Origin of the sequence: Sinorhizobium sp. 7-81, assembly GCF_030124405.1 — a bacterium.
Taxonomy (GTDB): domain Bacteria; phylum Pseudomonadota; class Alphaproteobacteria; order Rhizobiales; family Rhizobiaceae; genus Sinorhizobium; species Sinorhizobium psoraleae.
Genome location: NZ_JASKLT010000004.1, coordinates 168533 through 226203, shown reverse-complemented (window position 1 = coordinate 226203; position 57671 = coordinate 168533). Strand labels below are relative to the sequence as shown.

Sequence of the window (57671 nt, the reverse complement as noted above, 5' to 3'; positions counted from 1 at the left end):
CGGGGAGGCGATAGCCGTATCGGCAGGCCGGATGAGCGGCTGTTGACCCACTCGGAAAACCGCCGCCTACATGAAGTCCCGCTTGATGCGCTTTTCGAAGCTCTTCTCGAAAATTTTCTGTTCGCCCTCGAAAGCCTCGACTTTTGCCGACGTGATCCACTCGGTCTGCGTACAGGCCAAACGTGACGTCGAAACCGTCCTGACCGACCAGTCGTCGCGGCGCGCGACGCAGGTCCAGGTGGATCGGCCCGTCATCGAATGCGGGTCGCCGGGCGCGATGGACCAGGTCTCGTCGCGGATATCCTGGGTGGCATAGCCGGTGTCCGGATGTTCGGAAAGCCCGGTGTCCTCGTAGATCCGATAGTGAGTCAATCCCTTCGTCATGTCGCGTTCGACGGTGCGGCGCGTTTTCCCAGGCGAATGCTCGACGTAGTGCGGCAGCGGGTTCGGGTTTGCCGGCTGCGGCACGACGATTTCGCGATGGTCGCCAAGGAGTGGCAGCGACAGCGAAAGGGTGGCGGTGTCGATCGTCAGGCCCGGATCGGTCGGCGGCGGCAGGATCATCGGCCAGTAGGACGTCGAGAGCGACAGGCGGATGCGGTGACCGGCGCGGAAACGATAGCCGCAGGCGTCGAGCACCAGCGTCACGCGCGCCTTGTGGTTCTTCTCCATCGGTATCGGTCTCGCATTGCCGTTGCGATGGGCGAGATTGAGAACGCCGAAGGCGACGCGCGTTGCCGTGCCGTCGGGGTGGATATCGACGAGGCGTGCGACGAGGTTAGCGGTGTCGGCGCCACAGGCTACATCGAGACTGAGGACCGGCTGTCCGAGATAATCCTGCGCTTCGAGAAGCGGGTGCGTTTCGAAGGTGAGGGACCCGGCGTCATCGATGCGCTGGTCGCCTGCCATTTCGGCATCCGGCTTTAGCGTAAAATATTCGCCGGCGGCCGTGCCGGTATCGAGCGGTGAGCGGAGGTAGACGTCGCCGACGCCCTTCGCCGAAGAAGCTCCGGCGGTCAGACTGCCGTCGCCCGCGATCGCAAAGTTGCGCATTTCCGGCGAGGTCCAGACGTCCTTGGCGATCCATCGCCCCGGATCCTCGTTTCGTCTGAGCGCAGGGCTCGGACCATCGAGGATGTAGGCGCGCATTTGCGGCAGCTGTTCTGCGTCGTTTTTCTCGTCCCTCAGCCAGCGGTTCCACCAGCGGATCGCCTCGCTGTGGAAATCGGCACGCGGCTTCGGCCAGGCGAAATGCGGGTATTTATGAACCCAGGGACCGATTAGCGCCCTTGCCTTGCCGCCGAGGCCCTCGACAGCCTTGATCGGGGTATTGCGATAGCCGTCCGCCCAACCGGCGATCACCAGGGCGGGGATCGGGAATCCGTCGAAATTCTCCGAGATCGAGCCGTGGCGCCAGAAATCGTCGCGGCGCTGGTGTTCGAGCCACTCCTCCATGAAGAAGGCCTCATTCTCCAGCCGCTCCAGCCACATCTCCTTCCATTGTTCACCGACGAGCGCCGGATCCGGAGAACGCGATTGATAGGCGAGCATGGTCGCCGCCCAGGAGAGCTGCGCCGAGAGATGGCAGCCGTTCTTGTAATGGATGTCGTCATTGTAGCGATCGACGGTTGACGCGATCGAGATGACCGCCTTCAGTGCCGGCGGCTTGAGGGCGGCCACCTGCAGGCAGTTGAAGCCACCCCAGGAAATGCCCATCATGCCGACCTTGCCGTTGGACCAAGGCTGCGACGCGATCCATTCGATGATCTCGCACCCATCGGAAAGTTCGCGCGGCGTATATTCGCCGTCGATCACGCCTTCCGATTCGCCTGAGCCTCGGATGTCGACGCGCACGCCGGCGATGCCGGCAGCCGCGAAGACCGGATAGGTGGATTCGTCGCGTGCACAGGTGCCGTCGCGCTTGCGATAGGGCAGATATTCGAGCACGGCCGGCACCGGGTTCTGCTCCGTGCCTTCGGGCATCCAGATGCGCGCGGCAAGCCGCGTCCCGTCCTTGAGCGTGATCCATTCGTTCTCGATGACGGTGAAATTGCGATCGGCCACCTTGTCTACCTTCCATGCCTGACTATTGAGATGCGGGATGCGGGCGGAAAACCGCCGCATCTTTGTCTTCATCCCGCTTTGCAGCGCCGCGCGTCCAATCGGACGCGCAAAGCTCGCTGTAGCACTTTGAATTGCTGCATTTGTGCGACGTCAGGTGATTCCACCTGACTGCAAAATGCTTTAGCTTTCGAACCAGACACGGCTTCCGACATAGCCGTTCGAAAGGTCGTTGCCGATATCGTGCACGAAGCCCTTCAGCGAGGCGGAGGCGGCGTTCACGTAGTCGTTGAAGACGGGCAGGATCAGGCCGCCTTCGTCGCGCACCATAATCGCCATCGTATGATAGAGTTCCTTGCGCTTGGCGTCGTCAAGCTCGGACCTTGCCTGGAGCAGGAGTGTGTCGAAATCCTTCCGCTTGAAGCGCGTGTCGTTCCACTCGGCGCTGGAGAGATACGAGGTCGAGTAACGGGAATCCTGCGTCGGGCGGCCGCCCCAGTAGGAGGCGCAGAAGGGCTGGACGTTCCAGACATTGGTCCAGTAGCCGTCCTCCGGTTCACGCCGGACTTCAAGCTCGATGCCGGCCTTCTTGGCGCTTTCCTGGAAGAGAACCGCCGCATCGACGGCCCCCGGGAAGGCGGCGTCGGAAGTGCGCAGCAGGATCGGCCGGTCATGACCGGATTTCTTGTAATGGAACGCGGCCTTGTCCGGGTCATAGACGCGCTGTTCGATTCCCTCCGGCGCGAGCGCGTAGTTCTCGTTAACCGGGTAATCGTTGCCGAGCTTGCCGTAACCGCCGACGGCCCGATCAAGGATGGCCTGCCGATCGATCGCGTATTTCAGCGCCATCCTGAGGTCGTTGTTGTCGAAGGGCGCCGTGTCGCAATGCATCAGGAAGCTGTAGAAGCCTTTGCCTGGCGTCTGGAGGATCTGCACGCGCGGAGCACGTTTGAGAAGCGATACGGTTTTCGGATCCACGTTGTTGATGAAGTGCACCTGGCCGGAGGAAAGTGCCGCGATGCGCGCCGAGTTGTCGTTCATGACGATGATCTCGACGCTGTCGACATAGCCGCGGTCCGAGCGCCAGTCGGCTGCGTTCTTTTCAAAGGTGGCGCGGATGCCGGCCTCGTAGCTTACGAGCTTGTATGGACCCGTTCCGATCGGCGAGGCAGGATTTTCGACGCCGCCGCCCGGCTGGATGATCAGGTGGTAATCGGTGAGAAGCAGCGGCAGGTCGGCATTGCCTTCCGAGAGCGTCAGAACGAGATCGCCGGCCTTTTCCTCGATCGTCTTGATCGAGCGCATGAGGCCGAGGGCACCCGATTTCGAACCCTCGTCGGAATGGCGCTTCAGCGTCGCGACGACGTCCGCCACCGTCAGCTTGCGTCCGTCATGGAAGGAGATGTCGTTGCGGATCTTGAAGGTCCACACCGAAGCATCCGCGGAAGGCTCCCAGGAAGAAGCGATCGCGGGCAGGGGCGCGCCGGTCACCGGATCGGATTCGACGAGCTTGTCGCCCCAGAGATGGCCGATCACGAAGGAGACGGAGCCGGTATAGGCGGCGGGATCGAGGGAATCGGTTGTCGCGCCTCCCTTGAGGCCGAGCTTCAGATGGCCGCCGCGTTTCGGCTCCTGTGCCTGGGCTTTGCCCGGCAAGCTACCGAGGCCGGCGGCGATGCCGAGTGCTGCGGTCCCCGCGAGGAAGCCGCGGCGGTTGATGCCGGCCGGAACGATAAGGCCGTCGGGACGCTTCGTGAATTCGGTCATTTTCGAGTTCCCCTTTGTGTGTTTGTTCAAGGAAAAACCTAGCGCCTGCCGGATAGCATGCAATTTCGCGACTTGACGTTGGTTTACGCTAGTTTACGCTGCCAGCATCAAATGTTTGGGAATACAGACGTGGAGCTGGCCGACACATTCGTCATCAATTTGCGGTTCGCCTGCGCCACCCGGCGCTCGATCTCGCAGATTTGCCGCGAGATTGGCATCAATCGCCAGCAGTTCAATCGCTACATCAGCGGCGAGGCACGGCCGTCGGCGCACAATGTCGCGCGGATCGCCGCCTTCTTCGGGCTTTCCGCGCAGGATTTCTCATTGTCGCCGAAATTGTTCGAAGCGCGCATGACGCGCCCCGGGCGCGACCGCTCGGAGGCGCGGCTGCTGTTCGAAGGCTTTCCGGGCGACATCTCGGCGCTCAGGCGGCACATCGGCTATTACCAAACCTATCACATTTCGCCGTCGTGGCCCGGCCTTGTCGTCTGCTCCTGCGCGCGGATATACGAAGACAGCGGCTCCATCCGCGTGAAATCGATTGAACGCATCCGCGATGCCGCCAACGAAATCCAGCAGTTCTCGAAATATGTCGGTCTCGTCACTTTCTGGCGAAACCGCATCTTCATCACCGAGCGAAGCGTCGGTCGGGAGCCAATGCTTTCGCAAACGATCCTGATGCCGTTCGAAGTGCATCAGCGTACCTACCTTCGGGGTACGACCATGGGCGTTTCCTGGCGCAAGGAAAACCAGCCATACGCATCGCGCATGATCTGGCGCCATGTCGGGCAGGAGCCGGATATCCGCCAGATGCTCGAGCGTTGCGGTGTGCTCGCCTTCGGCTCGCGGCAATTGCCGGCGACGGTCAGGAGCTTTCTCGACACACCGGCCGCCGAGGTGTTGACCGTACCGAGCGAATATTGAGGGGCGGTGCCGCGAGCGGCCTGCCGACCGAACGCAGTTCCAGGAAAGCTGTCGCGGTTTCTGTCCGAATTGCGTCTCGCCAGCTTTCTCTCCCCGCGCGGGGAGAGAAAGCGATCAGTTTCCAGCGCTTTCCATGCGCCGGGTCTTCAGCACCTTCTCCAGCCAGCCGATTTCCATTTCCGGTACCGATTTCAACAGCAGGTCGGTATAGTCGTCGAAGGGCGGCGAGAGCACCTTCGACTTCGGACCGAAGCGCACGAGGCGACCGCGGTGCATGACCGCGACGCTGTCGGCGATGGCTCGGACGATGGCGATGTCATGGGTGATAAAGACATAGGAAACAGCGGTTTCCTCCTGAAGCCTCATAAGCAGATTCAGGATGCCCTCGGCCACCAGCGGATCGAGCGCCGAGGTCGGCTCGTCGCAGAGGATGAGTTCGGGCTTGGCGGCGAGCGCCCGGGCGATGGCGACGCGCTGCTTCTGCCCGCCGGAAAGCTCTGCCGGATAACGATCGAGGAAACGGGGTCCCATTTCGATCTGGTCGAGCAGTTCTTTCACCCGCTCGGTCTTCTTGGCGCCGTGCATGCTGAAGTAGAAGGAAAGCGGCCGGCCGATGATGTCGCGCACCGTTTGTCGCGGATTCATCGCCGTATCCGCCATCTGGTAGATCATCTGGATGCGGCGCAGCTCGTCATTGGTCCGGCCTTTGAGCGCCTTGGGCAGCTCCTTGCCGTCGAAGGTGATGCGGCCCTCGCTCGGCGGCAAAAGCCCGGTGATGACGCGGGCGAGCGTCGATTTGCCGGAGCCGGATTCTCCGACGATCGCCAGCGTCTGGCCCTTCGGCAGATGCATCGATACGTCGTGCAGCACCTTGAAGCCATTGGCATAGCCGGCATGGACATGCTCGATCTTGAGAAGCGTGCCCGACTGGTCCGTCGCCTCGTCGCGTTTAGCTTGGCGGACGCTGACGAGGGCTCGGGTATAGTCTTCCTTCGGCGCCTCGATCACCTGCTTGGTCGTGCCGTATTCAACGGTCTTGCCATGACGCAGCACCATGATGTCGTCCGAGATCTGCGCGACGACGGCGAGGTCGTGGGTAATATAGAGCGCCGCCGTATGCGTCTCCTCGATCGCGTTCTTGATCGCCGCGAGCACGTCGATCTGAGTGGTGACGTCAAGCGCCGTGGTCGGTTCGTCGAAGACGATCAGTTCGGGGTTCGGGCAGAGCGCCATCGCGGTCATGGCGCGCTGCAACTGGCCGCCCGAAACCTGGTGAGGATAGCGGTCACCGAAGGTTTCCGGACTGGGAAGGCCGAGCACCCGGAAGAGATAGAGCGCGCGTTTCTTTGCCTCCTCGCGCGACATGAGCCCGTGACGGAGCGAGGCCTCGATCACCTGGTCGCCGAGCTTGTGAGCGGGATTGAACGCGGCGGCCGCGGACTGCGCGACATAGCAGACATGGGCGCCGCGGACCGTGTTGATGCCGCTGCGGTCGAGCCTCAGGATATCCTTGCCGTTGAGCAGCACTTCGCCGCCGGTGATCCTGGCGCCACCGCGGCCGTAGGCAAGCGCCGAGAGGCCGATCGTCGACTTGCCGGCGCCGGACTCGCCGATGAGGCCGAGCACCTTGCCCTTTTGTACGTCGAAGGAGACGCCCTCGACCAGGGTCACGACCTTGGGCGGCTCGCCGGGCGGATAGCTGGTCGCCTCGATTTTCAGGTTCTTGACGGAAAGAAGCTCAGGCATCGCCGCGCCCTCCTTTAAGGCTCGAGGTCCGCTTCATCAGCCAATCGACGACAAGATTGACGCAGATGGCGAGCGTCGCGATCGCCGCACCCGGTATGAGCGCGGCCGAGATGCCGAAGATGATACCGTCCTTGTTGTCCTTCACCATGCCGCCCCAGTCGGCGGCCGGCGGCTGGATGCCGAGGCCGAGGAAGGAGAGGGTGGAGAGAAACAGGATCGAGAAGGCGAAGCGCAGGCCGAATTCGGCAAGCAGTGGCGAAAGCGTGTTCGGCAGGATCTCGCGGAAGATGATCCAGAGACTGCCCTCGCCGCGCAACCGCGCCGCCTCGACGAATTCCATCACGGCAACGTCGAGTGCGACGGCGCGACCGATGCGGAAGACGCGGGTGGAGTCGAGCACCGCCATTACCAGGATCAGGATCCAGAGATGCTGCGGCAACACCGCGAGAACGACGAGTGCGAAGATCAGTGTCGGGATCGCCATCATCAGATCGTTGAAGCGCGAGAAGGCCTGGTCGACGAAGCCGCCCATGACCGCGGCGGCAAAGCTCAGGATCATGCCGAGCGAGAAGGACAGTACGGTCGCCGCCAGCGCCACGAAGATTGTGGTGCGGGCGCCATAGATCAGGCGCGAGAACAGGTCGCGCCCGAGATTGTCGGTGCCGAGCAGGAAATCGCCGCCAGCCGGCAGCCAGATGTCGCCGACGACGTCGCGCTCGCCATAGGGCGCGATAACGGGCGCGAAGATCGCACAGAGGATGGTGATCGCGATGCCCGCGATGCCGATCCAGGCGCTCAATGGGATAGATCTCAGGTTCATCGCGGATGCCTCAGTCTCGGGTTGGCGAGAATGGCGAGAATATCCGCGGCCATGTTGAGGAATATGTAGAAGGCCGCAAAGATCAGGCCGCAGGCCTGAACGACCGGCATGTCGCGCACGGTCACCGCGTCCACCATGTATTGCCCCATGCCCGGATAGACGAAGACCACTTCGACGACGACGACGCCGACGACGAGATAGGCCAGATTCAGCGCGATGACGTTGATGACCGGGGCCACGGCGTTCGGTGCGGCGTGGCGGGCGATGATGCGGAACATGCCGAGACCCTTCAGCTCCGCGGTCTCGACATAGGCCGAGGACATGACGTTGAGGATCGCCGCCCGCGTCATGCGCATCATGTGAGCGAGAACGACGAGGACGAGGGTCGCGACGGGAAGCGCGATCGCCGAAAGTCGTTCGGTGAAGCTCATGCTGTCGTAGACGGTCGCCGGGAAGGTCGCCACGCCCCATTTAACCGCGAAGAACATGATCAGCAGATAGCCGATGAAGAATTCCGGCAGCGAGATTGCCGCGAGCGATATCACGTTGATGATCTTGTCGGGCATTCGGTTGCGGAACTGCACCGCCAGCATGCCGAGTCCGACGGCGAGCGGCACGGAGATGAGCGCGGCGAAGAAGGCGAGGAACAACGAATTGCCGAGCCTATTGCCGATCTGTTCGCTGACCGAATTCTTGCTCGCCCACGAGGTGCCGAAATCACCCTTGACGGCGCCGCCGAGCCAACTCAAGTAGCGTTCGCTCCAGGGCCGATCGAGGCCGAGGTCCTTGCGAATGTTTTCGACCGCCTGCGGCGTTGCCGATTGGCCGAGATAGGTAGTGGCGAAATCGCCGGGCAGGGCTTCGATGCCGCCGAAGATCATCAGCGACACGGCGAAAAGCAATCCAACGCTCAGGCCGAGGCGCTGAAGGACCAGCGCCGCGAGAGGACGACGAAAGACGAAACGCCGCCAGAAGGTGCCACCGATCTCGCCAGTGGCGGCGGTGGGGTTGGGTTTTGCTGGCATTCCGGAAAGGTCGGCAGACCGCGGCTGTTCACCCGCGGTCGCATCCGTCAGAACCGGACCAGTCATTGGTCCGCTCTCCATCATCAGGCGTCCAGCCATACTCGGGTTGCGACATAGCCATTCGACATGTCGTTGCCGATGTCGTGGACGTAGCCCTTCACCTGCTTGCCGGCGGCGTTCACGAAGTCGTTGAACATCGGCAGGATCAGGCCGCCCTCGTCGCGCACCATCATCGCCATGGTGCGGTACATGTCCTTGCGCTTGGCTTCATCCAGTTCGGAGCGGGCCTCGAGCAGGATCTTGTCGAAGTCTTCACGCTGAAAGCGGGTGTCGTTCCAGTCGGCGTTCGAGAGATAGGCGGTCGAATACATCTGGTCCTGCGTCGGACGGCCGCCCCAATAGGAGGTCGAGAACGGCTGCACGTTCCAGACGTTGGTCCAATAGCCGTCTCCCGGCTCGCGTTTGACCTCGATCTCGATGCCGGCCTTCTTGGCGCTCTCCTGATAGAGAACGGCCGCATCGACGGCGCCGGGGAAGGCGACGTCGGAGGTGCGCAGCAGCACCGGACCGCTATGCCCCGACTTCTTATAGTGGAAGGCGGCCTTGTCCGGGTCATAGGCGCGCTGCTCGATGCCTTCCGGGAAGAGCGCGTAAGTATCGTTGATCGGGAAGTCGTTGCCGACCTTGCCGTAGCCGCCGAGGATGCGCTGGACCAAGGTCTCGCGATCCATCGCCAGTTTCAACGCCATCCGCAGATCGTTGTTGTCGAACGGCGCGGTGTTGCAATGCATGATGAAGACGTAATGACCGCGGCCGGACGTGTTGAGGATCTCGACGGTCGGTGCCCGCTTCAAGAGGTTCACCGTCTTCGGATCGACGCGGTTGATGTAATGCACCTGGCCGGAGGAAAGGGCGGCGATGCGTGCCGTCGCGTCGTTCATGGCGATCAGTTCGATCGTATCCACATAGCCGCGATCCGTCCGCCAGTCGTCGGCATTCTTTTCGAAGGTGGCGCGCACGCCCGGTTCGAAGCTGGCCACCTTGTACGGGCCGGTACCGATCATCGCGTCCGGATTGTCGAGGCCGCCATTCGGCTGGATGATGAGGTGGTAGTCCGTCAAAAGCAGCGGCAGGTCGGCATTGCCTTCCGTCAGCGTCAGGACAAGCTTGTCGCCATCCGCCTTGATTTCCTTGATCGATTTCATCACACCGAGCGCGCCCGATTCCGACTTGTCATCGGTATGACGCTGCAGGGTCTTGATGACGTCGTCGACTGTCAGTTCCTTGCCATCATGGAATTTGACGCCCTTGCGGATCGTAAAGGTCCAGGTTGCCGCATCAGCAGAAGGCTCCCAGGACTCGGCAAGTGCCGGAACCGGCGCACCGGTGGTCGGATGGCTTTCGACAAGCATGTCGCCCCAGTTACGGCCGACGACGAACATGAATTGCGAAAGGGCCTTAGCCGGATCCTTCGAGTCGGTTGCAGCAGCGCCTTCGAGGCCGAGCTTCAGATGACCGCCGCGTTTCGGCTCCTGCGCCGCGGCACTGGTGGCGAAAAGCGTGCCGGCGGTCGAGGCGGCAATGCCGAAAGCGGCTGTGCGTCCGAGAAACTCACGCCGGTTCATTTTGCCGAGCATGACCTGTCGTGTCAGATAATCCTTGTAATCGCTCATTCCCCTGTTCCCTTCTTTCAGTCGGCATTCGCCGTTCGTTGTGATTGGTAGAGACTGTTGCGTATCACCATCGTATGAATTGGCCTCGAGATGTCGTCCGCTTTCTCCTTCCTCCGCGATCTTTGACGGCGATACAGCTGTTCCGATCCATAAGGCTAATCGTTCGGAGCAGGCTTGTAACGTCCTAAATTATAAATCTTTTCCATAAGTTCGCCTCATGGAACGACAATGCATTCCGCGTGCGTCAATGCTCGCGGCGCGCCACGTTGAACGCCGGTTTTCGCCGGCCGAAAACTTCGTTCCGCGGCCAATGGCGACCGTGTCTCAGCGCCCCTTCCAGACGGGATCGCGCTTCTCGGCGAAGGCGCGTGCTCCTTCGAGCTGGTCTTCGCTCGAATAGAGGATGTCGACCGTCTTGAACTGCCTGCGGGTGATCTTGTTCATCGTCGTCTGGAAATCGCGGCCTTCCGCCTCGCGCACGACTTCCTTGATCGCGGCGTAGACGAGCGGCGGACCGCTTTCGAGCAGGCGGGCGAGTTCCCAGGCGCGTTCGATCAGCCGGGCGGCTGGCAGGATCTCGTTGACGAAGCCCCAGCGGTTCGCCTCGCTCGCATCGAGCCAGCGTCCGGTCAGCAGCATGTCCATGGCGATATGGTAGGGAATGCGCTTCGGCAATTTGATCGAAGCGGCATCGGCGACCGTGCCGGAACGGATTTCCGGAAGCGCGAAGGTCGCGTGTTCGGCGGCAAGGATGATGTCGGTCGAAAGCGCGATTTCCAGCCCACCACCGCAACAGATGCCGTTGACGGCCGCGATGATCGGCTTGTTGAGGTCGCGCAGTTCCTGAATGCCGCCGAAACCGCCGACGCCATAATCGCCGTCGACAGCGTCACCTTCGGCGGCGGCCTTGAGATCCCAGCCGGGGCAGAAGAATTTTTCGCCCGCGCCGGTGATGATCGCCACGCGCAAGGTGGGTTCGTCGCGAAATTCGCGGAAGATTTCGCCCATGATCCGGCTCGTCTTCAGATCGATGGCATTGGCTTTCGGCCGATCGATCGTGACTTCGAGAATGCCGCCTTCGCGGCGGGTAAGGATCGGTCCGGTCATAGGCGTCATTTCCTCCGGCGGATCAGAGCGTCAGCGGCGATGGCCCCTTGGCCTTCCGCTAATACCATAACAGGATTGATATCGAGTTCGTCGAGCTTTGAAGCGTTTGAAACGACATAGGATGCCGCTGCGGCGACAGTTCTGGTCAGCGCCGCGATATCTCCCTTCGGGCCCCCGCGATAGCCGTCCAGCAGCTTTCTGACTTTAAGGCCGTCGATCGCCTCCGAAATCGCCCTTTCGGTGGTCGGAAGCGTCAGGATCGCGGAATCATCGAGCAACTCCACGAGGATTCCGCCCGCGCCGATGGTGAGTACCGGGCCGGCAACGGGGTCGCGCATTGCCCCGATGATGAGCTCCGCCACGGGCTTGGCGACCATCTTTTCCACAAGATAACCCGAAGCGACGGCGGCCATCGCTGTTGCCGCGTCGTAAACCTCGTCGCGGCTCGCGAGGTTCAGCTTGACCGCACCGGCTTCGGTCTTGTGGGCAACACCGAGACCTTTGAGCACCACAGGGAAGCCGAGCGCGTCGGCGGCGGTGGCGGCTTCCTCGGGCGTGGCGGCCGTCCTGCCCCGAGGCACTTCGACGCCGGATTCGAGGAGCTCCGCCTTTGCTTCGGCCTCGGTCAGCGTGACGGCGTCGCCCGCTTCGGCGCGCACCTTGAGGAGGGGCGGTGGGACGGTCCGTGCCCAGGCGGCGCCGATCTCGGCCGCAGTTTCGGCTGCGGCGAGCGCTTCGTCGATGCCGAAGAAGGGAACGACGCCCGCCGCCATCAGTGACAGCGCGGTCGCTTCCGGCATGTTCTCGCCGAGGCTTGCGACGATGCCCGCGACGGCACCGGTCGCATTCGCCGAGGCGATGACGGCCTCGCAGGTCGTCACCCAGTCGGCGGCGTCGCAACGGTCGAGACGCGGAAAATCGAGCACGATCAGGTTCAATGCGTAGTCGCCCTTCATCATCGCGGTGAAGGCGGCCGTCTGTTTCTCGCGATTGCCCCAGACGAAAGTGTGATAGTCGAGCGGATTGGCGATCGTCACCATCTCGCCCAGGCTTTCCTTGAGCGGCCGGCGCTGTTCCTCGCGAAGGGGCCGAAAATTGATTTTGCGGCGGACGCCGGCATCCGCCATCAGCGACGCTTCGCCGCCGGAGCAACTCATCGAGGAGATGTCGGCGCTGGGAAGGGGCCCGTGAAGATGCAGGAGCTTCAGCGTTTCAAGGAGCTCGGGCAGGGTGTCGACCCGGCCAATGCCGAGGCGGGCCAGCAGCGCCGATGAGACACGGTCATTGCCGGCGAGCGAGGCCGTGTGGGAGACGGTCGCAAGCTGCGCGGCCTCGGACTTGCCGACCTTCAGCGTCACGACGGGCTTGCGCAGTTCGCGGGCGCGGGTCGCCAGCCGCTCGAGCGCCTCGATACTGTCGAAGCCTTCGACATGGAGGCCGACGGCGGTGACGCGCGGGTCTTCGAGCACGGCGCAGGCGATGTCCGAGAGGCCGGTCTGGGCCTGGTTGCCGGCGGTCATGACATAGGCCAGCGGCAGCCCGCGTGCCTGCATGGAGATGTTGCAGGCAATGTTGGAGGATTGGGTGAGGATCGCCACGCCGTGATCGATGCGAAGCATGCCGTGCTGGTCCGGCCAGAGCAGGGCGCCGTCGAGCATGTTGATGAAACCGTAACAATTGGGTCCGACGATCGGCATGTCGCCGGCAGCGGCAACCAGCGCCTCCTGCAGGTCGTTGCCGTCGGCAAGCTCGCTCGCCGCCTCACGGAAGCCCGACGCGTAGCAGACGGCGCCGCCGGCGCCGCGTGTCGCCAGATCCCGGATGATCTCGATCGTCAGCGCCCGGTTGACGCCGACGAACGAGGCATCCGGCGCATCCGGCAGATCGGCCACCGAGCGGTAACAGCGGCGGCCGAGGACTTCGTCTTCACGCGGATGGACCGGCCAGATTTCGCCGGCAAAGCCCATCTTGTCGCATTGTTCGATGACGCGCCGCGCTTCCTTGCCGCCGAAGACAGCGATGGAGCGGGGGCGGATCAGTCGGTCGAGGGAGCGGGGGGAGGTGGTCATGCTGCGCCCTCGTTGAATGCGTCAAGGGGGCGCGATCCGCGGAATACCCCCCTCTGCCCTGCCGGGCATCTCCCCCACAAGGGGGGAGATTGGACGGGGCGCTGTCTTTGCCAGTCAGTGACCGTCGAGGAGTGGGGTGTTTTTAGTGGGCGATGGATTGCGGGAATGATGCGGCGGACGGCAGGGATGGCCTGCCGATCAAGAAGCTGGGTGGTCGCTTCTTGCCAATCTCCCCCCTTGTGGGGGAGATGCCCGGCGGGGCAGAGGGAGGTGACTTGCGGAAACTCGAGCATCCCTCACGCTCCCAGCGGCCGCAGCAGGTCGCGGCTGATGATGTGGCGCTGGATTTCCGAGGTGCCGTCCCAGATGCGCTCGACGCGGGCATCGCGCCAGAAGCGGGCGAGCGGCAGGTCGTCCATCAGACCCATGCCGCCAAAGATCTGGATCGCCTCGTCGGTGACGCGGGCGAGCATTTCCGTGGCATAGACCTTGGCCGAGGCGATTTCGCGGTTCGACGGCAGGCCCTGGTCGAGCCGCCAGGCGGCCGACAGCGTCAGCAGGTCGGCCGCATCGATCTCGGTGATCATATCGGCGAGCTTGAAGGAGACGCCCTGATTGGCGCCGATCGGCTTGCCGAATTGCTTGCGCTCGGCGGCGTAGGAGAGCGCATAGTCGAAGGCGCGGCGGGCGCGACCGACTGAGGTGGCGGCGACCGTCAGGCGCGTCGCATAGAGCCATTCATTGGCGATGTCGAAACCCTTGTGCACCTCGCCGAGGATCTGCGCCGAGGGCAGCCGGCAATCGTCGAAGGTCAGGATGCAGTTCTTGTAGCCGCGATGCGAAACGGAACTGTAGCCCTCGCGGATTTCGAAGCCCGGCGTGCCGCGATCGACCAGGAAACAGGTGATCTTCTTCTTCGGCCCGCGCGGCGTCTGCTCCTCGCCGGTGGCGATGAAGACGATCACGAAATCGGCGATGTCGGCGTGGCTGATGAAGTGCTTCGTGCCGTTGACGATCCAGTCGTCGCCATCCTGTCTGGCGAAGCATTTCATGTCGCGAACGTCCGAGCCGGCGTCCGGCTCGGTCATGGCAAGCGCGTCGAACTTGTCGCCCTTGACGGCCGGCAGCAGGTAACGCTCGCGCTGCTCATCGTTGCAGGCCATCAGGATCCCGGAGGGGCGGCCGAAGAAAACCGTCAGACCCATCGAACCCCGGCCAAGCTCGCGCTCGACCAGGGTGAAAGTGAGGTGATCGAGCCCGGCACCGCCGACTTCTTCCGGGAAATTGCAGGCGAAGAAGCCGAGCTCCTTGCACTTGCGGGCAATTTCCTGGCCGAGCTCGCGCGGTACGATGCCTGTGCGCTCGACCTCGTTTTCGTGCGGATAGATCTCGGTCTCGACGAAGTTGCGGACCGTGTCGACGATCATCTGCTGTTCTTCGGTCAGTGCGAAATTCATTGTTCTCCCTCGTATTCTTTTGGTCCGCCTGCCATCGGCCGATCTCCTCATCGGCCGGCGGCGTTTTTGGCTTTTCGCCCCTCACCCTAACCCTCTCCCCGCGCGCGGGGAGGGGAGAGGGGACGCTTTTGCTGGCCGCTCCCCACGCGCGACGGAAGAGGGGTGCGAGCGGCTGTCGCGAGTCCCTTCTCCCCGTCAGAACGGGGAGAAGGTGCCGGCAGGCGGATGAGGGGCGATCGTCCGCCCCATCACCTTCACCGTTTCTGCCCCACGTGCCGCCCAGCGCCCTCCGGCGCAGCGAGTTTGGCATGCCCTTCGGCAATCGGCTTCAGCTTCGCCAGCACTTCCGTCGGCGCCGGCACTGATTTGCCGGCCTTGGCGTCGACGTGCAGCATCATCTGCTCGGCGGTCGCGATCACCTCGCCCGATGCGGCATCGTGGATCCTTGTGAAGAAGTGGATCCGCTTCTCGTCGGAGGCGAGAAGCTGCAGCGTCGTGTAAAGCGCCTGACCGAGCTTGGCTTCGCCGAGATGGCGGATGTGGGTTTCCACGGTGTAGTAGCTGTGGCCGGCCTCGACATAGGCGAAATCGACACCGATCAGCCGCAACAGCACGTCGGATGTGTCGCCGAAGAGCTGGAGGTAGCGGTGCTCGGTCATGTGGCCGTTGTAGTCGACCCAGGCGGCGTTGACCTTGGTTTCGACAAGACGCAGCGGACCGGAGGCATCATAGGTTTTCGCCTGATTGCCGCCCTTGGCCCAAAGGCGCTTTTCGAAATCGGCGAGCAGCTTGCCGGCGCCCCAGCCTTCGCCGCCATTGCTGGCTTTGAGCGCATGCATGATGCCGACGAGGTTTTCGTCGCGGATGCGTTCGAGTTCGCGGATCGAGCGACCGGCGGCCTGGGCATCCGACTGCGCGCCGATCTTTTCAACGAGCGCATCGTCGAGATCGACGACGTCGGTGAACTTGGTCCAGGGCCATTTCAGGCAGGGGCCGAACTGGGCGAGGAAGTGGCGCATGCCAGCCTCGCCACCGGCGATGCGATAGGTCTCGAAGAGGCCCATCTGCGCCCAGCGCATGCCGAAGGAATAGCGCATGACGTCGTCGAGCGTCTCGGTGTCGCAGATGTCGTCCTGGATCAGCCACAGCGCTTCGCGCCAGAGCGCCTCGAGCAGACGGTCGCCGACGAAGGCCTCGATCTCCTTGGCTATGACGACGCCCTTCATGCCGATTTCGGCAACACCTTCCTCGGCCCGCTTGATCGTTGCCGCGGAGGTCTTCCTGCCGCCGACGAGCTCCACCAGCGGCAGGAGATAAACCGGGTTATAGGGATGCGCCACAAACATGCGCTCGGGGTATTTCATATCGGCCTGCAGGTCCGAGGGCAGGAGGCCCGAGGTGGAGGAGCCGATGAGCGCGTCGGGGCGGGCGAAGGCGTCGATTTCGGTGATGACGCCGCGCTTCAGCTCCAGCCGCTCGGGGACGCTTTCCTGAATCCAGTCAACGCCTTCGACTGCTTGCTGGATGGTCTTGCAGAAGGTGAGCTTGCCGCGTGGCGGCAGCGGCGCCATGGTCAGCATGCCATAGGCCTTCTCGGCATTGGCCATGACCTCGCCGATAATGCGCTCGGCTTCCGGATGCGGATCGAAGATGTTGACGTCGATGCCGGCAAGCGCGAAGCGTGCCGCCCAGGCCCCGCCGATGACGCCGCCGCCGACGCAGGCGGCCTTGGTGATGATGCTCATTCCCTCTCCCCGATTTCTGAAATCTCAGTCTGCCCCTCACCCTAGCCCTCTCCCCGCAGGCGGGGAGAGGGAACTGGACGCCTACGGCTTGCGTCCTTCTCCCCGTCTTTACGGGGAGAAGGTGCCGGCAGGCGGATGAGGGGCCGAACTCGCTCTTACCGCTTCTTCAGCTTCAGCTTCTCGCGGACCTCTTCCGGCCCGATGATCTTCGCGCCCATACCCTCGATGACCGAGACCGCCTTTTCGACGAGCTGGCCATTGGTCGCGAGTTGGCCCTTGCCGACATAGAGATTGTCTTCCAGGCCGACGCGGACGTTGCCGCCGGCAAGGATCGCCGCCGCCGGGTAGGCGAGCGCATTGCGGCCGATCGAGAAGGCCGAGAAGGTCCAGTTCGCCGGTACGTTGTTGACCATCGCCATGAAGGTGTTGAGGTCGTCCGGCGCGCCCCACGGAATGCCCATGCAGAGCTGGATCAGCACCGGATCCTCGATCAGGCCTTCCTCGACGAGCTGCTTGGCGAACCAGAGATGGCCGGTATCGAAGGCCTCGATCTCGGGGCGGACGCCGAGTGCGGTCATCTGGCGCGCCATCTCGCGCAGCATCGACGGCGTGTTGGTCATTACATAGTCGCCGAGCGAGAAGTTCATCGTGCCGCAGTCGAGCGTGCAGATTTCCGGCAGGCATTCGGCAACATGGGCGACGCGCTCGGTGGCGCCGGCCATGTCCGTGCCTTTCTCGTTGACCGGCAACGGACTTTCGACATTGCCGAACACGAGGTCCCCGCCCATGCCCGCGGTCAAATTCAGCACGACGTCGACGTCGGCGGAGCGGATACGGTCGGTGACCTCTTTGTAGAGATCGAGGCGGCGGGCCGGCGCGCCGGTTTCCGGATCGCGAACATGGCAGTGAGCGACCGCGGCACCCGCCTTGGCGGCCTCGATCGCCGCGTCGGCGATCTGTTTCGGTGTGATCGGAACGTGGCCGGATTTCGAAACGGTGTCTCCCGAACCGGTGACGGCGCAGGTGATGAATACCTCGCGGTTCATGCTGAGCGGCATTGCTGTCTCCCTTTTATTGAGAGCCATTACGAGCCAGAAAAGCCGTCTCTGCTTTTCATCATCAGCGACATTCTATACATTCTCGGAAGTTCCGGGAGGAAGTTTCACAATGGATCAATCCGTTTCGCAGTCGCAGCATGTGGATCTGCTTGTCCTCCCGGAGACGAACCTGATCCTTGTGGCCTCGGTCATCGAGCCGCTGCGGGCCGCCAACCGCATTGCCGGACGCACGCTTTACACCTGGACAATCTTCAGTCCGGACGGCGAAGCAATCGAGACCAAGAGCGGCATTCCGATCCCCGTCGCCGGGCCCTTCCGGCCCCAGCGCGAGACGGCGCCGCTCTTCGTGCTTTCAAGCTACAGCTGGGAGCGCAGCGCCACCTCGCAACTCAGGATGCTGCTCTCGCAGACGGCGCGGCATCGGGAAGTCATGGCCGGGATCGAATCCGGCTCTTGGCTGCTCGCCGAGACCAGCCTGCTCGATAATTTTTGCGCCACTACCCATTGGGAGGACTTCGAGGACTTCGCCGCGGCCTATCCGCAGGTGACCATGGTGCGCGAGCGTTTCGTCATCGATGGCAAACGCATCACCACCGGCGGCTCCCTGCCGACGCTCGATCTGATGCTCGAACTGATCCGTCGTGCGCACGGCTATTCGCTGGCGCTCGAGGTCTCCCGCCTCTTCATCTACGAGCAGGAGCGCACGCGCGGCGACCTGCTGCAGGTGCCCGCGATCGGCAATATGCGCATTCTCGATGCCCGCGTCGGTGCGGCGGTCAAGCTGATGGCCGAGACGGTCGAGGCGCCGCTGACGCTGGCGCGCCTCGCACGCCGTGTCGGCGTCAGCGCCCGGCATCTGCAGGACCTCTTCAAGGAGACGATGGGTGTGGCTCCGCACGAGCACTATCTCGCTCTCCGCCTCAATGCCGCGCGCCGCAAGGTAATCGAGACGCGGATGGAGTTTGCGGACATCGCCGCTGTCGCCGGCTTCAATTCCTCGTCCTCGTTCTCACGCAGCTACCGCGCCCACTATCGCGAGAGCCCCAGCGAAACGCGCCGTCGCCTGAAGCTCAAGATGTGACCGGCAGCTTCAGGTCTTGCTTCACCCGGCGCCGGATCAGCGAGCCGGATCAGCGGCTTATTGCGGCCGCATAACAAGGTGATTCAGGTGCGCGCCGTTCCGCTTTTCATCATCCTGAACATGGCTTCGCCGGCCTGGGCCCAAATCGCCTTTCGCGGCCAGACGAGGGTCAGGGATTGTTTGTAGGCGGGGGCGAGGCGGATCATCGCGGGCGGGCGATGGACGCGTGCGAGCGAGCTTTCCGGCAATATCGAGAGATAGCCGTGATGGCTGACCAGATTGATGATCACCGGGATGGAGTCAACCTCGATCAGGGTGACGCGCCGGCGCTCGCTTTCACTGAGCGTGTCTTCCAGAAAGCGCGTCGCCTCGCGTCTCAGGCCGCTCTTGGCGCTAGGCACAGCGATCGGCGTGGTGCAGAGCAGATGGGCGAAGTCGCCGCTGATTTCGGACAATGTTGCCGCGGCGCCTGCGAGCGCCAGCGGCGTCTCCGACACGAGCCGGCCTTCGAATTCATTCGGAAAGTCGGCGACGTCGAGTAGCGCGGCATCGAAGCGCCGGCTCTTCAGTCCGGCGATGAGTTCGTCCGCAGTCGTGCTTGAAATGAAGAGGTGCTGGCGAGGGCGGGCCGCATGCCAGGCGGCCGTCAGCGCCGCCAGCATGCGCGCGATCTCGCTCTCGGGACCGAGCGGCATCACCGCACCGAGACGCCATGTCGTCGCGTCGCGGCGAAAGCGGTCGTCCGATGCGCGCGTCAGGCGTCCCCAGGATTGAAGCAGTTTTTCCGCAAGCGGGAGGGCGGCAAGCGCTTCCTCGGTGCAGACCACCCCATGATAAGCGCGCTCGAACAGCCGGTACCCGAGATGGCGTTCGAGGCCCGCCATCTGACGCGTTAGCTGGGGTTGGCCGAGACCGAGCATCCGCGCGACGGATCGTATGCTGCCGTTGCGGGCGATCCTCACGAAACGATCAAGCGCGGCCAGGCTGACCGGAGGAATTAAGCCTGCCCTCCGGCGCTCAAGACCGCCGGCAAGGAGCGTTGCGGTTTCCGCTGCCTCTGCGATTTCCGCGATGCGTGCCTGGGCCTCGAGCGTCGGCACGAGCATGGCGCCTTCGCGGCGGAGCAGCGGCACGGAAATTGTCTGCTCGAAGCGCCGTACGGCGGCGCTGACGCTCGACGGCGGGCGTCCGCTGAGTTTTGCCGCACGCCGTATGCCGCCTTCACGCAGCGTCGCGTCGACAAGGACGACCGTCGCAATATCCACGATATCTACCCGCGCTTCGAACAGGGATGTCGATCTGCCCTGTTCGGATTTTGGCATCATTCGTTCCGAATTTGGGATATATCACGCATTGGCACTGTGCGCATAGCATGCTCGCAAAAGAGGTTCGTTTCGGCATGCTGCAATCGGTCAAGACCATCGTCCTGTGCGGAAAACCGCTCGACTTCGGGGTACTCGAAGAGATCGGTGTCGGGTTGGCGCGGCCCGTCGCCGACGATAGCGGCATGGACCGGGTTGCCGCCGCCCACAAGGTGGTTGCCGACCGCGTCGCCATGGGGTTGCCGGTCTATGGCTCCAACACCGGCGTCGGCTCGATGAAGGACCGCCTCTGGACGGCCGACGATCTCGCCGAATTCAACACGTCGCTCGTACGCGCCCATCACTTCGGCACGGGCGAATTCTTTGCCGCGCCGATCATTCGCAAGGCGATCGCCATCCGCGTGAACACCGCGATGCGCGGGCATACCGGATGCAGCCCCGAACTTATCAACGCCTTCCTTGCGCTTTTGGAGCGCGGAATCGTTCCGGCTGTGCGCCGCCACGGCTCGATGGGCTGCGCCGACATCGGGCTGATGGGGCAGGTGGCCTCGGTATTGACCGGTGTCGGCGACGCCTATTTCAACGGCCAGCTCATGACGGCCGAATCGGCGTTGAAAGAAGCGGGGCTAAGCCCTTTCGTCATGCGGCCGCGTGATGCGCTGGCCGCGCTGAGCGTCAATGCGATCTCCTATGCGGCCGCCGCGGATGTCCTGCGCGAGGCGGCCGCGGCGATCCGCGTCCTGCTTGTCACCGGTGTCATGTCGTCGCGCGCGCTCGGCGCCTCCGCCGATCCCTGGCTCGTTGCGGCGACGCTTTCGACCCGCGGCGAGGCGCTTGTCGGGTCCTGGCTCTACGGCCAGTCGGGCATCGCCGATTGGCCGCTGCCGACCGCGATCCACGATCCGTTGAGCCTTCGCATGACCGCCCAGGTCTTTGGCGCGGTCGTCGATACCCTGCTGGTGGCCGCCGGCCGGCTTGTCGAGGCAACCTATCTCTCGGATGACAACCCGGTGGTGCTTGGGGGGCAGGTGCATTCATCCGGCGCTTCCCTGCCATTGACGACGACGCTCTATATCGAGGCGGCGCAGGTCGCCTTCTCGCATGTGGCGCGCAATGTCTTGAACCGCTGCATCCTGCTTTCCAACGGCGGGCGGCGCAATCTCTCGGTCAATCTCGTCGCGCCCGGGGAGGTCGCCACGGGGCTCGGGCCGCTGATGAAGCTCGCGGTCGAGCTCTATATGCGCGTCCAGTCACTCGCCGTTCCCTTGTCCGCCCAATCGATCGTCGTCGCCGGTGGGCTGGAAGAGGAGGCGACCTTCCTGCCGCTGATTGTCGAGCGCATGGAAACGCAGGTCCGCGATCTCAGGCAGCTTGCGGCAATCGAGGCGATGCTGTCGGCGCAGGCGATGGATCTCGTCGGCGACGAGCCGTGGGGCGTCGTCAAGCTGGCCTACGATCGCACTCGCTCGGTCAGCCCGATCTACCTCAAGGACCGTCCGCTTTCCAAGGAGATCGAAGCGCTGCAGGCGGCGTTCACTGATCACGACCTGTCGCGCGCTTTCGTCGAGACGGCGCCGATGCCGGAATTCGACGACTTCTTTGCGCTGGCCAAATAAGCGGGCAGAGTGAACGGGAAGGGAAAGAGCAATGGCCGATTTCGATCTCGTTCTGAAAGGCACCGTCGTCCTGCCACACCGTGTTGTCGAGGGCGGACACGTGGCCGTCCGTGACGGCAAGGTCGTGCATGTCGGGCAGGGCGCTGCACCGGCGGCTCGCGAACGGCACGACCTCGGCAAGGCGCTGATCCTGCCCGGCGCGATCGATGCCCAGGTGCATTCGCTGTCGCAGAAGAATCAGGAAGACTTCATCTGGTCGACGCGCTCGGCTGCCGCTGGTGGGGTGACGACGATTGTCGACATGCCCTACGACGAGGGCAATCTCGTCTCATCGGCGGAAGCGGTCAGGCGCAAGATCGCCCACGCCGCTCCGCAGGCCCGCGTCGACTTTGCGCTCTATGGCACCATTGATCCCGAGGAGGGACCGTCGCGGATCGGCGAGATGGTGGAAGCAGGTGTTGCCGCCTTCAAGTTCTCGACATTTGGAACGGACCCGAAACGTTTTCCGCGAATTCCCGCCGGGCTATTGGAAGAGTGCTTCCGGGCTATCGCCCCGACGGGACTGACCGCCGGCGTTCACAATGAGGATGATGAGGCGGTGCGGGCCGCGATCGAAAAGGTCAAGGCAGCAGGGATCACGGACTATTGGGCCCACGGTCTTTCGCGCCCGCCGCTGACCGAGCTTCTTGCGACCAATCAGATCTACGAGACCGGTGCAGCGACCGGCTGCCCGGCGCATGTGGTGCATTGCTCGCTTGGCCGCGGCTACGAGATCGCGGCCGCCTATCGGGCGCAGGGCCATGCGGCGACGATCGAGTGCTGCATTCATTATCTGACGCTGGACGAGGAAAACGACGTGCGCCGCCTTGGCGGCAAGGCCAAGATCAACCCGCCGATCCGGCCGCGTGCGGAGGTGGAAAAACTCTGGCGGCATGTGGCCGAAGGTAATGTCACGATGGTTTCAACCGATCACGTGAGCTGGTCGGAGGATCGCAAGACCAATCCTGACATGCTTGCCAATGCTTCCGGCGTGCCGGGCCTCGAGGTGATGGTGCCGCTTTTCGTCAAGGGTGCGCTGGAGCGCGGCATTCCGCTGACGCGCGCCGCCGAGCTGATGGCGCTCAACCCCGCGCGACATTTCCGGCTTGACCATTGCAAGGGCGCGCTCGAAGCCGGCAAGGATGCGGACATCATCGTCATGACGCCGGAATTCTATGTCTATGAGGCGGCGACAAGCGGCAACAATGTCGTCGGCTGGTCTCCCTATAACGGCATTCGATTGCCGTGGCGGGTCTCCGCCACCTATCTGCGCGGACGGCTCGCCTTCGATGGCAGCCGGGTCGTGGCCGAGCCCGGTACCGGAGCGTTCGTGCGGCCGTTGCCGAGCCTGCCGCTTCAGGAGGCGCGGCAATGACTGCAACGCAAACCAATCTGCCGGTCGATGCGCGGCGCATCGCCGAGATCGTCAAAGGGCTCGCGCGTATCACCGAGCCCGATCGCCCCTATACCCGGCGGGCCTTCACCCCGCTCTTCCTCGAAGGGCGTGCCTTCCTCGAAGAGCACTTCAGGGCGGCGGGCCTCGACACGAGGATCGATGCGGCCGGTAACCTCATCGGCCGGCGCAAGGGCCGCAAGTCGGCACTCGGCACGATCATGCTCGGCTCGCATTCCGACACGGTTCCGGAGGGCGGCCGTTTCGACGGGATTGCCGGCGTCGCGGCGGCGCTCGAAGTGGCGCGATCGCTCGCGGATGCCGGCATCGAGCTCGATCACGATCTGGAGATCGTCGATTTCCTTGCCGAGGAGGTGTCGATCTTCGGCGTTTCCTGCGTCGGCAGCCGCGGCATGGCCGGGCTTATTCCGGATGGCTGGCTGAGCCGCACACACGACGAGCTGACGCTCCGCCAAGGTATCATCGAGGCCGGCGGCGATCCTTCCCGCCTGCCGTCGTTGAAGCGGTCCGACATCAAGGCGTTTCTGGAGCTGCACATCGAACAGGGGCCGGTGCTCGAGGCCGAGCGCCTCGATATCGGCGTCGTGACGGCAATCTCCGGCATAACCCGCATCGAGATCATCGTCGAGGGGCAGGCGGATCATGCGGGCACGACCCCGATGGGCCGCCGCCGCGATGCGCTTGTCGCCGCCTCACGCCTTGTGCTGGAGATCGAGAAGCTCGGCTTTGCCCACGCTGCGGGCGAGGGCCACTTCACCACGACCGTCGGCGAATTCGAGATCGAACCCAATGCCGCCAATGTCGTGCCCTCGCGGGCACGGCTCTTGATCGATGCCCGCGCGGAGCTGCGGTCGCAGATGGAGGTGTTCATCAGCGACATCGAGGCGCTTGCCGCCCGCATCGCCGAGGAAACCGGCGTCGCGATCACGCCGCCGAAGGTGATCTCCGACAATCACCCGACACCCGGAGACCCCTTGGTTCTTGCGACGCTGGAAGCGGCCTGTGGGCGCGTCGGCGCTCGACATCGGCTGATGGCTTCCGGCGCCGGACACGACACGGCCTGGATGGGCCGGATAACGAAGGCCGCGATGATCTTCATTCCCTGTCGCGACGGCCGGTCGCATGCGCCCGAGGAATGGGCGGAGAATGACGACATCGCGCTTGGCGCGGCCGTGCTGTTCGAGGCCGTGCGAAGGCTCGACGGGCAATTGCAGGAGAAGACCTAGATGGGCCGGATACTGACGGAAAAGGATGTCGAGGCGGCGGTCAAGGGCGGTTCCGTCTATGCTGCGGGCGGCGGCGGCTGGGCCGATCACGGGCGCACGCTCGGATATGCGGCCGTTTCGATCGGCAAGCCGGAACTGGTTTCGATCAACGAACTGGAGCCGGACGACTGGGTGGCGACCGCCGCTGCGATCGGCGCGCCGGCTTCGACGACGCCGTGGGAGATGCGCGGCGTCGATTACGTGAAGGCGGTTGAATTGCTGCAGGAGGCGCTCGGTGAAAAGCTCACCGGCCTGATCATAGGGCAGAACGGCAAGTCCTCGACGCTGAATGGCTGGCTGCCTTCCGCGATCCTCGGGACCAAGGTGGTGGATGCCGTGGGCGATATCCGCGCCCATCCGACGGGAGATATGGGGTCGATCGGCCTTGCCGGTTCGCCCGAACCGATGATCCAGACGGCGGTCGGGGGAAACCGTGAGGAGAACCGGTATATCGAGCTCGTGGTCCGGGGTGCGACGGCAAAGGTGTCGCCGATCCTGAGGACCGCGGCAGACATGTCAGGCGGCTTCATCGCCTCCTGCCGCAATCCTGTCCACGCGTCCTACGTCAAGGCCAATGCCGCGCTCGGCGGCATTTCCATGGCGCTGACTCTGGGAGAGGCGATTATCGCTGCGGAAGGCAAGGGCGGTAGCGCCGTAATCGATGCGATCGCAAATACCACCAACGGCTCCATTCTTGCCGAGGGAACGATCACGGATAAATCCGTCGTCTATACCAAGGAGGCCTTCGACATCGGCACGGTCACGCTCGGGAGGGGCGATGACTCAACGGTACTTCATGTAATGAACGAGTACATGGCCGTGGAAACGCCGGACGGTGCGCGCCTTGCGACCTTCCCGGATGTCATCACCACGCTGTCTCCGGAGGGCGAACCTTTAAGCGTCGGGCAGGTGCAGGTGGGCATGACGGTCTTCGTGCTGCATGTGCCGAAGTCGGTGATCCCGCTCGCTTCCAGCGTGCTCGACCCGTCCGTCTATCCGCCGGTCGAAAAGGCGATGGGGATCGAGATTGCGCGCTTCGCCCTGGCCGGGAAGCGTTGACGGGAGGGCAATGTGGCGCGCGATACCGGGCTTGAGGAACTGGTGAGGCAAGACCTCGGCGATCGGGCAGGGCTCTCCGAAAAACTGATGTTCGGTGGCTTGGCCTTTCTCCTGAACGGCAATTTGCTCTGCGGCGCCCGCGAGGATGGAATGCTGGTGCGGCTTGGCAAGGGCAACGACCACTGGGCCTTGGCGCTGCCCGGCATCGTGCAGATGGTAATGGGCGAGCGTCGGATGCACGGCTGGGTTCGTGCCGGCGCGGAAGCCTATGGTGACGACGTTTTGCGTCGGCGCCTGCTGGATGCGGCGCTCGGCTACGTGTTTTCGCTGCCGCCGAAGTGAATGAACGAGGGCGTTGTGGTTCTCCCCTCATCCGCCTGCCGGTCCCTTCTCCCCGCAGGACGGGGACAAGGGACATGCCGCGCCCTTCCAGTCCCCTCTCCCCGCTCGCGGGGAGAGGGGACTGGGTGAGGGGCAAAGACATGACCGCGACGCACAAAGGAACAACGACCATGCCGAAGCCCAATCCCCGTCACCCGAACTTTCCGATTCCCGGCGGGCCGGACCTGCGTGCCAAGGGCTGGCGGCAGGAGGCACTGCTGCGGCTGCTCGAAAACGTGCTGTCGGTCGGCGAGGATCCCGACAATCTCGTCGTCTACGCCGCGCTGGGCAAGGCGGCGCGCAACTGGCCTTCGCATCGGGCGATCGTCAAGACGCTTACCGAGATGGACGAGGACCAGACGCTGCTCATCCAGTCCGGCAAACCCGTCGGGCTGTTGAAGACCCATGCCAACGCGCCGCTCGTCATCATGGCCAACTGCAACATCGTCGGGCAATGGGCGAAGGCCGAAGTCTTCTACGAGCTTCAGCGCAAGGGGCTGATCTGCTGGGGCGGGCTGACGGCCGGCGCCTGGCAATATATCGGCAGCCAGGGGGTGATCCAGGGCACCTACGAGATCTTCATGCGCATTGCCGAGCGCCGTTTCGGCGGCGATCTTTCCGGCCGTTTCGTGCTGACCGCCGGGCTCGGCGGCATGGGTGGCGCCCAGCCGCTTGCCGGCCGCATGGCGGGGGCCGCCATTCTCTGCGTCGATATCGATCCGGAACGCGCAAAGAAGCGCCAGCAGGTCGGCTATCTTCAGGAGATCGCGCCTGACCTCGACGCGGCGCTCGCGATGATCGACGCGGCGGTCAAGGAGAAGCGGGCGCTTTCCGTGGGCCTGGTCGGCAACGCCGCGGAAATCTATCCGGAGATCGCCCGGCGCGGCATCGTTCCCGACGTGGTGACCGACCAGACCTCTGCGCATGATCTCGTCTACGGCTACGTGCCGAAGGGCATGAGCATCGACCAGATGCGGTCGCTGCGTGAAGACGGGCAGGGTCAGCTGATGGCGGCAAGCCGCGCCTCGATCGTCGAGCACGTGAAGGCGATGCTCGACTTCCAGAAAAAGGGCGCCGAGGTCTTCGACAACGGCAATCTGATCCGCACGCAGGCGCGGGAAGGGGGCGTCGCCAACGCTTTCGACATCCCGATCTTCACCGAAGCATATCTCCGGCCGCTCTTTGCCCGCGCCATCGGCCCGTTCCGCTGGATGGCGCTCTCCGGCGAAGAGAGCGACATCGCCCTGATCGACGACCTGCTCCTCGAAATGTTCCCGGAAAACCGGATCATCACCAACTGGATCCGGCTCGCGCGTGAGCACATTCCTTTCGAGGGCCTGCCGGCGCGCATCGCCTGGCTCGGCCATGGCGAACGCACCGCGCTCGCGCGGCGCGTCAATCAACTGGTGGCCAGCGGCGAGCTCAAGGGACCGATCGCGTTTTCGCGCGATCACCTCGACGCCGGCGCGATGGCGCATCCGAACATCATGACGGAGCGGATGAAGGATGGCTCGGACGCGATCGCCGACTGGCCGCTCCTCGACGCCATGCTGCTCTGCTCCTCGATGGCCGACCTTGTCGTCGTCCATTCTGGCGGCGGTGGCTATGCCGGTTACATGACGAGCTGCGGCGTGACGGTCGTTGCCGACGGCACGAAGGCGGCCGACGAGCGGCTCGACCATGCGCTGACCAACGACACGTCGCTAGGGGTCATCCGTTATGCCGATGCCGGCTATGACGAGAGTTTCGAGGAGATCGCCAGCAAGGGCATCGGCCACGTGCGGGTGTGAGGGCCTCCGCCACATGCCGACCCTCATCCCTGTGACAAGTGTTTAGCCCGGGGACATGGCGGACACTTGTCACAGGGATCCAGTGGCGCCGCGTCGGCGGCGCGGGAGACTCTGTCCTGTCCTGCAGCGAGTCATTCACGGCGCGGACGCGCCGTGGCTGGATTCCTCTGACAAGCACAGGAATGAGGAGGGGGCGGGCGGCCACGTTGCCCCATTTAAGGCCTCGCCAGCGGCATCGGAGCGATGGGCTTTAGCCGTGTGCGTCTGAAAATCAGACCACCGTCTCCCCTCCATCGACCACAAGTATCTGCCCGGTCATGTAGGAAGATCGATCCGAGACCAGGAAGAGGATCGACTCGGCGATTTCGTCGACGCTCGCCCAGCGGCCGAGCGGCACCTTCTCGCGGATATAGGCCTCGATCGCACTCCGTCCGCCCATCTGGGCGATGAAGGGTTCGTTGAAGGGCGTATCCACCCAGCCGGGGCAGAGCGCGTTCACCCTGATGCCGTATTTCGCATAGTCGCCGGCCATCTGCCGCGTCATGGCGATGACGGCGTGTTTGGTCGTCGTATAGGCGATCATCTCGCGATCGTAGAGCACGCCGGAGGAGGAGGACGTATTGACGATCACGCCGCTGCCTGCCGCCTTCATCGACGGTATGACGAGACGCGCGGCCATGAAGTGGGCGCGGACATTGAGGCTCCAGGAGCGATCGAAGCCTGCCACTTCGACTTCCTCGAGGTCGCCGGCCACCTGCGCGCCGGCATGATTATGCAGGATGTCGATGCGGCCGTGGCGGTAGAGAATGTCAGCGATGCCGTCCGATAGCGCCACGTCGTCGGTGACATCTAGTGGGAGCGCCTCGGCGCTGCCTCCCTTTGCTGTGATCGCTCCGACGGTTGCTTCAGCGGCCGCGAGGCTGCGGTCGACGACAACGACATGGGCGCCTTCGCGTGCCATGATGGCGGCGCCCGCCTGACCGATGCCGGAGCCTGCTCCGGTGACGATCGCGACCCGGTCTTTCAGGATCATTGTTTCACTCCCCGGATTTGCTTTTCTTTTCGCGCATGAGGACGCGCGCTGTCAGGATCAGGAGCAGCGAGGCGACCAGTACCAAGGTCGCGATCGCGTTGATTTCCGGCGTCACGCCGCGACGGATCGAGGCGAAGACGTAGATCGGCAGGGTCGTCTTCGAACCCGCGACGAAGAAGGCGATGATGAAATCGTCGAAGGAGAAGGTGAAGGCGAGCAGGAAGCCGGCGAGGATCGACGGCAGGATCTGCGGCAGCACGATCAGGCGGAAGGTGGTGAGTGGCATCGCGTAGAGGTCGCTCGACGCCTCGACGATGTCGCGGCCTAGGCTCGCGATCCGCGCCTTGACGATCATGGTCACCAGCGCCATCGAGAAGAGACCGTGGGCGGCGATGATAGAGCCGTAGCCGAGACCGAGCTGCGGTGGCTGATCGCTCGGCCAGATGGTTGCGAGCGCCGGATTGACAAAGGAGAAGACGGCGACCAACGCAACCAGCGTGGCAATGCCGATGACGACGCCTGGCACGACGATCGCCGCAGCGAACAGGGCATCGAAGACGGCGCGTGTGCGCGTGCCGAGCCGCTCCATCCCGAGTGCTGCCATCGTGCCGAAGATGGCGGCGAGCGCAGCACTCGTAAAGGCGATCATCAGGCTGTTTTGCAGGGCTGCGACCAAGAACGTATTGCCGAGGGCCTTGCCATACCAGGCTGTCGAGAAGCCTGTGAACTCGCTCGCATTGCGGCCGGCATTGAAGGAGAACAGCACGACCAGCGCGATCGGGGCGTAGAGAAAGAGATAGACGGAGAAGACGAAGGCGCGCATCAGACGAGATCCACCTGTCTTGTGCCGGCGACCTTCCAGGCGATCCGCATCGCCACCATCAGCACCACGACGACCACGGCGACGAGCGTGACGGCGATCGCGGACCCGAAAGGCCAGTTGCGCGATTGCAGGAAGAGGTCGACCAGCGCATTGCCGATGAAGAAGACCTTGCCGCCGCCGAGGAGCTGCGGGATCAGGTACTCGCCGAGCAGCAGGATGGTGACGAGCGCGACGCCGGTCATCACACCGGGTAGCGAAAGCGGCAAGGTGACGCCGAAGAAGGTGGAGACCGGTTTGGCGCCGAGATCGGCGGAGGCCTCCAAGAGCCGGCGGTCGAGCTTTTCCAGGCTTACATAGATCGGCATGATCATCAGCGGCAGGTAGCCATAGACGATGCCGAGCAGCACGGCGCCTGGCGTGTTCAGCATACGAACATCCTCGATGCCGATCATCGAGAGCAGATTGGGAATGCCGCGCGAACCGAGGATGTACATCCATGCGTAGGTGCGCACGAGCAGGCTTGTCCAGAACGGCACGACCACAAGCGAAACGAGGATGAGGCGATGGCGTGGGTTCGCTTTGACGGCGAGGTAATAGGCGACGGGATAGGCGACCAGCAGGCAGAGCAGGGCGCCGGCGGGCGCCAGCACCAGCGTATTCCAGAAGGCTGCCGCCCGCGTTGGCAGGTTGGCGAACTGCGCGAAGGTGAAGGCGGCCTGATAACCACCCTCCGGCGCGCGTTCGCCGAAGGCAAAGACCAGCATGGCGATGAAGGGGAGTACGAGAAAGACCGAAAGCCACGCCGCCGCCGGCGCCACCAGCGCCGCCGTCACCAGGTTTCTCTTCGTATTCATTGCCGCTTGCATGAGGTTGGTCCGTCAGAATGCACTTAGATCAAAAGCCCCTCATCCGGCCTGCCGGCCACCTTCTCCCCGCAAGCGGGGCGAAGGGGACTCGTCGCGCCGCTTCGTTTCCTCTCGTCGCTGGCGTGAAGAGGGCTCTCGCGGCTTGTCCCTTCTCCCCGTCAGAACGGGGAGAAGGTCGCGGCAGCGGGATGAGGGGCAAACGCGCCCTATTCTCGCTCACGCCGACTTGAAGCGCGCCATCAGCTCGGCGCGGCCAGGGTCGGTCAGCGTCACGGCGGCGCCGAATTCGAGCGGCGTGAGCGCCGCTTCATCCGGATAGACGATCTTGTTCGAGGTTACCTCGGCCGGCAGCAGCTTCAGGACGCGACTGTCGGTCGTCGGTGCGCCGTTGGCGATGTGTTCCTTGACGGCGTTTTCCGGCGTCATCAGGTAGTTGAGCAGCGCATAGCCGGCGGCCTTGTTGGCCGCACTCTTCGGGATCGCATAGAAATCCGACCAGATCTCGCCGCCGTCCTTGCCGAGCACGAACTGGATTTCCGGCATGTCCCGGTTGAGTTGGGCGCCGTCATTGGTCCAGCACATGGTCATCCAGGCGTCGGTCGCGCGCATCGATGGCTGGTAATCGCTGTTGATCGCATAAAGATGCGGCTTCACCTTGATCAGGAGTTCCTCGGCCTTGGCAAGTTCGTCCGGCTTGACGGAGTTGAAGGAGTAGCCGAGCGAGACGAGCGCATTGCCGATGGTGGTGAGCTGGTAGTCGTGCACCATGGCGCGGCCGTCCGCCTCGGTCATCGCCACGTCGAAGAACTCCTTCCAGCTCGTGACCGGCGCCTTGATCTTGGAAGAGTTCACCGCGATGCCGGTCGTGCCCCAGTTCTTCGGCACGGCATAGGTCTTGCCGTCGATGATGCCTTCGTTGGTGAAGCGCGCGGTCTCGGTCGAGGCGTCGTATTTCGGCAGCTTGGACATGTCCAGCTCGTCGATGAGGCCGAGCTTCACATAGGTCGATATCGTGTAGTTCGTCGGAACGAAGAGATCCCAGCCGGTGCCGCCCGCCTGGAGCTTCGCCAGCATTTCCTCGTTCGAGCCGAAGACATTGACCTCGACGGCAACGCCGGTCGCGGCCGTAAAGGCCTCGAAGGTGGCGGGGTCGTGGTAGTTCGGCCAGGTCGCGATCGACATCTGTGTGCCGAGATCGCCGGCGAGGGCGGTGGAATTAAAGAGCCCGGGCTGGCGTGCGAAGACGGCGGTCGCAAGGCCGAGGCCGGTAACGCCGAGGAAGTGCCGGCGGGTGACCGAACCGCGCTTCAGACGCATCAACTCGTCGGCAAGCTTGTCGGCGGTAATCGGGGCATTCTCTCTGTACCACTTGGTCATGATGCTGTTCCCTTATCGTTGACGTGCAGTGATGGCAGCAGATCCGGCAGCTCAGGCCGGGAAGACGTGAAGCGCGTTCGGGTCGAAGGCGAGCCCGATTCTTTCGCCGGGTTCCGCGAGATCGTTTTCGTTGAGGCTCCGGCGGTCGGCAGTCACCAGGAAGTCGCCGAGGCCATCGACCTCGACCGAATATTCGACCGACGAGCCCAGGAAGATGCGGTGCGTCACGGTGCCTTGAAGCGTCGCTCTCCCATTGCGGACGAGGCTGATCGCTTCCGGGCGGAGTGCAACCATGGCCGCGCCGAGCGTACCGTTTGCGCTCGCCGGTTTCGCAAGGCCGACGCCGTTCGCCAGCCGGATCGAATTCGTGCCCGCGTCGATCGTGGCTGCGATGCGATTGGTCTTGCCGACGAAGTCGGCGACGAAGAGGCTCGCCGGGCGGTCGTATATCTCCTCCGGCGGCCCGCTCTGGACGATGCGGCCGGTGCTCATGACGCAGACGGGATCGCTCAGGGACAGCGCCTCTTCCTGGTCGTGGGTGACCAGCACGAAGGTGATGCCGAGTTCGCGCTGCAGACTCTGGAGCTCGATCTGCATGGCCGTCCGCAGCTTCTTGTCGAGAGCGGCAAGCGGCTCGTCGAGAAGTAGCACCTTCGGCTTGTTGACAATGGCGCGGGCAAGCGCGACGCGCTGCTGCTGGCCACCGGACATTTCGTGGATGCGGCGCTTGCCGAAGCCGCCGAGGCGAACCATCTCCAGTGCCTCCTGCGCCCGGCGGGCAATTTCGTCGGCGGCGATGCGCGGGCGCATCTGCTTCAGGCCATAGGCGACGTTCTGTTCTACATCGAGGTGCGGGAACAGCGCATATTGCTGGAACACCATGTTGACCGGCCGCCGATAGGCAGGCACGCCGTTCATCGGCTGGCCCCCGACATAGACCGTGCCCTCACTCGGTTGCTCGAAGCCGCCGATCATGCGCAGGCACGTCGTCTTGCCGCAGCCGGAGGGGCCAAGCAGCGCTACGAAGGCGCCCTTGGGCACCGCGAGGTTGATGTCCGAGACTGCCGTCACGCTGCCATAGCGTTTGGCGACCGAACGGAATTCGATGTCGTTCGTCGAAGCGGATGTCACGTTTGTTCCCTGCGGTTATCTTTGGAGATCGCTTGCGGTTCTTACGCCGCTTCTTCCCGCCGCTATTACCATGCAGCCTAGTCAAAGGCGGCCGCGCCGGTATATACCCCAAGAGAGGTATTTCAACCCGGATTGCCCTGTGGAAGGAGTATACCCCGAAGCGGGAAAATCGGCCGGGAGCGCGATTTGAGTATCGACCTCGATGGACTTTTTCAGGCAGTCGCACCCTTGATCGACGGTATGCCGATGGACGATGGGGCCGTCGGCGGCGCATTTCGCCGGCTGATGTCGACGCTGATGAATTTCGACTATGTCGTCGTCTTCGCCTATCGCGGCAAGGAGCGCCCGATCGATCTCTACAGCACCTTCGACGCGAAGGACCATGTCCTCTTCGTCAGCCTCTATCAGGCCGGGCCCTATCTACTCGATCCCTTCTATCATGCCGCATGCGCACCGAAGCCTGGCGTCTGGCGGATGCGGGAGCTTGCGCCCGATCGGTTCTTCTCCAGCGAATACTATCGGACCTACTATGTTCAGACAGGGCTCGCGGAGGAGATCGGCTTCTTTGTGCCGATCAGCGATCAGATCACCGTCGTTCTCTCGCTGATGCGGCGCGAGGCGACCGGCACCTTCAGCGCGGCGGAATTCGCGCTTCTCAAGAAAGCCGAGCCGCTGGTGGCGGCGCTGGTGCGCCACCACTGGGCCGATCTCGGCCGCCGCTTCGACGCGGCGCTGGCGAAAACGGGACGGAGCCGCCGCAAGGCGTCGCATCCGCCCGCCGATGGCGTCTGGCAACATCTGAACCTGACGGATAGGGAGGCTGCGATCATCGAGCTGGTGCTCCAGGGGCATTCGTCGGAATCGATCGGCCTCAAGCTCGGCATCTCGACCGGAACGGTCAAGGTTCACCGGCGCAATGTCTATCGCAAGCTAGGCATCTCCTCGCAGACCCAGCTTCTTTCGCTCTACATCAAGAATCTCGGCCATTGAGGCGTTACACGCGTTTCGACGCCATTTCAAATGTGCGGCCTTGACTGGTTTCCGATGAATAATCGAGGATGGTCGCATTCCCTTCTGCATGTCTCCTTGAATCGGAACCGATTTAAGGAGGAAACGCGCAGCAATTCAAAGTGCTACAGCGATCTTTGCGCGTCTGAAAGGACGCACGGCGCCGTAGAAGAGCCGGAGCGCTTCAATGTCCGAGAGCCCGCGGCCCAAGCCGCATTCGATTGCCCATCATGTCGCCAGGATGAGCGGGCGGGATCCGCACGAGGGGCATCGCGCCGCCACGCCGCTGGAGCTGCTCTTCGACCTGACCTTCGTCATCGCTTTCAGTCTTGCTGCCGCGCAGCTCGCTCATCTCCTCGCCGAGGGACATTTCAAAGCCGGTCTGATCGGCTTCGGCTTCGCGAGTTTCGCGATCTGCTGGGCCTGGGTGAATTTCTCCTGGTTCGCTTCCGCCTATGATACCGACGATTGGGCATTTCGCTGCGTGACCATGGTGCAGATGGCCGGCGTCCTCATTCTCGCCATCGGGCTGCCGCCGATGTTCGATTCGATCGACAAGGGAGAATATCTCGACAATCGCATCATGGTGCTAGGCTATGTCGTGATGCGGATCGCCATGGTGTTTCAGTGGCTCAGGGCGGCCCGACAGGATCCGCCCCGTCGTAAGGCCTGCACCACCTACGCCACAGCGGTCTCCATCGCCCAGATTGGCTGGATCGTGCTGATCTTCATCGATTTCTCCCTGCTGGTGACGCTTGCGTTCGTGGTCGTGCTGACGGCGATCGAAATGGCGGGGCCAGTGATCGCGGAGTCGCGGCAGGGCGGAACGCCGTGGCATGCGCACCACATCGCCGAGCGCTACGGCCTGCTCGCCATCATCGCGCTCGGCGAAGGGGTGGTCGGAACGGTCGCCTCGGTCACGGCGGTGGTCGAGGGGCAGGGATGGAACCTTGACGTGGCGCTTGTCTGCATCGCCGGTACCGGCCTGACCTTCGGCATGTGGTGGATCTATTTCACGCTCCCGAGCGCGGAAATCCTTCACAAGTTTCGCAAGCGCGCCTTCGTCTGGGGTTACGGGCACATGCTGATCTTCGCCGCAATCGTGGCGACGGGCGCCGGGCTGCACGTCGCTGCCTACTATATCGAGCACAAGGCGCATATCTCGTCCGTCGCGACGGTGTTGACCGTTGCCGTTCCCGTCGCGGTCTACATAGGCTTGATCTACGCCATGTACGTCTATCTGGTCAGAGCGATGGAGCGTCGCCACGTCTGGCAGTTCTGCGCGACGGTCCTCGTGCTGGCCGCATCGGTGGGGGCGGCAATGGCGGGCATCGACATGGCGATCTGCCTTATCATCCTGATGTTCGCGCCGGTGATCACCGTCATAGGTTACGAACGCGCCGGCCATCGGCATAAAGCTCGGGCACTCGAACGCGCGCTCGGTGGCGGGCAGAGCGCGCATTGAGGTCCTGCTTCGGCATGCAATTGCCTAAGTCGCATCAAGGCTTTGCGTGAGGCGCCTGACGATCCGATTCAAGCGCTTCACGAGGCGATTCAACAGCGCTTACCACGTCTTGCTGAGCTTTAGCGTGATCGTCCGGCCTTCACCGTAGCCGCAGGTAAGGAGTCCCTGGCATCCTTTGACATATTCCTTGTCGAAGAGGTTGGCGACGTTGAGCGAGGCGGCCCAATCGTTCTTCTCATAGCGGATCGCAGCATCGACGAGGGTGGCGTCCGGCACCTTCTTCGTATTTTCCGCATCTGCCCAGGATTCGCCCTGGTAACGGACGCCTGCGCCGAGGCTCATGCCTTCGAACGCACCGCTGGTCACCGTGTAGTCGAGCCACAGGGCAGCCTGCGTTTCGGGTATGAGATAGGGCGACTTGCCGAGCAGCGACGGGTTGGTGTCTTCCGTGATCTCGAGATCGGTATAGCTGAAAGCGGAAATGACCTTCCAGTTCTCATCAAGGTTGATCTTGCCTTCAAGCTCGACTCCACGGGAGCGCACCTCGCCGAGTTGGGTGGAGACCCCAAGGATGGGCTCAGTCACCTGGACGTTCTGCTTGGTTATCTCGAAGATGGAGGCGGTGAACAATCCGTCGATAAACGTCGGCTCGTATTTGATTCCCGCTTCATACTGGTAGCCTTCTTCGGGCTTCAGAGGCACCAAAGTCGTGACCGCAGGATCAGGGTTCGAGTCGCGTGAGCCCACGAGAGGGTTGAAGAAGGTCGCGACGCTCACATAGGGCGTGAAGCCGTTGTCGAACTCGTAAGCGAGGCCGGCCCGGCCGCTGAGCGCGCCGTCGTCATATCCGAAGTTGGAAGCTCCGGCCCAGGCCGTAGCGCCGTTCTTGAGGTCGGTATCGACATAGTCGTAGCGCCCATTGAGCGTTACGAGCCAGCCGTCGCCGAAGCGTACCTGATCCTGGGCATAGATGCCGATCTGCTGCTGTGTGAAGACCTGGTTGACATAGACGGCCGTCGGCCCCTGGGGCACACCGTAGACCGGATCGGTGGGGCTGATCGGCGTAGCGCCTCCCGATGCCCCGATGTGATCGAGGCGGTAGTATTTGTAGTCGAGCCCGGCGAGGAAAGTGTGATTCGTGGCGCCGAGATCGAAATCTGTCTCCGCCCGGTTGTCGATCGAGAAGCTGTCGACCTTCGACGTCGCCTCGAAGCCGATGCGGTTCAGAAGGTAGTCCGGACCGATGGGCTCGACATTGCCAAAGCCCGGGCCGACATAGCCGTAGGGGTATGGGTACCGCTCGTGCTTGTGCAGATGGGCGTAGCGCGCGTTCTGGGTAAAGGTCCAGCCATTGTCGAAATCGTGCTTGAACTCATAACCGAGCATCTGCTGGGCATAGGTTCCCTCGTCGATATCGGGTTCGCCGAAGTAGGCATCCCGGTCGATCTTGCCGAAGGGGGCGTCGACCACCGTTCCAACATAGGGCAGGAAGCCGTTGCCGACATGGATCTGGTCAAGCCCTTGCAGCAGTCCGAATACCGTCAGGCTGGTCGCGTCATCAGGGGCATAGGTCACTTGCGGCAGGATGAAGCCCCGCAGGTCTTCGGAGAAATCCGAGTAATTGTCGCCGCCGGCGATCTTGCCGGTCAGACGGTAGCGAACGGTCCCATCTTCGGTCAGCCGGTCGTTGACATCGAAGCCGGTGAAGGCGTTGCCATCACTGTTGATGCCAACTTCCGTGTAGTAGAGCGGCTCGTCAAGCGGCCGCTTGCTGATCAGATTGATGATGCCGCCCGGATTGGCGCCGCCATAGAGCACGGAGGCCGGCCCCTTCAGCACCTCGATCCGCTCCAGCATGAAGGGGTCGATCTGGAAGTTGCCGAATGCGTAGCTGAAGAGGGAGAGCCCGTCGAGAAAAACGCCGGTCTGTGCCGCATCGAAGCCGCGGATATAGAACCAGTCCGTATCGGCGTCGACGCCGAAGGGCGCGGCCATGACGCCGGGCGTATAGCGCAAGGCTTCATCGACCTTGTTGACCACGGCGCGATCGTCCATTTCCTCGCGACCGACGACGGAGACCGACTGGGGGATTTCGCTCAGCGGCGTGGCGGTCTTCGACCCGGTTGCGGTCGCCTTGGCCACGTACCCGTCAACCGGGCCGGTGGCGCTGCCGTTCGCCTGCGCCCCGCCTTCGACCACCAATCTTTCAAGCTCGGTGGCGCTGCCGTCCTGAGCCTGCGCCGTACTGGCGATCAGCAGTGCGGCAAATGCCGCCCCGCCTGCCAATAGGTCCTTCAAACGCGCCCCGCTGCCATTGCTTTGCATCGTACTTCTGCCCCGAAATCAGCCGTCCGGCGCCCCGTCCCCGGAGAACGCGGCACGGCCAGTCTTCACCTTGATAAGATGAGCGTTTATCTCAAGTATGCCGGCCGGGCTTGTCCGGACTCTGGAAAATTGAACGATCCTGGGCAAATTTCGCACCGCACACAGGCAGCGCGGGCACTATCTCGTCAGGAGAGACGGCTCTTTTTCCAGAGCGCCGGCGTCGTGCCGACCGTCTTGCGGAACACGCGGGTGAAGTGTGCCTGATCGGCGAAACCTGTTTCCGCCGCCACTGTGGTCAGCGATGCGTTGTTCTCAAGCAGCATCTCTTTTGCGCGTTCGATCCGGGCGCTTGTCTGCCACTGATGCGGCGCCATGCCGGTCGATGCCTTGAAGGCGTGGCTGAAATGCGATTGCGATAGGCCGGTGAGGTTCGCCAGTTCTTCCAGCCGGACGTTGCGGGCGACGTTCTCCCCGATGTAGTCCACCGCGCGGCGCAGCTGCCAGGCCGCCAGCTGGCTGCGCTTGCGACCGGCGCTCCGGTTGATCTTCATCAGGTCGATGAACAGCGCCAGCGTCAGCCCGTCGCCGTAGAGGTCGTGCAGCGGCTGCGGATTGAGGCATTCGGCGGCGATCAATTCTGCAAGCTGGAGAAAACGAGGGTCCTGGAACATCAGCCGCGGCGTTTCGATCGCGCTGGGGTGGAGATCTTCCATCAGGCGGCGGCTGAGCACATCGACATCGAAATGCAGGTCGAGATGCCGCAGGTATTGGATATCGACGACATCGGTCCAGAGCTCCACGCCGGCCGGTATGTAGGAGAGGGCCTGCCGATGATAGTTCTGGACGGTGCTTCTGCCGTTCGAGGCTAGCTTGACGCGGCAATTGCCTCCGCCCCTGGCGTCGAGCACGATAAACATACGCGGATCTTCCGCGACGTAATATCCTCCGGCGTGAGGAACGCACTCGACATCCCACACATCGGCGACAACGCCGTTCCAATGACGCCGGTGCAGCCCGCCTATGACAGAGAAACCGCTGATCTTGTTTTGCATGCGCGGCTGAAATGTCATCGTCGCATTCCCGTGAGCAGGGGCCTTCGGCCCCGGCGCAGTTCTTAATCTTTCATCTTATAGTCAAGTTTCCATACTGCAGGAGATCGGGATTTTCAATCGCGCCGATTGCGTTGCATCGCTCCGATTCAATGAAACATGCAGCAGGGGCACGACCGCCGCCGGTCGCGCCCCTGCTCATGACTGCAAAGGTCGTTGTCAGGCGTCGATCAATGCGAGCTTGGCGCGGGCGTCGAGGATCTGGGCGCAGGCATTGGCGGCCTCTTCGCCCTTGACGACGAAATGGTCGCGGAAGAAGGCGATCAGGGGTTCGCTTTCCTGGAAGTTGTGCGGGGTGAGCACGGCGGAAAGAACCGGCACATCAGTGTCGAGCTGCACCCGCATCATGCCGTCGAGCACGGTGCCGGCGACGAAGTCGTGGCGATAGATGCCGCCGTCGACCACGAAGGCCGTACCGAGAATCGCCGAATAGCGGCCGGTCCTGGCGAGCGTCTGTGCATGAAGCGGGATTTCGAGAGCACCCGGGACGTCGAAGATCTCGACGTCGGCCGCATTGCCCCCGAGCTTCGCCCACTGCGCGACGAAAGCATCGACACACCGGTCGACGATATCGGCGTGCCAGCGGGCGCGGACGATTGCAATTCTGGCGGAGGGTTGGGAAAGAATGGTCATGGTCTCAAGCCTTTCAGGGTTTGGCGTTTTTCCAATGATCCCGTCGGGCGAACATGCACGCGCGGAGAGCCCGGAAGGGACTCCGCTCCTGCTTGCTCTCTTCCATCCGGACTGTAACCGTCGGCTCCGGAGTTCGACCGGATCTGCTGACCTTCGAACAACTTTGTGCGTCCAATTGGACACGCGGCTTCCGAAGCGCTCGCGGGCTTCGATCGGATGATCGCTACCGCCGGTGGGGAATTTCGCCCCGCCCTGAGAACGCTTGCGACTATATAGAACGGCCGGTGGCGGTCAAACGCGCGCAACGACGCGGAAGCGAAAAAACGCGACAGATTTTTCGAAAGCGGGCGTGTTGCCGAACAATTCATTCCGGCAATCAGCGGCCCCTATTCACGGATGACGAGCAGGTCCTTGGCGGCGAAGCGCAGGGTGACGTTTTCACCCGAGACCGGCAGCGTGAGACCGGGGTCGTTGAACGTGTCGACTGAGATGATGTCGCTGCCGACACGCAGTCTTGTCCGGATGACCGAGCCGAGGAAGCTCGTGGAGACGACTTCGCCGATAAGCGCGGTATCGCCCCTGGCGCCTTCGGCAATCGAGCCCGCTTCCGGGCGCAGTGCAAGCGAGATGCTGTCGCCGCCCTTCAGGCCGGCGATCGACTCCTTCAGCGAAATCCTCTGGCCGCCAATGGTGACTGCGCCGGCGGAGGGGTCTGCGACCTTGCCCTCGATGATGTTCAGCGTGCCGACGAAAGACGCGACGAAACGGGTTGCCGGCGTGTTGTAGATCTCGAAGGGGGTGCCGATCTGGTCGGCGTGGCCGGCGTTCATGACGACGATGCGGTCGGAGATCGACAGCGCCTCCTCCTGGTCGTGCGTCACGAAGACGGTGGTAATGCCGAGCTGCTGCTGGATCTGCCGGATCTCTTCGCGCAGCGACACGCGGATCTTTGCGTCGAGGGCGGAGAGGGGCTCGTCGAGCAGCAGCACTTGCGGCTTGACCGCAAGCGCGCGGGCAAGCGCCACGCGTTGCTGCTGGCCGCCGGATAATTGATAGGGGAAGCGGTCCGCCAGGTGCTCGAGCTTGATGAGCCCGAGCATCTGCTTCACCCGTTGATCAATTTCCGCTTTGGAAGCGCCCGCGACCTTGAGGCCGAAGGCGACGTTGTCATGCACGTTCATGTTCGGGAACAGCGCATAGGCCTGAAACACCATGCCGATATTGCGCTGGTTCGGCTTCAGTGAGCCCTGGTTCTTGCCGTCGATGATGACGGAGCCGCCGGACGGGGTCTCGAAGCCGGCAATCATCCGCAGGATCGTGGTCTTGCCGCAGCCGGAGGGCCCGAGAAAGGAAACGAACTCGCCCTTGTTGATGCCCATGTTGAAGTTGTGCACGACCTGAACCGGGCCGAAGGACTTCTGGATGTTGGTCAGTGTCAGGAATGCCATGTGATCAAGCCTTGGCCGGAGCGGATTTCTGGAAACGGGAGACGAGCTGGATCAGACCCATGCTGAGCCATGTGATGGCAAACGCGATAACGGCGAGCGCGGAGGGTTCGTAGGCCTTGTTGGCTCCGACGAGCTGCAGGTACGGGCCGAATGCCGGTCGGTTGAGCAGCGCTGCCATGGTGAACTCACCCATCACGATCGCGAAGGTGATGAAGGAGCCGGACAGCACGCCGCTCATCACGTTCGGGAAGATGCAGCGGAAGAGGATCGTCGGCCATTTGGCGCCAAGGCTCTCGGCCGCTTCCGTCAGCGTCCTGACGTCGATCGCCCGCATAGCTGTATCGACCGCGCGATACATGTAGGGAAGCGACAGCGTCATGTAGGAAAACATCAGGAGCGCATTCGTCCCCGAGGTCGAGCCGGTCAGCGGCAGCACCGAGGAGGAGTTGTAAAGGCGCAGATAGCCGAAGACGATGACGATCGCCGGAATGACGAGCGGCAGCAGCGTGATGAATTCGACGACCGGGCGGACCTGCGGCAGGCGCAGCCGCACCCAGTAGGCGGTCGGCACGACGAGCAGCATGCCGAAGATGATGGTCAACAGCGCCATCAGCATCGAATAGCCGAAGGTCTCGCGGAACTGGATATCAGCGAAAACCGACTGGTAGGCGTCGAAGGAATATTCGCCGCGGCGCATGCGCAGCGAGAATTCCAGTGTGCCGAGCAGCGGAATGATGAAGTAGCTCGCTCCGATGGCGATGGCGATCCAGGCGCCGAGGCGTTGTGCTTTCATTTCTGCCACCGTTCGGCGCGCATCCGCAGCCAGATGTAGAGAATGTTGGAGATGCCGGTGATGACGATCATGCCGAGCGCCAGCGCATAGCCAAGATTGGGGTTGTGCAGCACGTCGCCGCGGATCTGCGCATAGAGCAGGATCGGCACGATGTTGAGCGAGCTGCCGGTCAGCGCGTAAGCCGTTGCGATGGCGCCGAAGGCGTTGGCGAAAAGTAGAAGCGTCGTGCCGAGCAAGCTCGGCCAGAGGATCGGCAGGGCCACCATGCGCCAGTATTGCCACGTCGAGGCGCCGAGGATCTCGGAGGCTTCACGCCACTCCTTCTTCAAGCCATCGAGCGCCGGCGTCAGGATGAGCACCATCAGCGGGATCTGGAAATACATGTAGGTGATGGTGAGACCGAAGAAACTCAGGAGATTGAAACCGGTCGAGTAGAGATTGAAGCCGAACCAGTCGCGCAGGAAAACCGTGACAAGGCCGGTCCGGCCGAGCGTCGCCAGAAAGGCAAAGGCGAGCGGCACGCCGGCGAAGTTCGAGGCGACGCCGGAAAAGGTGAGAAGGCCGGACCGGACCCAGGTCGGCACGCCGCCGAGCACGACAGCCCAGGCGAGGAAGAAGCCGATCAGCGCTCCCCCGAGCGACGAAGCGACCGATACCCGGATCGAGATCCAGTAGGCGCTGAGGATCGAGGGCGTGAAGAGATCGGCGAGGTTCTTGAAGGTGAATTCGCCTTCCGGCGTCAGGAAGGCGCCGGTAACGAGATAGAGTGTCGGCACCACCAGGAACATGAGCGCGAAAATCATGAAGGGCGCAATGCCGAGCCAATCGATGATGGCGCGTCTGCTGATCAAGGGCGTTGCAACGGTGCTCATTTGGTTCGGTTGTCCCGGCATCGGAAAAGAAATGCCTCCCCGCCCACTGCATGGCTCCTTAAATCGGAACGATTTAGGACAAAGCCATGCAGCATTCAAAGTGCCACGGCGACCTTTGCGTTTGACAAGACGCACGGCGCTGTAGATCGCGGGGAGGCGATGACAGTGATTACTGCACGTTGGCGCCGACGACGCTGTCCCACTTGGTGGTGATCGCCTCCTTGCCGGCTGCCTGCTCTTCGAGCGTCGGGAAGACGGCCTTTTCATAGGCCGCTGCCGGCGGCAGCTTGTCGAGCATCTCCTGCGGGATCTTGCCGTTCTTGGCGAGATCGTTGAAGCGGATCGGATGGCAATAGCCCTTCAGCCAGCCGAGTTGGCCTTCGTCCGAATAGAGGTATTCCATCCAGAGCTTGGCAGCGTTCGGATGCGGAGCGAAGGCCGAGATCGCCTGCACGTAGACGCCGGCGACGACGCCCGAAGCCGGAACGACGACTTCGACCGGCGGGTTGCCATTGAGGCTGTCGCGCCAGGAGAGGCCGTTATAGTCCCAGGCGATGATGATCGGGGTGGAGCCTTGCGCCAGCGAGGCGGACTTGCCGATGACCGGAACGAAGTTGCCAGCCTTGTTGACTTCGGCGAAGAAGGCGAGGCCGGCTTCGCCAGCCTTTGCAGCGTCCTTTTCGCCGGCAGCGAGACCGGCTGCGTAGACGGCCTGCACAGCCTGATTGGACGCACGCGGATCACCGGCCATGGCGATCGAGTTCGCGTAGTCCGACTTCTTGAGATCGGCCCAATCCTTCGGCACTTCCTTGACGATATCGGTGTTCACCACGAAGGACAGAACACCGTAATAATCGCCGTACCAGAAGCCTTCAGGATCCTTGGCGCTATCCGGGATCGTGTCCCAGGTCGAGACCTTGTAGGGCTGGATGAGGCCTTCGGCCTTGGCCGACGGACCGAAGGACAGACCGACGTCGATCACGTCGGGCGCCTGCGGGCCGGTGTTGCCCTTGTTGGCCTTGATGGCTTCGATTTCGTCACCCGAACCTGCGTCCGGGTTCAGTTCGTTGACCTCCAGGCCGTACTTGGCCTTGAAGCCGGCGATCACGTCGCCGTATCCGCACCAGCTGTGCGGAAGGGCGATGGTGGTCAGCGTGCCTTCCTTCTTGGCGGCGGCGATGAGCTCCTCGCTCGGCTCGGCGACGGCAATCGCCGTCGTTGCGAGCAGCATGGCGCTGGAAAGCGAGAGCAGGCGTTGAGTCTTTGAAATCACTGACGTTCTCCTTGTGTGCTTTCAACTAAATCGTGCGTTGTAATTTCGGCGATGCTGTTAAAGAGGCGCGATGAAGCTTGTGTGACAGGTCCTGTCCCGTTCGCGCCATACGTGTCGGTGGCGAGACGGCGGTCGCCTCCATCTGCCAACCGCTCGCAGCATCGCGGTGAATTCCGCTTCCCGGCGGGACCTGCAATCACAGCCGGTTCCTCCTAGACCGGCTTGCGAAAGATGCGCGTCGAATCGAACAGGCCTTCAAGCATCTTCATTCGATCCCGTGTTTCGTCCCAGTTCATGTTCTGCACGGCCTCGATCAGCGCCTCGACGAGAAAGAGCAGCATGACCGAACTGTCCCAGGCCGAGGGCACTTCGATGTGCACGCGGAAGACCTTGGAAGCGGCCTTGGCGACGGGCGAACCCCACTGGTCTGTGAAAAGGATGATTTCGACGCCCCGATCGCGGGCGAAGCGGGCAAGCGTTTCCATCTCCTGCTCGTAGCGGCGGATGTCGAACAGGATCAGGACATCGCCCTGTTTCATGTCCAGCACGTAGTGCGGCCAGGAACTCGGGTTGGCCGCGATCTGCGTCACGCCGGTGCGGATGACCTGGAGATGGGTGAAGAAGTAGTCCGCCATCGAGCGGGTGATGCGTCCACCGGCAAGATAGATGTTGCGCTTGCAATCGGCGATCAGGCTGGCGGCCCGATCGAATTCGCGCGGTTCTATCTGGGACAGCGTCTGGCGCATGTTTCCCATCACCGCGTCGGCGAAGCGGTTGAGCGTGTGCGTGCCAGGCGCGCTCGCGGCCCAACGATCATGCTTGGCGATCGGGTTGGAGATCGTCGCCTCGAGTTCCTGGTGGAGCCGTGATTGAAAGTCGGGAAATCCGCGGAAGCCCAGCTTCTGGACCATGCGCGCCACGGTCGGCGTGGAAACTCCGGCGTTCTCGGCGACCGTGGTGATCGAGCCGAGCCCGGAGACGGGATAGTTATCGAGAAGTGTCTCCGCCAATCGCTTCTCGGCGCGCGTCAGCGCCCCGAAATGTGCGTTGATCACATCCGACACCGTCATGGATGCCGTTTTGCTGGTCAATGTCGTGCCCCTGAGCTGGTCTCCGCCAGCTTGTGAGGAATTAAACATCGCTGTCACAATCGGAGTCAATCGCCTTTTTGAAGAGATCGTTTCAGATTTTCGTTGACACCCACTGATTCGTGAAGAATTCTTTTCATTAAGATCGTCTGACGAGGCAATTTGGGGGTGCCGGTTTTGACGGGACTTTTGACGCGCGTAGAGGGTGATCCGGTCGCCATCGACAATGCGGACGCGGCGGGAGAGTTCCTCTTCGTCTGCGAACACGCGTCGCCCCGCCTGCCGGAGCGTCTTGGGACGCTCGGCCTTTCAAAGGAAGCATTGGAGAGCCATATCGCCTGGGACCCCGGCGCGCTGGCGGTCGCCAGGCATCTCGCCGAGAAACTCGATGGTACGCTCATCCATCAGCGCTTTTCGCGCCTTGCCTATGACTGCAACCGGCCGCCCGAGTCCGACGCGGCAATGCCGGCTGTCAGCGAAGTCTACGAGGTGCCGGGAAACAGGGCGATGTCGGCCGCCGAACGGGAGACGAGGGTCAATGAGATCTACCTCCCGTTCCACGACGCGATATTGCGGTTCGTTTCCGACCGCAAGGCGGCCGGGCGGCGCCCGGTCCTTGTCACAATGCACAGTTTCACGCCGGTCTATTTCGGCAAGCCGCGCACTGTCGAAATCGGCATCCTGCACGATGCCGACAGCCGGCTCGCAGACCGCATGCTGGCGATCGCGACGGACGGAGAGGTCGCCTACGACATACGCCGGAACGAACCCTATGGGCCGGCCGACGGTGTAACGCACAGCCTGGTGGAATACGGCGTGCGAAACGGACTGCCGAACGTGATGATCGAGATCAGAAACGATCTCATTCGGGACGAGGTCAGCCAGAGGGTCATGGCTGACTATCTGGAGGGGCTGCTCGTGAAGAGCATGGCCGCCCTTCCGGCACGATAAAAAGACCCTGGGGAGCGGCAAAGCCGCGGTCCCGTTCCGGAGACCGGAGCGGGTGTGATGGGGCCTCCTGCAATGGCGCGCGAGGTCAAGGAGAAAACAGGGGAAAGAAGATGTCAGACTACACCGATATCGATAAGAAGCAGGACCTGCAGGTCTTGCATTCGATGGGCTACGCCCAGGAACTCGAGCGGCGCATGAGCCAGTTCTCGAACTTCGCCGTGTCATTCTCGATCATTTGCATTCTGTCTGGCGGCATCAACTCGCTGGCGCAGGCGACATCCGGTGCGGGTGGCGCGGCGATCGGCATCGGGTGGCCGCTCGGATGCTTCATCTCGCTCGTCTTCGCCGTCGCCATGGCGCAGATCGGCTCGGCCTATCCGACCGCCGGCGGCCTCTATCACTGGGGCTCGATCCTCGGCAACCGCTTCACCGGCTGGCTGACGGCCTGGTTCAATCTCCTTGGCCTGGTGACGGTCCTCGGCGCCATCAACGTCGGCACCTACTACTTCTTCATGGGGTCGTTCGGCGCACCGTATTTCGGTCTGGAAGACACGACAACCACTCGCATCGTCTTCCTGGCGATCATTACCGGCGCGCAGGCGCTGGTGAATCATATGGGTATCGGATTGACGGCGAAGCTTACCGACTTTTCCGGCTACCTGATCTTCGCCACCTCGATCCTGCTCGCCATCGTTTGCCTTGCTGCTGCCGATAGCTACGAGATCAGCAGGCTCTTCACCTTCTCCAACTATTCGGGCGAAACGGGCGGCAACGTCTGGCCGCAGACATCCGGAACCTGGGTCTTCCTGCTCGGCCTCCTGCTGCCGATCTATACGATCACTGGCTACGACGCCTCGGCGCACACGTCGGAGGAAACGGTCAAGGCCGCGCATTCCGTGCCGCGCGGCATGGTTTCGTCGGTCCTCTGGTCGGCGCTTTTCGGCTACATCATGCTGTGCTCCTTCGTCCTGATGATCCCGAACATGGACGAGGCCGCAAAGCAGGGCTGGAACGTGTTCTTCTGGGCGATGGACGCGCAGGTGAACCCTGTCATCAAGGACATTCTCTATCTCGCTATCTTCATCAGCCAGTGGCTGTGCGGTCTTGCGACGGTGACCTCGGTCTCGCGTATGATCTTTGCCTTCTCGCGTGACGGCGGCCTTCCGGCCTCAAAGGCGCTTGCCAAGGTCAGCCCGAACTATCGTACGCCGGTAGCGGCGATCTGGACCGGGTCGATCCTCGCGGTGCTCTTCGTCTGGGGCTCGTCGCTGGTCTCGATCGGCGATACGCCGGTCTACACCATCGTCGTCTCGTGCACGGTCATCTTCCTGTTCTTCTCCTTCGCGATCCCGATCACGCTCGGCTTTTTCGCCTGGGGCACCTCGAAATGGGACAAGATGGGGCCGTGGAACCTCGGCGAGGGCACATTCAAGCTCTTTGCCATCCTGTCGCTCATCGCGATGGTGCTGATCTTCGTGCTCGGCATCCAGCCGCCGAACGATTGGGCGCTCTACATCACCGTCGGCTTCCTGATCGTGACCGGCATCGTCTGGTTCGGTTTCGAGAGCCGCCGGTTCCGTGGCCCGCCGATCGGCGAGGAAGTTGCGCGCCGCCAGGCCGAAATCGTTGCTGCCGAAAAGGCCGTCGGCGAAGCTTGACCAACAACAAGAGGGCGGGGCCGCGGCTGCGGCTTCCGCCTCATCTTTTGCGGCCATGGGAACGGCCGCACCGAACATGGGATGACACTTTCATGAGCTATTCGTTCGAGGAACTGAAAGAGGATGTGGCCGCCGGCCGCATCGATACCGTGCTCGCCTGCCAGGTGGACATGCAGGGGCGTTTGATGGGCAAGCGCTTCCATGCGGAATATTTCGTCGATAGCGCATGGAAGGAAACGCATAGCTGCAACTATCTGCTTGCGACCGACATGGAGATGGAAACGGTCTCGGGCTACAAGGCGACGAGTTGGGAGAAGGGCTACGGCGACTATACGATGAAGCCCGACCTTGCGACGCTCCGGCGCATTCCGTGGCTCGAAGGCACGGCGCTGGTCATCTGCGACGTGCTCGATCACCACACGCACGAAGAGGTGCCGCATTCACCCAGGGCCATCCTCAAGAAGCAGATTGCACGCCTGGAGGCGATGGGCCTGAAGGCCTTCATGGCGAGCGAGCTGGAATTCTTCCTCTTCGACCAGTCCTACGATGACGCACGCCAGTCCGGCTATCGCGACCTGCAGCTCGCCAGCGGCTACAACGAGGATTACCACATCTTCCAGACGACCAAGGAAGAGGATGTTATGCGGGCGATCCGCAACGGCCTCCAGGGCGCCGAGATCCCGGTCGAGAATTCCAAGGGTGAGGCTTCTGCCGGTCAGGAAGAAATCAACGTCCGTTACGCCGATGCGCTGACCATGGCCGACCGCCATGCGATCATCAAGAACGGCTGCAAGGAAATCGCCTGGCAGCGCGGCAAGGCCATCACTTTCCTCGCTAAGTGGAACTATTCGGCTGCCGGCTCTTCCTCGCATATCCACCAGTCGCTCTGGAGTGCCGATGGCGAGACGCCGCTCTTCTTCGACAAGAGCGCGCGTTACGGCATGTCCGAGCTGATGCGGCATTACGTGGCCGGTCTTCTGACCCATGCGAGCGAGGTCACCTATTTCCTTGCGCCTTACATCAACTCCTACAAGCGTTTCATGGCCGGTACCTTCGCGCCGACCAAGGCGATCTGGAGCAAGGACAACCGCACCGCCGGCTATCGCCTTTGCGGCGAAGACACCAAGGCGATCCGCATCGAATGCCGCGTCGGGGGTTCCGACCTCAACCCGTATCTTGCCTTTGCCGCTTTGATCGCGGCGGGGATATCCGGTATCGAAGGCAAGATGGAACTCGAAGCGCCCTTCGTCGGCGATGCCTATCACGGCAAGGACATACGCGAGATCCCGCACACGCTGAGGGAGGCGACCGAGGCATTGACCGGCTCGAAAATGCTGCGCGCCGCCTTCGGCGACGACGTCATCGACCATTACACCCGCGCAGCGCAGTGGGAGCAGGAGGAATATGACCGGCGCGTGACCGACTGGGAGGTCGCACGCGGTTTCGAACGGGCATAAGAAATTTCCCTCCCCACCCCTTCGCCACAAGGGAGAGGGGCTTCCCGCCGGCAGCCTTCTCACTCAATCTGGGCTGTCGCCAGTTGCGGGGGGCTGAACTGGCGCCGGACGGTGATGCCAGCGAGCCCCTTCCTCTTGTGGGGAGGGGACAGTCAATTGAAATGAAAACAGGATGACGATCATGACGATGATCAAATGCATTTCCCCGGTAAACGGCGAGGTCTACGCCGAACGTCCCGCGATGCCGCTGGAGCTTGCCAAGCAGGCGGTGGCGCACGCGCGTCTGGCGCAGAAGAACTGGGCGAGGCGCCCCGTCGAAGAGCGGGTCAAGCTGGTGCTCGCCGGCGTTGCGCGACTCAACGAGATGGTCGACGAGGTGGTGCCCGAGCTTGCCTGGCAGATGGGCCGGCCGGTGCGCTACGGCGGCGAGTTCAAGGGCTTCAACGAGCGTTCGAACTATGTCGCCTCCATCGCCGCCGATGCGCTGAAGCCGATTATCGTCGAAGAGAGCGATCGCTTCGAGCGGCGCATCGAGCGCGAGCCGCATGGTGTCGTCTTCGTCATCGCGCCGTGGAACTACCCTTACATGACGGCGATCAACACGGTCGCCCCGGCCTTGATGGCCGGCAACACGGTCATCATCAAGCACGCGAGCCAGACGATCCTCGTCGGCGAACGCATGGTGCGCGCGTTCATCGAGGCGGGCGTGCCGGCGGACGTGTTCCAGAACCTCTTCCTCGATCACGACACGACGGCCGCGCTGATCGCCGCCAAGAGCTTCGATTTCATCAATTTCACCGGCTCGGTCGAAGGCGGGCGCTCGATCGAGCGTGCGGCAGCCGGCACCTTCACCGGCCTTGGCCTCGAGCTTGGCGGCAAGGATCCGGGCTATGTGATGGAGGATGCCGATCTCGATGCCGCGGTCGATACGCTGATGGACGGCGCGACCTACAATTCCGGCCAGTGCTGCTGCGGCATCGAGCGCATCTATGTGCATGAATCGCTCTACGACGCCTTCGTCGAAAAATCCGTCGCCTGGGTCTCCAACTACAAGCTCGGCAACCCGCTCGATCCGGAAACGACGCTCGGCCCCATGGCCAACAAGCGCTTTGCGGCCACGGTTCGTCAGCAGGTCGCCGATGCGGTGTCAAAGGGCGCCAAGGCGCTGATCGATCCCAAGCTCTTCCCGCAGGATGACGGCGGCGCCTACCTCGCGCCGCAGGTCCTCGTCGACGTCGATCATTCGATGGAGTTCATGCGCGAGGAAACCTTCGGGCCGGCGGTCGGCATTATGAAGGTGAAGAATGACGCCGAGGCGATCGAGCTGATGAACGATTGCCAGTATGGCCTGACCGTATCGCTCTGGACGAACGATGCGGACCGCGCGTCGCGCATCGGCCGCGACCTTGAAACCGGCACCGTCTTCATGAACCGCGCGGATTATCTCGATCCGGCGCTCTGCTGGACGGGTGTCAAGGAAACGGGCCGTGGCGGCTCGCTTTCGATCCTCGGCTTCCACAATCTCACTCGTCCGAAGTCCTATCATCTGAAGAAAGTAACCGCATGACGATCACCGCCAACTGGAGCTATCCGACCGCCGTCAAGTTCGGCGCCGGCCGAGTCAAGGAGCTTGCCGACCATTGCAGGGCGCTCGGCATGAGGAAGCCGCTGCTCGTGACCGATCGTGGCCTTGCGCCGATGGCGATCACGCAGAATGCGCTCGATATCCTGGAAGCAGGCGGCCTTGGCCGCGCCATCTTCGCCGATGTCGATCCGAACCCGAACGACAAGAACCTGGAAGCAGGCGTGAAGGCGTTCAAGGACGGCGGCCATGATGGCGTCGTTGCCTTCGGCGGTGGCTCCGGCCTCGATCTCGGCAAGTGCGTCGCCTTCATGGCTGGCCAGACGCGGCCGGTCTGGGACTTCGAGGATATCGGCGACTGGTGGACACGCGCGAGCGTCGAAGGCATCGCGCCGATCGTTGCGGTGCCGACGACCGCCGGCACCGGTTCTGAGGTCGGTCGCGCCAGCGTCATCACCAATTCGGCAAGTCATGTAAAGAAGGTGATCTTCCACCCGAAGTTCCTACCGGGGGTAACGATCTGCGATCCGGAGCTGACGGTCGGCATGCCGAAGGTCATCACCGCCGGCACCGGCATGGATGCCTTCGCCCATTGCCTGGAGGCCTATTCCTCGCCCTTCTATCATCCGATGTCGGCGGGCATTGCGCTCGAGGGCATGCGGCTCGTCAAGGAATACCTGCCGCGCGCCTACAAGGACGGCACGGATATCGAAGCGCGCGCGAACATGATGAGTGCCGCGGCGATGGGTGCTGTGGCATTCCAGAAGGGGCTCGGCGCAATCCATTCGCTCTCCCACCCGGTCGGCGCGATCTACAACACCCATCACGGCATGACCAATGCCGTGGTGATGCCACCGGTGCTGCGCTTCAACCGCTCGGCGATCGAAGAGAAGATCGCACGTGCTGCGGCCTATCTCGGCATCGCCGGAGGTTTCGACGGATTTTATGACTACGTTTTGAAGTTGCGTGAAGAGCTCGGCGTGCCGGACAGGCTTTCCGCACTCGGGGTCGGCACCGATCGCATCGATGAAATGTCGGAAATGGCGATCGTTGACCCGACCGCCGGCGGCAACCCGGTGGAGCTGACGCTCGACGTGGCGAAGAAGCTCTTCAGAGAGTGCATCTGAGCCGGATCGCGTTAATTTTCTGGAGCCCGGAAAGCCTTGGTTTTCCGGGCTTTTTCATTGATGCGCGGCGCTGCGGTTAATCTTTGCCTGCCAAAATTTCCATTTCGTTAACCATGTTCTGAAAGGCTTTGTTAAAGGGCGCCGCCTGACGCATCGGTCGGAGCCTCGAAACAATGACGGAATGAGGTGGAAGATGGCGGTCATCACATTTGCCAACGCAAAAGGCGGCGCCGGCAAGACGACGGCGGCACTGATCCTGTCGACGGAATTGGCGAGACAGGGCAACAGGGTGGTGGTGCTCGACGCGGACCCGCAACGCTGGATCACGCGCTGGTCGGAAGTCTCCGGCCATGTCGCCAATCTCGAAGTGATCTCGCATATCACGCCCGCGTCGCTGCCCTGCCACATCCGTGAACTGAAAGACGCGGCTGATTTCATCGTGATCGATCTCGCCGGCGCCAAGGATGCGATCGTCGCGCTGGCACTGGGCCTGTCCGATCAGGTGCTGATCCCGGTCCAGGGCTGTGCGATGGACGCGCAAGGGGCCGTTCAGATTCTGGAACTGATCCGCCATATCGAACAAAAGACAACGGCTCGCATCAGGCATTCGGTCGTGCTCACGCGGGTCAACTCGCTGGTGACCACACGTGCGCTCCAGGCGATCAAGACGCTGCTTGCTTCGCGCAACGTTTCGATGCTCGACACCCCGATCGTTGAACGCGCCGCCTATCGCGAGATTTTCGAATGCGGCGGAACGCTGCAGACGATGGATGCAGGCCGCGTCAGTAATCTCGACAAGGCGCGCGAGAATGCCCTTGCGCTCGCTCAGGAGGTTCTGGCGCTCCTGCCCATTTCCTATCAGCGGTCCTGGGCTGCGCGGGTGCCGTCCTGGGCGCGGTTGCGTGCCGCGTAGTCACTTTGCCGGCCGGCGCATTTCATCCGGCCTCGGCTCATCGTCATTCAACCGGAATTGACATTCGTCAGTTCCGGTTGAATCTTTTGTCGCACCTGCACCAAATGGCTGTTGCGGGTAAGGTTTCCTTTACCACGCTCTTCTAACCCTGCCGATGGAAAGTGAATACGCGTCGGTGTCTATTGTAGCGGCGCGGCCGCCATGAACGCGGCGATGGTTTCCCCGATGCGTCGCGTGCATCCGCGGTTCCGGCCTTCCATGACCCGATCGAGCACGTTCTACGTAGGGAAATTCACCGATGAAGACGGAACCCTCCGCCGCCGGCCACGATATTGCCGGCCGCCTCAATTTCATGGCGCTGGATGAAGCTGCCAAGACAAATCTCAAGGCGTTGAAGCCCATCCTGCAGAAGGAACTCGGACCTGCGCTCGATCGGCTCTATGCCAAGGTGAGGCAGACGCCGGAGACCAACGCCTTCTTCTCGTCCGTCGAACACATCAACCGTGCCAAAAACGCGCAGCTCGGCCATTGGAGCAATATCGTCGACGCGAATTTCAACGCCGACTATGGCGCCAGGGTGCGCACGATCGGACAGGTTCACGCCAGGATCGGCCTCGAGCCTCGCTGGTATATCGGCGGCTATGCTCTGATCACGGAGCACCTGATCGGCGCGGTCGTGAAGGCGCATTGGCCGAAGGGAGGCGTCTTCTCCCGCCGGACGACATCGGCGGAAGAGATCGGCGCCATGTTGGCAAGCCTGATCAAGGGTGTCTTCCTCGACATGGATCTTTCGATCTCGGTCTACATGGACGCTACCGACGTGACGAAGCAGCGCGCCGTGCAGGAGGAAGTGCTTGGCGGCGAGAGGGCACTCGTCAGCCGCACGCTCGGCGCAGCGTTGAAGCAGATCTCCGACGGCGATCTGACCGCGCGCATCACGTCCGACCTGCCGGAGGCGTATGGCGAGCTTCGGGAAAATTTCAATCACGCCATCAGCGAGCTGGCGCGGGTCATCGGCGGGATCGGTGCCGGCGCCAGCCAGATCCACGTCAGTGCCAAGGAAATTGCGGATGCGGCCGACGATCTCGCCAGGCGCACTGAGCGCCAGGCGGCCAATCTCGAGGAAACCGCGGCGGCGGTCGAACAGGTGACGCGCACGGTGCGTCAGACGGCCGAAGGCGCCGACCAGGCCAATTCGACTGTCATTGCCGCGCGCGCCAATGCCGAGCAGGGCGGCGAGGTCGTCAGCCACGCCATCGGCGTCATGCAGGAAATCCAGGCGTCCTCGGCGAGCATCGCCCGCATCGTCGACGTCATCGACGAGATCGCTTTCCAGACCAATCTGCTGGCGCTCAATGCCGGCATCGAGGCGGCGCGCGACGGTGACGCGGGCAGGGGCTTTGCCGTCGTCGCCTCGGAGGTGCGCGCGCTTGCCCAGCGCTGCGCCGAGGCGGCCAAGAATATTCAGTCGCTGATCGCGAAATCGCGCGACCAGGTGGAGGACGGGGTCAACTCGGTCAACAAGGTCGCCTGGTCGCTGCAGCAGATCGTGGCCCAGGTGGTGGAGGTGAGCTCGCTCTTCGGCGCAATCCGCGCCAGCACCGCCGAGCAGGCGACCGGCCTGCAGGAGGTAAACACCGCTATCAGCCAGATGGACCAGATCACCCAGCAGAATGCGGCAATGGTGGAGCAGGCGAATGCCTCGTGCCAGGCGCTAACGGCCGAAGCCGAGCAGATTGCGCGACGTCTCCGCGCGTTTCAGACCTCGGGCAGCGGCACGGCGGGCGCGACATTCGGCTATCAGATCGCGGCTTAAATTACCTCCGGAATGACAGCCACAGGCTCCTCATCCCTGTGTTCGTCACAGGGGATCCAGCCACGGCGCGTCCGCGCCGTGAATGACCTTGGCTTGTCGAGGGAAGCGGTTGCTGAGGCAACAATGCTTCCCTTCGGCGTGGTACAAAGCGCCAGATGGAGTCTCTCGCACCGCCGACGCGGTGCGGCTGGATTCCTGTGACAAGCACAGGAATGACGGGGGAGAGAACAACCGGCAGGCAGGAGGTGAAGAGCAGCGGAGCTCAGAAGCGCCGGTCGACAAAATGCTTCGCCTGCGCGCCGGCGTGATAGAAGGCGGATTTCACCGTCCGCCACGGATCCGGCGTGATCGGTGTTTCAGCAAGCGGAATTGCCGAGGCATCACCCATGACGTGGTGAGCGAGCGCTCGTCCGAAGACGGTTCCGGGCGCAATGCCGCGGCCGTTGTAGCCGCTCACCGACACGACATTCGGGGCGAGCACGTGCATGGCGGGCAGGTTGTTGGTCGTCATGCCGATGCGGCCATCCCACCAGTATTCGAAGCGGAAATCGCCGATATTCGGGAAGAGTTTGCGCAGCGAGCGGGCCGCGAAGGCGCGATGCGTGCCCTCGGCCATGGCATCGAGCCGGCCGATCGAACCGAAGATCATCCGGTTCTGCTGATCCATGCGGAAGGAAGTCATGACGAGCCCGGTATCCCAGGCGCCCTGACGCTCCGGCAGGATCCGCGCTGCGACCTTTTCGGGAAGCGGATTGGTGGCGAACTGAAAATAGGGGAGGATCGTCAGTTCCTGGGTATGCGCCTTCCACGGCAGGTCGGGAACGAGCGCTCCATAGGCGTTGGTCGCTAGAATGATGTGGCGGGCGGTAAGACTGCCGTGGCCTGCCTTAAGCCTCCACTGATCGCCCTGGCGCTCGGCGGCAAGGAGAGGGGTGTCGGTGAAGATCTTGGCGCCGGCGGCGAGTGCTGCCCGCGCCAGCCCTCTTGCGTAGGCAAGCGGCTGGATCGTTCCGGCGCGGCGGTCGAGCAACGCGCCGGCAAAGCCCTCGGCGCCGGAGAGCACGTGGGTTCTGTCGTCTGAGAGCACTTCGACCGGCGCACCGCGTTTCTTCCACTGCGCCTCGCGATCCCGGATGTCCTTCAGGCCCTCGGCACCGACGGCCATGTGGAGCGTACCGTTGCGTACGGCCTCGCATTGCATGCCGTGTTTCGCGACGAGATCGTAGACGAGAGACGGACCGTCGCCGAGTTCGTTCAACAACCGGGTTCCGGCCTCAGTGCCGAGGGTTGCGACGAGATCGTCCGGCTTTACCCACATGCCGGCGTTGACGAGGCCGACATTGCGGCCGGAGCCGCCGAAGCCGATCATGCGCGCTTCGATCACCGTTGCTTTCACGCCCTTTTCCGCAAGATGCAGCGCGGCGGAGAGACCGGTGAAACCGGCGCCGATGATGGCCACGTCGGTGCTCAGTTCGCCGGTAAGCGGACCGGTTTCAGGCGCGGCGGGTGCCGTCGCATGCCAGAGATTGGGGAGAGCACGCTCCGTTGCCATTGCGGACATTCCTTGTCTTCGGTGCGGATGTGGAAGGCGTAGCGCGTCCGCCCATCCTGCGCCGACCGATCATGATGGAAAATATTTCGTCAGTGATAGAACCATTGCCGCAAAGTTTTTCATGACAATGTTTCATGAGGTCATGAAGGCGCGCAATGCCGAATGGCCGCCGCAGAAGCGTTCAGGATCGATTTGCGGCGACGTGAAACACGGGAGCGGCCGCTTGGCCGAAGGCGCAAGCGCAGGTCCCGGATCAATCGACGAATTCCACCGTCACGCCCTTGCTTACCATCTTGCCGAGTTCGGTCGCGTCCCAGTTGGTCAGGCGAATGCAGCCATGGCTCTGGGTCTTGCCGATCTTCGATGGATCGGGGGTGCCGTGAATGCCGTAAGTCGGCTTCGACAGTGCGATCCACATCGTGCCGACGGGACCGTTTGGTCCGGGCTGGAGCGTCAGAATCTTGTCGTTCGCGCCCTGCTGGAAGTTGATCTTCGGATTGTAGGTGTAGCCCGGATCGAAGGCGATCCGTTCGACCGACACGATGCCGGACGGGGAGGGCGTGTCCGACGAGCCGATCGTAGAAGGATAAGCGGCAATGAGCTTGTCGGCCGCATCGTAGGCGAGCACCTGCTTGCGACTCTTGTCGGCCACGATCCGCGCGACCTTGCCCGCCTTGTTCGGGCCTGGATTGATGACCTTGATGATCGTACCCGGAATGGAAAAATCGACACCGGGATTGAGTTCGCGCAGGTAGTTCTCGTCCATGTGGAATTTTTCGCCGAGCATTTCGGCGGTGGACGTGAAGGACAGATGCGGAAGCATCGCCTTGTGGGCATAGTCTTCGGGGATCGAGGCAACATAGGGGCCAGCCGCGTCGGCAGCGGTGATCGTGTAGGTCGTGATCGGCAGCCCGCCGTTGAAACGCAGCCGTTCGAGGATGTCCTCGGTGTTGTTCGGGTCGAGGGTTTCGCCGGTTGCCTGCTGCCAGGCTTCGATCGCCTTGGTGACATTGGAGCCCATCTTGCCGTCGATGACGCCCGGCGAGAAACCCTCGCGGTCGAGAAACACCTGCAGCGCGGCGATTTCCGCGCGCGACTTGCCCTTCACCGAGAGCGCCGGAGGCATCGGCTGCCTGAGCGGCTCGTCATATTGCGGATCGTAGGCCGCCTGCTCGCTGCCATCGATCAGGCCCGGCAGGTTGTCCCGCAACTCCTCGCGCTCGACCGGGGCCGGTTCGCGGTAGTCCGGGACCGTGCCCGTAAACTCGCCGGGCTCGGAATAGCCGTAGCCGCGGTCGCCGTAGTCAGCGTAGCCGTCGTTCGAATAGACGTCGACGTCGCTTTGCCGGCGGCGGGCTCTGCCGTAACCGTCCGACGGCATCACTGTGGCGACGATATTGCCCCAGGGATCGACGAGAACAGTGCGGCCGCGGTGGTCACGCATTGCGCGGACCTCGTCCTGCCCCGGCATATAGTCGAGAATCTCGCCATTCGGCGTAACCAGGATCACGTCGCCGCCGCCGCGATAATAGCCTTCCTGCGCGGAAGCAGGGGTAAGCTCCACGGCCAAAAGGCCGGCTGCGGCGAGAAGCGAGAGGCCGGTGCGGGTCGCAGTCGTCACGATAGAACCTGTTTTCATGGTAGTTGATCCGCGGCGGTACATGCCGATTTCGACGTTAATGTGAAAAAAGTGAATCCATCGTGAACGGTTGGTTAAAATTCATCCTGACCGATTGGTTAACCGTAGTTAGATCGATCCGGCGTCTGTTTCAACCGGGAGAAGGCCGGGCCGAGGCTTTGGAACAATCCTCGCACCGTATTCCCCGAGCGTCTACGTCGATAACGCGCGCGAAAGCCGGATTGTTCGACCGGGATTTGTCGTTCTCGATGCATTTTACTTTGCTTTTCATGCATTTGTGGCCATCTCGCTTCCCGCATGTTCCCTGCAAGGG

Annotated in this window: 45 protein-coding genes and 1 riboswitch (1 of these 46 cut by a window edge); of the genes, 18 read left to right on the top strand and 27 right to left on the bottom strand. The window is 62.8% G+C overall.

The window, feature by feature from the left end; all coding sequences use genetic code 11:
- A protein-coding gene (locus tag QN224_RS16975) for an ACT domain-containing protein (protein ID WP_283977644.1) crosses the window boundary here: on the top strand, positions 1-14 show its 3' portion. 424 nt of this gene lie to the left of the window's left edge; the window shows 14 of its 438 coding nt (coding positions 425-438); its start codon lies off the left edge, out of view; it ends in the stop codon at positions 12-14.
- A gap of 52 nt (positions 15-66) precedes the next feature.
- Here the strand turns inward: QN224_RS16975 and QN224_RS16970 are convergent, their stop codons facing one another.
- A complete protein-coding gene (locus QN224_RS16970) occupies positions 67-2064 on the bottom strand; it encodes a CocE/NonD family hydrolase (RefSeq protein WP_283977799.1) in 1998 nt (665 codons plus the stop codon).
- Positions 2065-2244: 180 nt separating this feature from the next.
- The gene (locus QN224_RS16965) at positions 2245-3828 is read right to left on the bottom strand and encodes an ABC transporter substrate-binding protein (protein WP_283977643.1); all 1584 of its coding nucleotides are present in this window, start codon (positions 3826-3828) and stop codon (positions 2245-2247) included.
- Between the two features lie 129 nt (positions 3829-3957).
- Between QN224_RS16965 and QN224_RS16960 the strand changes: the two genes are divergently transcribed.
- A complete protein-coding gene (locus QN224_RS16960) occupies positions 3958-4752 on the top strand; it encodes a helix-turn-helix transcriptional regulator (protein ID WP_283977642.1) in 795 nt (264 codons plus the stop codon).
- A gap of 114 nt (positions 4753-4866) precedes the next feature.
- On the opposite strand, the gene QN224_RS16955 is transcribed toward QN224_RS16960, so the two are convergent.
- The 9 genes from QN224_RS16955 to QN224_RS16915 all read right to left on the bottom strand — a co-directional run bounded on the left by QN224_RS16955 (position 4867) and on the right by QN224_RS16915 (position 17452).
- Positions 4867-6498, bottom strand: a complete 1632-nt coding sequence (locus QN224_RS16955) for an ABC transporter ATP-binding protein (RefSeq protein WP_283977641.1) — start codon at positions 6496-6498, stop codon at positions 4867-4869.
- Positions 6491-7318 (bottom strand): ABC transporter permease, encoded by an 828-nt coding sequence (locus QN224_RS16950; RefSeq protein WP_283977640.1) that lies wholly within the window; start codon positions 7316-7318, stop codon positions 6491-6493. The genes QN224_RS16955 and QN224_RS16950 overlap by 8 nt, the downstream gene beginning before the upstream one ends.
- The gene (locus QN224_RS16945) at positions 7315-8442 is read right to left on the bottom strand and encodes an ABC transporter permease (protein ID WP_283977639.1); all 1128 of its coding nucleotides are present in this window, start codon (positions 8440-8442) and stop codon (positions 7315-7317) included. The genes QN224_RS16950 and QN224_RS16945 overlap by 4 nt, the downstream gene beginning before the upstream one ends.
- Positions 8427-10016, bottom strand: coding sequence for an ABC transporter substrate-binding protein (locus tag QN224_RS16940; RefSeq protein ID WP_283977638.1), 1590 nt, complete (start codon positions 10014-10016; stop codon positions 8427-8429). Before QN224_RS16940 ends, QN224_RS16945 begins: the two co-directional genes overlap by 16 nt.
- Before the next feature lie 324 nt (positions 10017-10340).
- Positions 10341-11123, bottom strand: a complete 783-nt coding sequence (locus QN224_RS16935; RefSeq protein WP_173509685.1) for a carnitinyl-CoA dehydratase — start codon at positions 11121-11123, stop codon at positions 10341-10343.
- 5 nt (positions 11124-11128) lie between these two features.
- Positions 11129-13192 (bottom strand): acetate--CoA ligase family protein, encoded by a 2064-nt coding sequence (locus tag QN224_RS16930; RefSeq protein ID WP_283977637.1) that lies wholly within the window; start codon positions 13190-13192, stop codon positions 11129-11131.
- A gap of 296 nt (positions 13193-13488) precedes the next feature.
- On the bottom strand, positions 13489-14649 hold the full coding sequence (locus QN224_RS16925; protein ID WP_283977636.1) for an acyl-CoA dehydrogenase family protein: 1161 nt from the start codon (positions 14647-14649) through the stop codon (positions 13489-13491).
- Positions 14650-14903: 254 nt separating this feature from the next.
- Positions 14904-16394 (bottom strand): carnitine 3-dehydrogenase, encoded by a 1491-nt coding sequence (locus QN224_RS16920; protein WP_283977635.1) that lies wholly within the window; start codon positions 16392-16394, stop codon positions 14904-14906.
- Between the two features lie 155 nt (positions 16395-16549).
- A complete protein-coding gene (locus tag QN224_RS16915) occupies positions 16550-17452 on the bottom strand; it encodes a 3-keto-5-aminohexanoate cleavage protein (RefSeq protein WP_173509689.1) in 903 nt (300 codons plus the stop codon).
- A gap of 109 nt (positions 17453-17561) precedes the next feature.
- On the opposite strand from QN224_RS16915, the gene QN224_RS16910 reads away from it, so the two are divergent.
- Positions 17562-18533, top strand: coding sequence for a GlxA family transcriptional regulator (locus QN224_RS16910; RefSeq protein ID WP_283977634.1), 972 nt, complete (start codon positions 17562-17564; stop codon positions 18531-18533).
- A gap of 83 nt (positions 18534-18616) precedes the next feature.
- Here QN224_RS16910 and QN224_RS16905 read toward each other — a convergent pair whose 3' ends face one another.
- Entirely contained in the window at positions 18617-19855 is a 1239-nt protein-coding gene (locus QN224_RS16905) for a LysR family transcriptional regulator (protein WP_283977633.1), read from the bottom strand.
- 50 nt (positions 19856-19905) lie between these two features.
- Here QN224_RS16905 and QN224_RS16900 point away from each other — a divergent pair, with 50 nt between their 5' ends.
- The 6 genes from QN224_RS16900 to QN224_RS16875 all read left to right on the top strand — a co-directional run bounded on the left by QN224_RS16900 (position 19906) and on the right by QN224_RS16875 (position 27419).
- Positions 19906-21471, top strand: coding sequence for an aromatic amino acid lyase (locus QN224_RS16900; RefSeq protein WP_269282153.1), 1566 nt, complete (start codon positions 19906-19908; stop codon positions 21469-21471).
- 31 nt (positions 21472-21502) lie between these two features.
- Positions 21503-22885: a dihydroorotase family protein gene (locus QN224_RS16895; RefSeq protein WP_283977632.1), complete on the top strand. Its 1383-nt coding sequence runs from the start codon at positions 21503-21505 to the stop codon at positions 22883-22885.
- Positions 22882-24150 (top strand): Zn-dependent hydrolase, encoded by a 1269-nt coding sequence (locus tag QN224_RS16890; RefSeq protein WP_283977631.1) that lies wholly within the window; start codon positions 22882-22884, stop codon positions 24148-24150. The genes QN224_RS16895 and QN224_RS16890 overlap by 4 nt, the downstream gene beginning before the upstream one ends.
- A complete protein-coding gene (locus tag QN224_RS16885) occupies positions 24151-25248 on the top strand; it encodes a DUF917 domain-containing protein (protein WP_283977630.1) in 1098 nt (365 codons plus the stop codon).
- Positions 25249-25260: 12 nt separating this feature from the next.
- Positions 25261-25590 (top strand): TfoX/Sxy family protein, encoded by a 330-nt coding sequence (locus QN224_RS16880; RefSeq protein WP_283977629.1) that lies wholly within the window; start codon positions 25261-25263, stop codon positions 25588-25590.
- A gap of 170 nt (positions 25591-25760) precedes the next feature.
- Positions 25761-27419, top strand: a complete 1659-nt coding sequence (locus QN224_RS16875; RefSeq protein ID WP_283977628.1) for a urocanate hydratase — start codon at positions 25761-25763, stop codon at positions 27417-27419.
- Between the two features lie 271 nt (positions 27420-27690).
- Here the strand turns inward: QN224_RS16875 and QN224_RS16870 are convergent, their stop codons facing one another.
- The 5 genes from QN224_RS16870 to QN224_RS16850 all read right to left on the bottom strand — a co-directional run bounded on the left by QN224_RS16870 (position 27691) and on the right by QN224_RS16850 (position 32649).
- On the bottom strand, positions 27691-28452 hold the full coding sequence (locus QN224_RS16870; RefSeq protein ID WP_283977627.1) for an SDR family oxidoreductase: 762 nt from the start codon (positions 28450-28452) through the stop codon (positions 27691-27693).
- Positions 28453-28456: 4 nt separating this feature from the next.
- Entirely contained in the window at positions 28457-29275 is an 819-nt protein-coding gene (locus tag QN224_RS16865; RefSeq protein ID WP_283977626.1) for an ABC transporter permease, read from the bottom strand.
- Positions 29275-30141 carry an ABC transporter permease gene (locus QN224_RS16860; protein ID WP_283977625.1) on the bottom strand — a complete coding sequence of 289 codons (867 nt, stop codon included), beginning with the start codon at positions 30139-30141 and terminating at the stop codon, positions 29275-29277. The genes QN224_RS16865 and QN224_RS16860 overlap by 1 nt, the downstream gene beginning before the upstream one ends.
- A gap of 216 nt (positions 30142-30357) precedes the next feature.
- Positions 30358-31518: a spermidine/putrescine ABC transporter substrate-binding protein gene (locus QN224_RS16855; protein WP_283977624.1), complete on the bottom strand. Its 1161-nt coding sequence runs from the start codon at positions 31516-31518 to the stop codon at positions 30358-30360.
- A gap of 51 nt (positions 31519-31569) precedes the next feature.
- Complete coding sequence (locus tag QN224_RS16850; protein ID WP_283977623.1) at positions 31570-32649, bottom strand: ABC transporter ATP-binding protein; 1080 nt, start codon at positions 32647-32649, stop codon at positions 31570-31572.
- 186 nt (positions 32650-32835) lie between these two features.
- On the opposite strand from QN224_RS16850, the gene QN224_RS16845 reads away from it, so the two are divergent.
- The gene (locus QN224_RS16845; protein ID WP_283977622.1) at positions 32836-33639 is read left to right on the top strand and encodes a LuxR C-terminal-related transcriptional regulator; all 804 of its coding nucleotides are present in this window, start codon (positions 32836-32838) and stop codon (positions 33637-33639) included.
- Between the two features lie 205 nt (positions 33640-33844).
- Positions 33845-35122 carry a low temperature requirement protein A gene (locus QN224_RS16840; RefSeq protein ID WP_283977621.1) on the top strand — a complete coding sequence of 426 codons (1278 nt, stop codon included), beginning with the start codon at positions 33845-33847 and terminating at the stop codon, positions 35120-35122.
- A 99-nt stretch (positions 35123-35221) separates the two neighbouring features.
- Here QN224_RS16840 and QN224_RS16835 read toward each other — a convergent pair whose 3' ends face one another.
- From QN224_RS16835 to QN224_RS16800, 8 genes are all read right to left on the bottom strand, one after another.
- Complete coding sequence (locus tag QN224_RS16835) at positions 35222-37447, bottom strand: TonB-dependent siderophore receptor (protein ID WP_283977620.1); 2226 nt, start codon at positions 37445-37447, stop codon at positions 35222-35224.
- A gap of 185 nt (positions 37448-37632) precedes the next feature.
- A complete protein-coding gene (locus QN224_RS16830) occupies positions 37633-38517 on the bottom strand; it encodes an AraC family transcriptional regulator (protein ID WP_283977619.1) in 885 nt (294 codons plus the stop codon).
- Positions 38518-38715: 198 nt separating this feature from the next.
- Positions 38716-39189, bottom strand: a complete 474-nt coding sequence (locus QN224_RS16825; protein WP_283977618.1) for a 6,7-dimethyl-8-ribityllumazine synthase — start codon at positions 39187-39189, stop codon at positions 38716-38718.
- Between the two features lie 90 nt (positions 39190-39279).
- Positions 39280-39453, bottom strand: a riboswitch (FMN riboswitch).
- 122 nt (positions 39454-39575) lie between these two features.
- Positions 39576-40637 (bottom strand): ABC transporter ATP-binding protein, encoded by a 1062-nt coding sequence (locus QN224_RS16820; RefSeq protein ID WP_283977617.1) that lies wholly within the window; start codon positions 40635-40637, stop codon positions 39576-39578.
- Between the two features lie 4 nt (positions 40638-40641).
- Positions 40642-41430, bottom strand: coding sequence for an ABC transporter permease (locus QN224_RS16815; RefSeq protein WP_283977616.1), 789 nt, complete (start codon positions 41428-41430; stop codon positions 40642-40644).
- On the bottom strand, positions 41427-42302 hold the full coding sequence (locus tag QN224_RS16810) for an ABC transporter permease subunit (RefSeq protein WP_173509708.1): 876 nt from the start codon (positions 42300-42302) through the stop codon (positions 41427-41429). The genes QN224_RS16815 and QN224_RS16810 overlap by 4 nt, the downstream gene beginning before the upstream one ends.
- A 169-nt stretch (positions 42303-42471) precedes the next feature.
- Entirely contained in the window at positions 42472-43575 is a 1104-nt protein-coding gene (locus QN224_RS16805; RefSeq protein WP_269282169.1) for an ABC transporter substrate-binding protein, read from the bottom strand.
- 212 nt (positions 43576-43787) lie between these two features.
- Complete coding sequence (locus tag QN224_RS16800) at positions 43788-44666, bottom strand: MurR/RpiR family transcriptional regulator (protein WP_269282170.1); 879 nt, start codon at positions 44664-44666, stop codon at positions 43788-43790.
- A 174-nt stretch (positions 44667-44840) separates the two neighbouring features.
- Here QN224_RS16800 and QN224_RS16795 point away from each other — a divergent pair, with 174 nt between their 5' ends.
- From QN224_RS16795 to QN224_RS16765, 7 genes are all read left to right on the top strand, one after another.
- Positions 44841-45614, top strand: a complete 774-nt coding sequence (locus QN224_RS16795) for an N-formylglutamate amidohydrolase (protein ID WP_283977798.1) — start codon at positions 44841-44843, stop codon at positions 45612-45614.
- A 110-nt stretch (positions 45615-45724) separates the two neighbouring features.
- Positions 45725-47272, top strand: coding sequence for an amino acid permease (locus tag QN224_RS16790; RefSeq protein WP_283977615.1), 1548 nt, complete (start codon positions 45725-45727; stop codon positions 47270-47272).
- Positions 47273-47364: 92 nt separating this feature from the next.
- Positions 47365-48729 (top strand): glutamine synthetase family protein, encoded by a 1365-nt coding sequence (locus QN224_RS16785; protein ID WP_283977614.1) that lies wholly within the window; start codon positions 47365-47367, stop codon positions 48727-48729.
- 181 nt (positions 48730-48910) lie between these two features.
- A complete protein-coding gene (locus QN224_RS16780) occupies positions 48911-50296 on the top strand; it encodes an aldehyde dehydrogenase family protein (protein ID WP_269282173.1) in 1386 nt (461 codons plus the stop codon).
- The gene (locus QN224_RS16775; RefSeq protein WP_283977613.1) at positions 50293-51438 is read left to right on the top strand and encodes an iron-containing alcohol dehydrogenase; all 1146 of its coding nucleotides are present in this window, start codon (positions 50293-50295) and stop codon (positions 51436-51438) included. The genes QN224_RS16780 and QN224_RS16775 overlap by 4 nt, the downstream gene beginning before the upstream one ends.
- 193 nt (positions 51439-51631) lie before the next feature.
- Positions 51632-52351, top strand: coding sequence for a ParA family protein (locus tag QN224_RS16770; protein ID WP_283977612.1), 720 nt, complete (start codon positions 51632-51634; stop codon positions 52349-52351).
- Positions 52352-52649: 298 nt separating this feature from the next.
- The gene (locus tag QN224_RS16765) at positions 52650-54167 is read left to right on the top strand and encodes a globin-coupled sensor protein (protein WP_283977611.1); all 1518 of its coding nucleotides are present in this window, start codon (positions 52650-52652) and stop codon (positions 54165-54167) included.
- Positions 54168-54429: 262 nt separating this feature from the next.
- On the opposite strand, the gene QN224_RS16760 is transcribed toward QN224_RS16765, so the two are convergent.
- Positions 54430-55719, bottom strand: a complete 1290-nt coding sequence (locus tag QN224_RS16760) for an FAD-binding oxidoreductase (protein ID WP_283977610.1) — start codon at positions 55717-55719, stop codon at positions 54430-54432.
- Between the two features lie 253 nt (positions 55720-55972).
- A complete protein-coding gene (locus tag QN224_RS16755; RefSeq protein WP_283977609.1) occupies positions 55973-57382 on the bottom strand; it encodes a L,D-transpeptidase in 1410 nt (469 codons plus the stop codon).
- Positions 57383-57671: the final 289 nt, after the last annotated feature.

What these genes read in the sequence shown, in the direction of transcription:
- QN224_RS16965 (WP_283977643.1), bottom strand. Translation starts at nt 3,828, where the DNA reads ATGACCGAATTCACGAAGCGTCCCGACGGCCTTATCGTTCCGGCCGGC.
- QN224_RS16955 (WP_283977641.1), bottom strand. Translation starts at nt 6,498, where the DNA reads ATGCCTGAGCTTCTTTCCGTCAAGAACCTGAAAATCGAGGCGACCAGC.
- QN224_RS16950 (WP_283977640.1), bottom strand. Translation starts at nt 7,318, where the DNA reads ATGAACCTGAGATCTATCCCATTGAGCGCCTGGATCGGCATCGCGGGC.
- QN224_RS16945 (WP_283977639.1), bottom strand. Translation starts at nt 8,442, where the DNA reads ATGGCTGGACGCCTGATGATGGAGAGCGGACCAATGACTGGTCCGGTT.
- QN224_RS16940 (WP_283977638.1), bottom strand. Translation starts at nt 10,016, where the DNA reads ATGAGCGATTACAAGGATTATCTGACACGACAGGTCATGCTCGGCAAA.
- QN224_RS16935 (WP_173509685.1), bottom strand. Translation starts at nt 11,123, where the DNA reads ATGACCGGACCGATCCTTACCCGCCGCGAAGGCGGCATTCTCGAAGTC.
- QN224_RS16930 (WP_283977637.1), bottom strand. Translation starts at nt 13,192, where the DNA reads ATGACCACCTCCCCCCGCTCCCTCGACCGACTGATCCGCCCCCGCTCC.
- QN224_RS16925 (WP_283977636.1), bottom strand. Translation starts at nt 14,649, where the DNA reads ATGAATTTCGCACTGACCGAAGAACAGCAGATGATCGTCGACACGGTC.
- QN224_RS16920 (WP_283977635.1), bottom strand. Translation starts at nt 16,394, where the DNA reads ATGAGCATCATCACCAAGGCCGCCTGCGTCGGCGGCGGCGTCATCGGC.
- QN224_RS16915 (WP_173509689.1), bottom strand. Translation starts at nt 17,452, where the DNA reads ATGCCGCTCAGCATGAACCGCGAGGTATTCATCACCTGCGCCGTCACC.
- QN224_RS16910 (WP_283977634.1), top strand. Translation starts at nt 17,562, where the DNA reads ATGGATCAATCCGTTTCGCAGTCGCAGCATGTGGATCTGCTTGTCCTC.
- QN224_RS16905 (WP_283977633.1), bottom strand. Translation starts at nt 19,855, where the DNA reads ATGCCAAAATCCGAACAGGGCAGATCGACATCCCTGTTCGAAGCGCGG.
- QN224_RS16900 (WP_269282153.1), top strand. Translation starts at nt 19,906, where the DNA reads ATGCTCGCAAAAGAGGTTCGTTTCGGCATGCTGCAATCGGTCAAGACC.
- QN224_RS16895 (WP_283977632.1), top strand. Translation starts at nt 21,503, where the DNA reads ATGGCCGATTTCGATCTCGTTCTGAAAGGCACCGTCGTCCTGCCACAC.
- QN224_RS16890 (WP_283977631.1), top strand. Translation starts at nt 22,882, where the DNA reads ATGACTGCAACGCAAACCAATCTGCCGGTCGATGCGCGGCGCATCGCC.
- QN224_RS16885 (WP_283977630.1), top strand. Translation starts at nt 24,151, where the DNA reads ATGGGCCGGATACTGACGGAAAAGGATGTCGAGGCGGCGGTCAAGGGC.
- QN224_RS16875 (WP_283977628.1), top strand. Translation starts at nt 25,761, where the DNA reads ATGCCGAAGCCCAATCCCCGTCACCCGAACTTTCCGATTCCCGGCGGG.
- QN224_RS16870 (WP_283977627.1), bottom strand. Translation starts at nt 28,452, where the DNA reads ATGATCCTGAAAGACCGGGTCGCGATCGTCACCGGAGCAGGCTCCGGC.
- QN224_RS16865 (WP_283977626.1), bottom strand. Translation starts at nt 29,275, where the DNA reads ATGCGCGCCTTCGTCTTCTCCGTCTATCTCTTTCTCTACGCCCCGATC.
- QN224_RS16860 (WP_283977625.1), bottom strand. Translation starts at nt 30,141, where the DNA reads ATGCAAGCGGCAATGAATACGAAGAGAAACCTGGTGACGGCGGCGCTG.
- QN224_RS16855 (WP_283977624.1), bottom strand. Translation starts at nt 31,518, where the DNA reads ATGACCAAGTGGTACAGAGAGAATGCCCCGATTACCGCCGACAAGCTT.
- QN224_RS16840 (WP_283977621.1), top strand. Translation starts at nt 33,845, where the DNA reads ATGTCCGAGAGCCCGCGGCCCAAGCCGCATTCGATTGCCCATCATGTC.
- QN224_RS16835 (WP_283977620.1), bottom strand. Translation starts at nt 37,447, where the DNA reads ATGCAAAGCAATGGCAGCGGGGCGCGTTTGAAGGACCTATTGGCAGGC.
- QN224_RS16830 (WP_283977619.1), bottom strand. Translation starts at nt 38,517, where the DNA reads ATGACATTTCAGCCGCGCATGCAAAACAAGATCAGCGGTTTCTCTGTC.
- QN224_RS16825 (WP_283977618.1), bottom strand. Translation starts at nt 39,189, where the DNA reads ATGACCATTCTTTCCCAACCCTCCGCCAGAATTGCAATCGTCCGCGCC.
- QN224_RS16820 (WP_283977617.1), bottom strand. Translation starts at nt 40,637, where the DNA reads ATGGCATTCCTGACACTGACCAACATCCAGAAGTCCTTCGGCCCGGTT.
- QN224_RS16815 (WP_283977616.1), bottom strand. Translation starts at nt 41,430, where the DNA reads ATGAAAGCACAACGCCTCGGCGCCTGGATCGCCATCGCCATCGGAGCG.
- QN224_RS16810 (WP_173509708.1), bottom strand. Translation starts at nt 42,302, where the DNA reads ATGAGCACCGTTGCAACGCCCTTGATCAGCAGACGCGCCATCATCGAT.
- QN224_RS16790 (WP_283977615.1), top strand. Translation starts at nt 45,725, where the DNA reads ATGTCAGACTACACCGATATCGATAAGAAGCAGGACCTGCAGGTCTTG.
- QN224_RS16785 (WP_283977614.1), top strand. Translation starts at nt 47,365, where the DNA reads ATGAGCTATTCGTTCGAGGAACTGAAAGAGGATGTGGCCGCCGGCCGC.
- QN224_RS16780 (WP_269282173.1), top strand. Translation starts at nt 48,911, where the DNA reads ATGACGATGATCAAATGCATTTCCCCGGTAAACGGCGAGGTCTACGCC.
- QN224_RS16775 (WP_283977613.1), top strand. Translation starts at nt 50,293, where the DNA reads ATGACGATCACCGCCAACTGGAGCTATCCGACCGCCGTCAAGTTCGGC.
- QN224_RS16770 (WP_283977612.1), top strand. Translation starts at nt 51,632, where the DNA reads ATGGCGGTCATCACATTTGCCAACGCAAAAGGCGGCGCCGGCAAGACG.
- QN224_RS16765 (WP_283977611.1), top strand. Translation starts at nt 52,650, where the DNA reads ATGAAGACGGAACCCTCCGCCGCCGGCCACGATATTGCCGGCCGCCTC.
- QN224_RS16760 (WP_283977610.1), bottom strand. Translation starts at nt 55,719, where the DNA reads ATGGCAACGGAGCGTGCTCTCCCCAATCTCTGGCATGCGACGGCACCC.
- QN224_RS16755 (WP_283977609.1), bottom strand. Translation starts at nt 57,382, where the DNA reads ATGTACCGCCGCGGATCAACTACCATGAAAACAGGTTCTATCGTGACG.